The sequence below is a fragment of the Dyella sp. RRB7 genome, from assembly GCF_022761115.1.
In the GTDB taxonomy this organism is placed as follows: Bacteria; Pseudomonadota; Gammaproteobacteria; order Xanthomonadales; family Rhodanobacteraceae; genus Dyella.
Genome location: NZ_JAKWJS010000008.1, coordinates 1 through 56,421 on the forward strand (window position 1 = coordinate 1; position 56,421 = coordinate 56,421).

Annotated in this window: 52 protein-coding genes and 1 riboswitch (1 of these 53 only partly in view); of the genes, 33 read left to right on the forward strand and 19 right to left on the reverse strand. The window is 65.1% G+C overall.

Annotated elements, in window-relative coordinates; genetic code table 11:
• Nucleotides 1–704: 704 nt before the first annotated feature.
• The 5 genes from MJ606_RS16215 to MJ606_RS16235 form a co-directional block, all read right to left on the reverse strand.
• The gene (locus tag MJ606_RS16215; protein WP_243050591.1) at nt 705–3,467 is read right to left on the reverse strand and encodes a hypothetical protein; all 2,763 of its coding nucleotides are present in this window, start codon (nt 3,465–3,467) and stop codon (nt 705–707) included.
• Nucleotides 3,464–3,901, reverse strand: coding sequence for a hypothetical protein (locus tag MJ606_RS16220; RefSeq protein WP_243050592.1), 438 nt, complete (start codon nt 3,899–3,901; stop codon nt 3,464–3,466). Before MJ606_RS16220 ends, MJ606_RS16215 begins: the two co-directional genes overlap by 4 nt.
• Nucleotides 3,902–4,104: 203 nt before the next feature.
• Nucleotides 4,105–4,401: a HigA family addiction module antitoxin gene (locus MJ606_RS16225; RefSeq protein WP_243050593.1), complete on the reverse strand. Its 297-nt coding sequence runs from the start codon at nt 4,399–4,401 to the stop codon at nt 4,105–4,107.
• A 26-nt stretch (nt 4,402–4,427) separates the two neighbouring features.
• Nucleotides 4,428–4,700 carry a type II toxin-antitoxin system RelE/ParE family toxin gene (locus tag MJ606_RS16230; protein ID WP_243050594.1) on the reverse strand — a complete coding sequence of 91 codons (273 nt, stop codon included), beginning with the start codon at nt 4,698–4,700 and terminating at the stop codon, nt 4,428–4,430.
• Nucleotides 4,701–5,006: 306 nt separating this feature from the next.
• A complete protein-coding gene (locus tag MJ606_RS16235) occupies nt 5,007–6,443 on the reverse strand; it encodes a HAMP domain-containing sensor histidine kinase (protein ID WP_243050595.1) in 1,437 nt (478 codons plus the stop codon).
• Between the two features lie 343 nt (nt 6,444–6,786).
• Here MJ606_RS16235 and MJ606_RS16240 point away from each other — a divergent pair, with 343 nt between their 5' ends.
• A complete protein-coding gene (locus tag MJ606_RS16240; protein ID WP_243050596.1) occupies nt 6,787–7,305 on the forward strand; it encodes a DUF3617 family protein in 519 nt (172 codons plus the stop codon).
• Nucleotides 7,306–7,360: 55 nt separating this feature from the next.
• Here MJ606_RS16240 and phnD read toward each other — a convergent pair whose 3' ends face one another.
• Both phnD and MJ606_RS16250 read right to left on the reverse strand, forming a co-directional pair.
• Entirely contained in the window at nt 7,361–8,320 is a 960-nt protein-coding gene (phnD, locus tag MJ606_RS16245; RefSeq protein ID WP_243050597.1) for a phosphate/phosphite/phosphonate ABC transporter substrate-binding protein, read from the reverse strand.
• 214 nt (nt 8,321–8,534) lie between these two features.
• Nucleotides 8,535–9,218 (reverse strand): response regulator transcription factor, encoded by a 684-nt coding sequence (locus MJ606_RS16250; protein WP_243050598.1) that lies wholly within the window; start codon nt 9,216–9,218, stop codon nt 8,535–8,537.
• 343 nt (nt 9,219–9,561) lie between these two features.
• On the opposite strand from MJ606_RS16250, the gene MJ606_RS16255 reads away from it, so the two are divergent.
• Nucleotides 9,562–11,271, forward strand: coding sequence for a type VI secretion protein IcmF/TssM N-terminal domain-containing protein (locus MJ606_RS16255; RefSeq protein ID WP_279236941.1), 1,710 nt, complete (start codon nt 9,562–9,564; stop codon nt 11,269–11,271).
• An 18-nt stretch (nt 11,272–11,289) separates the two neighbouring features.
• On the opposite strand, the gene MJ606_RS16260 is transcribed toward MJ606_RS16255, so the two are convergent.
• The 7 genes from MJ606_RS16260 to MJ606_RS16290 all read right to left on the reverse strand — a co-directional run bounded on the left by MJ606_RS16260 (nt 11,290) and on the right by MJ606_RS16290 (nt 19,805).
• The gene (locus tag MJ606_RS16260) at nt 11,290–13,140 is read right to left on the reverse strand and encodes a hybrid sensor histidine kinase/response regulator (protein WP_243050600.1); all 1,851 of its coding nucleotides are present in this window, start codon (nt 13,138–13,140) and stop codon (nt 11,290–11,292) included.
• Nucleotides 13,141–13,286: 146 nt separating this feature from the next.
• Nucleotides 13,287–14,024 (reverse strand): VTT domain-containing protein, encoded by a 738-nt coding sequence (locus tag MJ606_RS16265; protein WP_243050601.1) that lies wholly within the window; start codon nt 14,022–14,024, stop codon nt 13,287–13,289.
• A complete protein-coding gene (locus tag MJ606_RS16270; protein ID WP_243050602.1) occupies nt 14,021–14,578 on the reverse strand; it encodes a nucleoside deaminase in 558 nt (185 codons plus the stop codon). The genes MJ606_RS16265 and MJ606_RS16270 overlap by 4 nt, the downstream gene beginning before the upstream one ends.
• Nucleotides 14,579–14,602: 24 nt before the next feature.
• Nucleotides 14,603–16,387 carry a glutamine--tRNA ligase/YqeY domain fusion protein gene (locus tag MJ606_RS16275; protein ID WP_243050603.1) on the reverse strand — a complete coding sequence of 595 codons (1,785 nt, stop codon included), beginning with the start codon at nt 16,385–16,387 and terminating at the stop codon, nt 14,603–14,605.
• Between the two features lie 485 nt (nt 16,388–16,872).
• Nucleotides 16,873–17,376, reverse strand: coding sequence for a DUF2127 domain-containing protein (locus tag MJ606_RS16280; protein WP_243050604.1), 504 nt, complete (start codon nt 17,374–17,376; stop codon nt 16,873–16,875).
• Between the two features lie 144 nt (nt 17,377–17,520).
• Entirely contained in the window at nt 17,521–17,715 is a 195-nt protein-coding gene (locus MJ606_RS16285) for a YbdD/YjiX family protein (protein WP_243050605.1), read from the reverse strand.
• Between the two features lie 11 nt (nt 17,716–17,726).
• Nucleotides 17,727–19,805, reverse strand: a complete 2,079-nt coding sequence (locus MJ606_RS16290; protein ID WP_243050606.1) for a carbon starvation CstA family protein — start codon at nt 19,803–19,805, stop codon at nt 17,727–17,729.
• A 206-nt stretch (nt 19,806–20,011) separates the two neighbouring features.
• Here MJ606_RS16290 and def point away from each other — a divergent pair, with 206 nt between their 5' ends.
• The 5 genes from def (at nt 20,012) to MJ606_RS16315 (ending at nt 27,455) form a co-directional block, all read left to right on the forward strand.
• On the forward strand, nt 20,012–20,551 hold the full coding sequence (def, locus tag MJ606_RS16295; protein ID WP_243050607.1) for a peptide deformylase: 540 nt from the start codon (nt 20,012–20,014) through the stop codon (nt 20,549–20,551).
• Between the two features lie 156 nt (nt 20,552–20,707).
• The gene (locus MJ606_RS16300; protein WP_243050608.1) at nt 20,708–22,723 is read left to right on the forward strand and encodes an oligopeptide transporter, OPT family; all 2,016 of its coding nucleotides are present in this window, start codon (nt 20,708–20,710) and stop codon (nt 22,721–22,723) included.
• Nucleotides 22,724–22,910: 187 nt separating this feature from the next.
• Nucleotides 22,911–25,475 carry a bifunctional lysylphosphatidylglycerol flippase/synthetase MprF gene (gene mprF / locus MJ606_RS16305; protein WP_243050609.1) on the forward strand — a complete coding sequence of 855 codons (2,565 nt, stop codon included), beginning with the start codon at nt 22,911–22,913 and terminating at the stop codon, nt 25,473–25,475.
• Nucleotides 25,472–26,254: an AcvB/VirJ family lysyl-phosphatidylglycerol hydrolase gene (locus MJ606_RS16310; protein ID WP_243050610.1), complete on the forward strand. Its 783-nt coding sequence runs from the start codon at nt 25,472–25,474 to the stop codon at nt 26,252–26,254. Before mprF ends, MJ606_RS16310 begins: the two co-directional genes overlap by 4 nt.
• A gap of 43 nt (nt 26,255–26,297) precedes the next feature.
• The gene (locus MJ606_RS16315; RefSeq protein WP_243050611.1) at nt 26,298–27,455 is read left to right on the forward strand and encodes an acyltransferase; all 1,158 of its coding nucleotides are present in this window, start codon (nt 26,298–26,300) and stop codon (nt 27,453–27,455) included.
• On the opposite strand, the gene pyrF is transcribed toward MJ606_RS16315, so the two are convergent.
• From pyrF to MJ606_RS16335, 4 genes are all read right to left on the reverse strand, one after another.
• A complete protein-coding gene (gene pyrF / locus MJ606_RS16320; protein ID WP_243050612.1) occupies nt 27,446–28,273 on the reverse strand; it encodes an orotidine-5'-phosphate decarboxylase in 828 nt (275 codons plus the stop codon). The genes MJ606_RS16315 and pyrF overlap by 10 nt on opposite strands.
• Nucleotides 28,274–28,415: 142 nt before the next feature.
• A complete protein-coding gene (ettA, locus tag MJ606_RS16325; RefSeq protein WP_243050613.1) occupies nt 28,416–30,083 on the reverse strand; it encodes an energy-dependent translational throttle protein EttA in 1,668 nt (555 codons plus the stop codon).
• A gap of 260 nt (nt 30,084–30,343) precedes the next feature.
• Nucleotides 30,344–30,940, reverse strand: a complete 597-nt coding sequence (locus MJ606_RS16330) for a TetR/AcrR family transcriptional regulator (protein WP_243050614.1) — start codon at nt 30,938–30,940, stop codon at nt 30,344–30,346.
• The gene (locus MJ606_RS16335) at nt 30,940–31,095 is read right to left on the reverse strand and encodes a hypothetical protein (RefSeq protein ID WP_243050615.1); all 156 of its coding nucleotides are present in this window, start codon (nt 31,093–31,095) and stop codon (nt 30,940–30,942) included. Before MJ606_RS16335 ends, MJ606_RS16330 begins: the two co-directional genes overlap by 1 nt.
• 143 nt (nt 31,096–31,238) lie before the next feature.
• Here MJ606_RS16335 and glyA point away from each other — a divergent pair, with 143 nt between their 5' ends.
• From glyA to MJ606_RS16420, 17 genes are all read left to right on the forward strand, one after another.
• Nucleotides 31,239–32,492, forward strand: coding sequence for a serine hydroxymethyltransferase (gene glyA, locus MJ606_RS16340; RefSeq protein WP_243050616.1), 1,254 nt, complete (start codon nt 31,239–31,241; stop codon nt 32,490–32,492).
• An 85-nt stretch (nt 32,493–32,577) separates the two neighbouring features.
• Nucleotides 32,578–33,096, forward strand: a complete 519-nt coding sequence (gene nrdR, locus MJ606_RS16345) for a transcriptional regulator NrdR (protein WP_243050617.1) — start codon at nt 32,578–32,580, stop codon at nt 33,094–33,096.
• A gap of 240 nt (nt 33,097–33,336) precedes the next feature.
• A complete protein-coding gene (ribD, locus tag MJ606_RS16350; RefSeq protein ID WP_243050618.1) occupies nt 33,337–34,437 on the forward strand; it encodes a bifunctional diaminohydroxyphosphoribosylaminopyrimidine deaminase/5-amino-6-(5-phosphoribosylamino)uracil reductase RibD in 1,101 nt (366 codons plus the stop codon).
• Between the two features lie 39 nt (nt 34,438–34,476).
• Nucleotides 34,477–35,346, forward strand: coding sequence for a phytanoyl-CoA dioxygenase family protein (locus MJ606_RS16355; protein WP_243050619.1), 870 nt, complete (start codon nt 34,477–34,479; stop codon nt 35,344–35,346).
• On the forward strand, nt 35,343–36,359 hold the full coding sequence (locus MJ606_RS16360) for a Gfo/Idh/MocA family oxidoreductase (RefSeq protein WP_243050620.1): 1,017 nt from the start codon (nt 35,343–35,345) through the stop codon (nt 36,357–36,359). Before MJ606_RS16355 ends, MJ606_RS16360 begins: the two co-directional genes overlap by 4 nt.
• 93 nt (nt 36,360–36,452) lie before the next feature.
• Nucleotides 36,453–36,621, forward strand: a riboswitch (FMN riboswitch).
• Nucleotides 36,622–36,754: 133 nt separating this feature from the next.
• Nucleotides 36,755–37,396 carry a riboflavin synthase gene (locus MJ606_RS16365; RefSeq protein ID WP_243050621.1) on the forward strand — a complete coding sequence of 214 codons (642 nt, stop codon included), beginning with the start codon at nt 36,755–36,757 and terminating at the stop codon, nt 37,394–37,396.
• Nucleotides 37,397–37,522: 126 nt separating this feature from the next.
• Nucleotides 37,523–38,614 carry a bifunctional 3,4-dihydroxy-2-butanone-4-phosphate synthase/GTP cyclohydrolase II gene (gene ribBA, locus MJ606_RS16370; RefSeq protein ID WP_243050622.1) on the forward strand — a complete coding sequence of 364 codons (1,092 nt, stop codon included), beginning with the start codon at nt 37,523–37,525 and terminating at the stop codon, nt 38,612–38,614.
• Between the two features lie 133 nt (nt 38,615–38,747).
• Nucleotides 38,748–39,713: a muramoyltetrapeptide carboxypeptidase gene (gene ldcA, locus MJ606_RS16375; RefSeq protein ID WP_243050623.1), complete on the forward strand. Its 966-nt coding sequence runs from the start codon at nt 38,748–38,750 to the stop codon at nt 39,711–39,713.
• A 41-nt stretch (nt 39,714–39,754) separates the two neighbouring features.
• Nucleotides 39,755–40,222, forward strand: a complete 468-nt coding sequence (gene ribE / locus MJ606_RS16380) for a 6,7-dimethyl-8-ribityllumazine synthase (RefSeq protein WP_304529402.1) — start codon at nt 39,755–39,757, stop codon at nt 40,220–40,222.
• Entirely contained in the window at nt 40,222–40,668 is a 447-nt protein-coding gene (nusB, locus tag MJ606_RS16385; protein WP_243050624.1) for a transcription antitermination factor NusB, read from the forward strand. Before ribE ends, nusB begins: the two co-directional genes overlap by 1 nt.
• Nucleotides 40,668–41,213, forward strand: coding sequence for a GNAT family N-acetyltransferase (locus tag MJ606_RS16390; protein WP_243050625.1), 546 nt, complete (start codon nt 40,668–40,670; stop codon nt 41,211–41,213). The genes nusB and MJ606_RS16390 overlap by 1 nt, the downstream gene beginning before the upstream one ends.
• A gap of 41 nt (nt 41,214–41,254) precedes the next feature.
• Complete coding sequence (gene thiL, locus MJ606_RS16395) at nt 41,255–42,232, forward strand: thiamine-phosphate kinase (RefSeq protein ID WP_243050626.1); 978 nt, start codon at nt 41,255–41,257, stop codon at nt 42,230–42,232.
• Nucleotides 42,229–42,729, forward strand: a complete 501-nt coding sequence (locus MJ606_RS16400; RefSeq protein WP_243050627.1) for a phosphatidylglycerophosphatase A — start codon at nt 42,229–42,231, stop codon at nt 42,727–42,729. Before thiL ends, MJ606_RS16400 begins: the two co-directional genes overlap by 4 nt.
• Before the next feature lie 122 nt (nt 42,730–42,851).
• Nucleotides 42,852–44,012 (forward strand): acyltransferase, encoded by a 1,161-nt coding sequence (locus MJ606_RS16405; RefSeq protein ID WP_243050628.1) that lies wholly within the window; start codon nt 42,852–42,854, stop codon nt 44,010–44,012.
• A 77-nt stretch (nt 44,013–44,089) separates the two neighbouring features.
• Nucleotides 44,090–44,662, forward strand: coding sequence for a hypothetical protein (locus MJ606_RS16410; RefSeq protein WP_243050629.1), 573 nt, complete (start codon nt 44,090–44,092; stop codon nt 44,660–44,662).
• A 255-nt stretch (nt 44,663–44,917) separates the two neighbouring features.
• On the forward strand, nt 44,918–45,574 hold the full coding sequence (locus MJ606_RS16415) for a DUF1045 domain-containing protein (protein ID WP_243050630.1): 657 nt from the start codon (nt 44,918–44,920) through the stop codon (nt 45,572–45,574).
• A 246-nt stretch (nt 45,575–45,820) separates the two neighbouring features.
• Nucleotides 45,821–46,282, forward strand: a complete 462-nt coding sequence (locus MJ606_RS16420; protein ID WP_243050631.1) for a hypothetical protein — start codon at nt 45,821–45,823, stop codon at nt 46,280–46,282.
• Nucleotides 46,283–46,356: 74 nt separating this feature from the next.
• Here the strand turns inward: MJ606_RS16420 and MJ606_RS16425 are convergent, their stop codons facing one another.
• Entirely contained in the window at nt 46,357–47,373 is a 1,017-nt protein-coding gene (locus MJ606_RS16425) for an NAD(P)-dependent alcohol dehydrogenase (RefSeq protein ID WP_243050632.1), read from the reverse strand.
• A gap of 151 nt (nt 47,374–47,524) precedes the next feature.
• Between MJ606_RS16425 and MJ606_RS16430 the strand changes: the two genes are divergently transcribed.
• The 9 genes from MJ606_RS16430 to MJ606_RS16470 form a co-directional block, all read left to right on the forward strand.
• On the forward strand, nt 47,525–48,493 hold the full coding sequence (locus MJ606_RS16430) for an aldo/keto reductase (protein WP_243050633.1): 969 nt from the start codon (nt 47,525–47,527) through the stop codon (nt 48,491–48,493).
• Nucleotides 48,494–48,761: 268 nt separating this feature from the next.
• The gene (locus tag MJ606_RS16435) at nt 48,762–48,923 is read left to right on the forward strand and encodes a hemin uptake protein HemP (RefSeq protein ID WP_243050731.1); all 162 of its coding nucleotides are present in this window, start codon (nt 48,762–48,764) and stop codon (nt 48,921–48,923) included.
• Between the two features lie 137 nt (nt 48,924–49,060).
• On the forward strand, nt 49,061–49,645 hold the full coding sequence (locus MJ606_RS16440) for a hypothetical protein (RefSeq protein ID WP_243050634.1): 585 nt from the start codon (nt 49,061–49,063) through the stop codon (nt 49,643–49,645).
• 173 nt (nt 49,646–49,818) lie between these two features.
• Nucleotides 49,819–51,090 carry an efflux RND transporter periplasmic adaptor subunit gene (locus MJ606_RS16445; protein WP_243050635.1) on the forward strand — a complete coding sequence of 424 codons (1,272 nt, stop codon included), beginning with the start codon at nt 49,819–49,821 and terminating at the stop codon, nt 51,088–51,090.
• Nucleotides 51,091–51,219: 129 nt separating this feature from the next.
• Nucleotides 51,220–51,942, forward strand: a complete 723-nt coding sequence (locus MJ606_RS16450) for an ABC transporter ATP-binding protein (protein ID WP_243050636.1) — start codon at nt 51,220–51,222, stop codon at nt 51,940–51,942.
• Between the two features lie 65 nt (nt 51,943–52,007).
• The gene (locus tag MJ606_RS16455) at nt 52,008–53,321 is read left to right on the forward strand and encodes an ABC transporter permease (protein ID WP_243050732.1); all 1,314 of its coding nucleotides are present in this window, start codon (nt 52,008–52,010) and stop codon (nt 53,319–53,321) included.
• Nucleotides 53,322–53,331: 10 nt separating this feature from the next.
• Nucleotides 53,332–54,564 carry an FtsX-like permease family protein gene (locus MJ606_RS16460; RefSeq protein WP_243050637.1) on the forward strand — a complete coding sequence of 411 codons (1,233 nt, stop codon included), beginning with the start codon at nt 53,332–53,334 and terminating at the stop codon, nt 54,562–54,564.
• A gap of 66 nt (nt 54,565–54,630) precedes the next feature.
• Nucleotides 54,631–55,944 (forward strand): ABC transporter permease, encoded by a 1,314-nt coding sequence (locus MJ606_RS16465; RefSeq protein ID WP_243050733.1) that lies wholly within the window; start codon nt 54,631–54,633, stop codon nt 55,942–55,944.
• A gap of 15 nt (nt 55,945–55,959) precedes the next feature.
• Nucleotides 55,960–56,421: the 5' end (the start) of an FtsX-like permease family protein gene (locus tag MJ606_RS16470; protein WP_243050638.1), read on the forward strand. Its footprint extends 768 nt past the window's final position; only the first 462 of its 1,230 coding nucleotides appear in the window; the start codon lies at nt 55,960–55,962; its stop codon lies beyond the right edge, outside the window.

The window sequence follows — 56,421 nt, forward strand, 5'->3', positions numbered from 1 at the left end:
AGAGTTTGAACGGCGCTACGCGCAAAGCGGCTCGTAAGTGTCTACAGAACTCTGGCCGGTCCAAGCAGTTTGCCGAATCGCTCCACGAGCAGGGTGTGGCTGCCAACGCAACGAAGCGCATCGAGCGCGGTGTGATCCGAAAAGGGGCCAGCGCAGGCGCTGGCTGCACGGCTGGCCTTCAGGCCGTGGATGGGTCACTGCTTTGGGAAGGGCGGGCGCATAGCGCCCGCGTGGTCGGCGGGAGAAGGGCAATGGGGTGGGGCATTGATGGCAGATCGCGCACCTGGCCAGCTCGGGTATGTCGCCATTGCTGAACGAGCCTCCGCTGGCGATAAGAGAGTTCTTCTGCATGCAGAAGGAAATCGCTAGTACCTCGTCGCACCCTCTAGAACTGTGAGCCGAGCAAAGGGAGGTGGCGGAGGGGTTCCCTCCGCCGGATGCGCTCTTTTTCTGTCGGTGAAGCCAGGTGCCCATACAGCCCGCTTTCGCGGGCTACGCGCGGACTTCAACTCTGAAGCGCTGGTCCTCTGCCAAACCTGCTGTGTTTCTTCTGCATGCAGAAGACTCGTTAGGTTGCGAAAGCTATTGCAGGATAGGCTGTCGCCGTCATTTATCACATAGAACCTTCTGCATGCAGAAAATTGATGGCAGTAAGAGCGCTTGTGTTGAGTCGAGTTTCCGGACTTTGGCCCCATTCCCTCGCTTTAGAGCGGAATGGAGCCAATATTCTTTTTCAGCAGAGCCTGTGTGCGCGGTCGCCCAGCTGCCGAGGTGGCGAAGCCTAGCCCGTATCGGTAAATTTCAGGGAGAAATAGTCGCTCTTCATTCAAGTTGCCGTCGACGTCTTCATAGATCACGCCGATTTCCTTCAACAAACCAAGAAGGTTTGCATCCAGCTGTGCCTGTTCCTGGCTAAACGGCACCTTTAGGTCGTGGATGCCTTGCTGCTCCATGAGTTCTATCCATCTTCTCAGGGGGGCAATTTCTGACTTAGCCTCAGTTACCTTCTCTGTGCTGCAATTAGGGATGGCCTTGCGCATGGATTCTGGTGTAAGGACACGATCAGGCCATGTTTGCCCCGTTCGTGTCGATTCCAAATCAGCAGCAATCTTCAAGAAGCGGACTAAGTCACGTGCTTGCACGTTACCCTTTAAATCGCACAGCGCGGCATAAACCCATCGCGCAGAGTGCGCCTCTTTAGATTTTTCGCCACCGAGCTTTTTACCCCATAGGCGTTCCAACTCAATCTTCAAATCTTCGATGCGCAAGGATTCCGCGGACTTTGGCTCGGCAGTGTGAATGCCGGCTTGGCAGCTCAGCATGAAGGCCAAACGCAAGAAGCTCTCAGGATTCCATTGCAGGCGGAACGGTTGGAAGCGTTGCAGCCACTGGCCCAGGTTCTGGCGGATCGCGGTCTGCACGTAATCTGCTCGCACGAAAACTATGGCGCCGATGCGTCGGTTCTCAAGCTCGCTGATGCGATTCGGCAAACGCAGCAAGGCATGGATAGCCTCCGTAGCATTGCCCTCATTGGCATCCTTAAACGCATCTTCAATGCCATCGAAAACGAGTACCACTCGCGCGTGATGCGTAAAAAGTGATTCGTTTACTGCCCGCAGTCCGCCCTCCGACAGGCCGAACTGACGGGCGATAAGACCGTCCCAGAAGTCCTCCCAGTGATCAGGTGGTGACTTGCGAGCGTCTTCAATCAGTCGCCGAACAGCACTCGCACTAAGCAAAAGCTGCTTGTCGCCTTGAATGAGGTCAAGTGTGCATCCTTGCGCTAGTTTGATTTCTCCATCGGGCTTGTCCTCGATGTTATCGGACCACAGCGCCGGAAAGATTGCGGCGTCGGTTGTGTTCGGTTTGGCGAACCCCAACTTGCTCAAGAAGCTCTGCCATGTGCGGTTTCCCACTACTTGGCGGAACGTGAACGTTTTTCCTGCTCCTTTGGCACCGATCATCCATAGGTTGGGTAAATCGTTGGCGTAATGCTTGCCGAGATTGAGCAACGGCTCAGTGGCCAATATTGCATTCGTAGTGCTGCTGTCAGCGAACTCGGCAGCCTTGCAGACCTCATGCAGTCTTCTTGCTTGTTCCTGCCTTGACGAACTTGTGGTACTGGACCCTCCGATAGTCGTAGCCGGCGATTCTGCTAGGGGCGCGGCATAGAGAGCATCAGCCCATTCACTCGCACTGGTAAACAGGCGGCTGGCCTTGGGCAATGCGTCTAATGCTTCACGCATCGACCCAATGGACATGAGCGTTTCCAGGAACTCGGCTTCCAGCCACTGCACGCCGGATGTCAGCGCATCATCTGTGGGATACGCCTCGCCTAGGGTTTTCAGTGCCTGCTCATAATGGTCTGTGTCGCGAAGCTGCTTAGTCAGCAGGCTCAACACCAGCGTGGGACGCGCGCTCTCTTGCTGAGCTGAAGGCAGCTGACGATTGAAGGCATACAAGCGACGCAATACTTCTGCCATACCATGCACCGATTGCGGTGCAATGGTGCTGACGAAGAAGTGATCCACTCGGGGGTCAAACAGAATGGGGCTTGCCAGTTCACTCAAACCCGCTCGTAGGTCTATGAACACAGCATCTACATTCAGCCGCCGGCCAAGGGCATGCAAATGATCTGACAACTGCCAGGGGTTGGCCGGGTTACGCGCTAAGTGTTCGGGCGCCACCGGCATGTCCTGGATCTCAGCCAAGTCCAAGGCTGCCGGCAATACAAATAGCTGGCGCTGCATTCCTCCTACGCTGAGCGAGGTTTTGCTCAACTCTTGCGCAAAGAAATCCAGTGTGGCCTCTAGCCCTGCAGGAGGGTAGTGTAAAGCTTCCATCAATTGCACGAAGGACACCGTGGGCCGATTGACATCGTCTAACCAGAAGCTGACGCCAGGGGCCTCCAGGTCCGCGTCCACCACGAGAATTCTTTTTGGGCCGGAGCCGGGGCTCTGCATGCATGCCGTAACGTAGGTCATGAGGGCGCTGGTGCGACCGACACCGCCTTTGAACGAATGGAATGAGACCAAGTCAGGACCTGTTTCCCAGCCCGTTGGGGTGTTTGCCAGGGGGCGAACAGGCGAATGCATGGCAAGATCCGCAGCTATGGTCGCCTCACCGGTGGGTAAATAGGTGACATCGCGCCACAGCGGGTAGCTTTGCCCCGCAATAGGCGCAGCACCTTCAGTATCCAGCATCAACTCTACCGGGTAGCTGGCTTCGCCAATGCGCAGCCTGATTGAACGATGCTCGGGTTGATAGGCATTGCCAAAGACGTGGCTTAGCCAGTCGTCCACCGACTCAGCTTTGACAGCGTGTCGTACCTCCATTCCACTGGGAAAGCAGTCGATACCTTGCACGCCTTCGGGCAGTTGGGTCCACAACGCAGTGCGTTGCTTGAGCAAGCGTTCAACGTCCAGCCAGGTTAGCAAACGCTCGGCTGCATCTGATTGCATGCTCATTTGAGTTCTCCTTGAATCCAGTTCAACACCTGCTCCAGCTTGCTCTCGCAATCGTTGTCGGTGGGGGACGTGCATTTGCCGCCATAGCGCCAAGCTTGGTGCAGGATGTTGATGTCGCCCTTGCGGGGTTCCTGAGCACCGTTCTGCGTCACAGGCTGAAGCTGTAAAGCTTCAGGTAGTGATAGTCCGGTCCCCACCTTCAGCTCTTTAAGCACGTGGCGCAGGTTGTGGCCGGTTCTTTCTATATCTTTGCGATCGAATAGGCTGCGGTTCTGCCTCTTGAGCCATACCGCTTTCAAGCCGCACTCCACTGCATAGAAGAGCAGCAAGCGGTGTGGGTTCGTGCGCGTATTACCTGCCGCTGGTAAGGCCATGGCGGAAAGTTCTCGCCAGGCACGCTTCAACTCGCGGTCAGTAAATGGGATCGCGCTCATTGCAGAGTTCCTTCGAGGGCTCTATTCCAAGCGTTTTCCCGAGACCTTCTCGTCGTGCTATCGCCGAAGCTTTGCGTAATGGGTGTTAGATCGCGATTGCCCATAGATGGCACGGCGAACATTTGAATTCGCCTCCAATTGAGCACAGAGATCGGTTTGTACTGGCCTGCGAACAATCGAATTTCCATTTGACCTGCGTGCGCTCAGGCTGCGCGAGGCTGGATGTGGGCCAGTGTGTCGCGCAACTCGCGACGGGCTGTTTCTAGCTCGTACCGCTTCTGCAGGTTCATCCACAGCTCCGGCGTAGTGCCGAAGTAACGACTTAGGCGCAGGGCGCTGTCGGCAGTGATGCCACGCCTTTCGTTCGCAATGTCGTTCACCCGTGCAGGGGTTACGCCGATGGCGCGAGCGAGTGCATTGCTCGACAGTTCGAGTGGGCGCATGAACCCCTCACGGAGTATTTCGCCGGGGTGTACTGGCGTCAGCAGTTTGGTAGCCATGATCGTTCCTGTCTTCATCGTCAGCGCTAGTCGCAAATTTCCACGTCATAGGCGTCACTGTCTTTCCAGCGAAAACACAGTCGAAATTGGTCGTTCACGCGGATGCTGTGCTGAGCAGCCCGGTAACCCTTGAGCGCTTCCAGCCGATTACCTGGGGGAGCGCGAAGGTCTTCCAGCACCACCGCCGCATCGAGATATTCCAGCTTGCGGCGGACCGCTTCTTCGATGTTCACGAAGCGCCGGACACGCGCGCCACTGAGCAGGACTTCCGTATCCTTGTTGGCGAAGGTCTTTATCATGATATTGCCGTGTATCGATATACGATACAAAACAAGGCGATTTCAGTACATTGGAGGTACAGCAGTCAGTTGGTCAATCTTTCGCCAGTCTCCGCTAAGCTACTGATTGCAAAATTTATTTGTCTATACAAGGCTTCGTTAAGCTTCGCAGGATTTTCAATGACTTATTGATTTTCTTGAGAACTTTTAATCTATTGGTCCCGAGTTCGAATCTCGGACGGCCCACCAAAGCATGGAAGGACTCGCGGAGACGCGGGTCCTTTTTTTGTTGGTCGTCTGCGTGGAGCGAAGGCGATCCCGGGGCCGTCAGCTCGCCTGTCGCCAGGTGGTCGAAGGGCGGCTGCGCGGCTGGGAATGGATTTCCATCACCGGCATGCGGGGCAGGTCGAACCAGAAGGTGCTGCCGCGGCCGGGTTCCGAGCGCAGGCCGATCCGGGTGCCCAGCAGTTGCGCCAGTCGCTCGGCAATGGCCAAGCCCAGCCCATAACCGTTGCGACGTTCGTTCTCGCCGGTCTGCAGCTGGACGAATTCTTCGAAAATCCGCTGCTGGTGAATCACGGCAATGCCCGGACCGTTGTCGCGTACTTCGATGCGGATCGACTGGCCGCGGCGACGGGCCGCGATCAGCACGCGGCCGTGCGGTGCATTGATGATGGCATTGCTGGCCAACTGGTAGAGCAGGTTGGCGGCGACGTCGGCGTCCCCGTGCAGGTGATGATGGCTGCCGCGCCATACCAGCGCGACCTGTTGCTGCGCGGCTTCGTGGTTGAGCGAGGTGCGGTCGCGCATGAACAGCTCGGCCGCGGTGAAGCCGACCGGCTTGACCGCGATGACGCCGGCATCGAGCCGGGATATCTCCAGCAGGGCATCGAGCAGGCGCGTCATCGAGGCGATGCTGGCGCGTACCTGCCGGAACAGCACTTGCTGCTCATCGTTGGCATGGGCGTCGAAGCCGCCGGCGAACAGTTCCAGCGCTTGCAGGGGTTGGCGGAAGTGGTGGCTGACCAGGGCAATGAACTGCGATTTGCTGCGGGTGGCGGCCTGGCTCTGGCGCAAGCGGTCAAGCGCTTCGACGGCGTTGTCGCGCTGCATGGCGCTCCAGTCGCGCCGCTGCTCTTCCTCGACATCGAACAGCTGCTGCACGGTTTGCGTGATCTCGCTGAACTCCGCGCTTACCGGCGTGGTGTCCGTTCCCGGGTGGCGGCCATGGGCCAGCTCTTGCAGCGAGGCCTGGATATGCGACAGCGGCTCCAGCACGCGATGCCGAAGCGTGACCCGGGACAGCCAGGCCAGCACGATGATGCCCGCCGCGCACAGGCTGCCCAGCAGCCACACCATGCCCTTGGCACGCTGCAACGGGCGTGTATCGAATTGCATGCTGAGCCAGGACGCGCTGTTGTCGCGACCATCCAGCTCGCTGCGATAGGTGGCGACGCCGTCGGCAGGTGCGGTGCCGCTGCTCCAGACGCCGCCGTTGGAACGATGAAGTTCGATTCGACGCAACTGGTCGGCTTGTCCTTCGCGCAAGACACGATCCAGGGCGTCCTGCGGCGAATGGCTCTCGTCATTCGAGAGCTGACGGGTGATGCGTTCCATGCGCAGGGCGATGGCTGCGTCGGCGCGTTCGCCGAGGTTATGCACCTGCTGGACGCACAACGCGAGAACCAACGCCAACGCGGCGATCGTGCCTGGAAGCACGACATCGATGAACAGGCGGGGAAGCAGGCGGGCGCGCGGCTCCATGCCTCAGGCCTCTGCCATCGGCAAGCGTGATGGCTTCTGGCCTGGTGTCCAGCGGCAGGGCATGACCTGAGTCGGCTGCATGATGGTGGACCCGCGGCAGTGAGGCACAAAGGCACATCTCCGGCGGAGCGTGCCATGGAGGCCACTCTAAAGAATCGTAGCAGGGGCGACGATACGCACTTCGTTCTAGCGCCAGGTGCCGTAGTGCAAACGGTCTATCTGCCCTTGCCGACAGGCCGGCGTCAGCAAGCAGTGGATCGTTTGCGGCAGCGTTGCATGACGGCCAGCCGATTTGGCGCTACCTTGCACACCCGTATGGCCCGTCCGGTCCATGGAGACCCTTATGTCCGCTCGTTGTCGTTGCTTGCTTGCTGTTTCCTTGCTGGGTATCACCGGCATCGCCCTGGCGCAGGATCTCCCGGCCAACATGCCCAAGCGCAAGCCCGGCCTGTGGGAAATGCAGACCACCGGCATGGGCGGCCAGCCGCAGCTGATGAAGCTTTGCCTTGATGCCGATACCGACCAGGCGATGTACAAGATGGGCGCACAGATGAGCGGCCACATGTGCAGCAAGTTCGATATCCACGTGGAAGGCACCACCGTGGTGTCCGATGCCGTCTGCAAGATGGATGGTCCCAATGGCCCGGTCAGCATGACCAGCCATAGCGAAACGCGCTTCGAGGGCGATACCTCCTACCAGACCCAGGGCCATGTGACGTATGACCCGGCGATGATGGGGCAGGGCGACATGACGATCACCAGCACGGGCCGCTGGGTGGGGCAGTGCGCGGCGGGCCAGAAGCCGGGTGACATGGTGATGCCCAATGGGCAGAGCATGAACATCAAGGATATGCAGCATTAAACCGGCGGCGCGCGGCAAGGCAGCCGGCCTTGCCGCGTGAACGAGACCGATGGATTCAGGGCGGGGTGGTAGGCGCCATCAGGCGCTTCACCAGGGCCGCGTGCTCGGCATCGATCTTGTGCAGCCGCGCCTGCATGGCGGCATCGCTTACCCACTGCGCGCTGTAGGCGCGCCGCCGCTCCAGGTTGAATTCGATGTCGGCAAACGGCACCAGGGTTTCATTGCCGGCAGGGGTGAATCCGCTGATGTCATGGATCAGTTGCAATTTGGACAGCTCCGCCGAGGCGTTTTTACCCTTGGCATAGGTGGTCAACGCCGTCGCGACGCGCTGGCGCAGGTCCGCCGGCAGATCCGTGCGTATCACGATGACCGCATGCGGGATCAGGCTGGACGTCCATAGCACGCGCAGCTTCGCGTACTGATCGGGAAAGCGCTTGGAGAAACGTTCCAGGTCGGCCGTGTTGTTGGTGGCCACGTCGACCTCGTTGTTGGCCACGGCCAGCGCATTGTTCTGGTGGTTGTCCACGCTCACGTTGACGAAGAAGGTGTCCGAATCGAGCCGCCGGTTGGCGAACAGCTGCGTTTCGGGCACCAGGTAGCCCGATACCGACAACACCTCGCCCCGCGCGTAGCGCAATCGCCCCGGTTGCTGGAACAGGTCGTCGATGCTGTGCAGTGGCGAGTCCTTGGCGACCAATAGCACCGAGTAATAGCCGCGCGAGCCATTGCCTCGGGCCAGCTGGGCAATCACCTGCATGTGGTCCTGGGTGACCGCATCGAGCGCCAGTCGACCGGACACGAAGGCGAAGTCCACGCGTTCCTCGGCCATGGCCTGGCCGAGTCCTTCATAGGTGCTCACCGAAAGGCTGTGAATGGGCAGGTGCAGGGTGCGGCTGAGATCGTCGAGCATGGGGCGCCAGGCTTCGAGCGATTCGGAGGGACCGCCTATTGGCAGGATGCCAAAGGTCAACGCGCGGATATGCGTGCTGCTACCACTGGGTGCAGGAGCCGCCACGCTTGGCCCGGTGCCAATCAGGCAGCCGGTGATCAGGCAGGCGCAAAGCAGCCAGACGGATGTCGACCTGACAGGCCAGGGCCAATGGCTTGGGATCCATCTGCTCGGCAACGCGGCATCCCCCGGGGACCGCCGGATACTCCCGCCCGGAAACGGCGGGGTCGTGGTCGTGTGGGCGAGGATACGCGAGTGCTGTTAGTGCCAGGTGAAAGCCCTAAAGCCCGCTTATCCGGCGCGATGCCACCACTGCCTCGACGCGATTGCGTACGTTGAGCGCGCGGAAGATGGCGGCGAGATGGATCTTCACCGTGCCCTCGCTGATACCCAGATCGCGCGCGATCAACTTGTTGGGCTTGCCCTGCGAAAGCAGGCGCAGCACGTCGATCTGGCGTTCGGTAAGCAGTTTGCGCAGGCGTTCTTCGAGCGAATCGAGCGACGATGGCGGCGGCGCTGCGCTGGTGGTGGCCGCCGGCAAGGGTGTGGCACCGTCCGTCCGCTCCTGCAGCAACAGCGGGGGCACGTACACGCCGCCGGAGAGCACCAGCCGCACCGCCGACAGCATCACATCGGGCGAATAGGCTTTCGGGATGAAACCCTGCACGCCCATCGCCAGCAGGCTCTTCATCAGGGCCGGATCTTCCGAGCCGGACAACACGATGACCGGCACGCCAGGCAAGCGTTCGACCACTTCGGCAAGATGCTCGCTGCCCCGCACGCCGGGCATCGCCAGGTCGATCAGGGCAAGCGACAGCGACGATGCCTCCGGCGCATGGAGCGCCTCGCGCAGTTCGGCCATGTCCATGGCGATGACAAATTCGGTGTCGGGTCCCAGCTCGCCCAACTTGAGCTTGACCCCTTCGACGATCAATCGATGGTCGTCCGCGATCAGTATGCGCATGTCATCCCCCATGGCGTCATGCTGCGCTCCCGTTGCCGCATACCCGCCTGCGCAACATAGCCCCAGCTCGCCGATACGGCAACCGCATGGCGCTTACGAAAGGCCTAGTCACAAGGTGATATGGCTGCCCCCGCGCATGCTCGCGACAATCAAGACACTGCGATGGGGGACTCATGCGTACCGTGCTTGAGGCAAGGCGGTGGCGTTGCCAGTGCTGTGGGTGGGACGCATGCATGAACAGGCAGATCGGCGGGTATCCGAATCAACAGGCGTGGTGTGGCAGCGAGGGACTGACCGCAGCTTCTCGCTGCGCGCCCGGCCATCCGGCATGGCCCTAGGCGCCATGCGGTTACTGGAATATTTCTTGCCCCTGTTTTCCTATGGACTGCTGATTGACGAGCAGGCCAGCGCGCATGCGCTGTCTGACGATCTCGCTACGGTGCAGGCTCAAGCGCAGGCGCTGCTCGCGCAGGGGCGCCAGCTTGCGCTGGTCGAGGGCAAGGCGCCGACCGATGTCGAGCTGGCCGGCTTTGCGGTGGTGGCGTGGTTCGACGAGATGATCGGGCGCCACGACGACGCGTGGGATCATGTCGCGCCCCTGCAGCTGGCGCTGTTCCATACCGGCGGCGCGGCCAGCGAATTCTTCGACCACCTGGCCGGGCTGGGAAGCCAGGCGGAGGAGGTTCGCGAGGTCTACGGCATGGCCTTGTTGCTCGGCTTCGTCGGGCAGTACTACTACGAGCGCGGCGACCAGGGCGAGCTGGGACGGATCAAGGCGCTGCATTGTCCATCCTGTGTGAATGCGCAGGCGTTGCTGCAGTCGCTGCAGCGCGATGCCATCACGCCACAGCCCTATCGCGCGCCCGGGGCGCCGGTGAACCATTTGCAGGCGGCCTGGATGGGCCGGCCCGCTCCCTTCGTGGCCGGCTCGGTCGTGCTGCTGGTACTGCTCGCCTTCGTTGCCCCGGTGGTGAGCAGCGCGATGTCCACGCAGGCCTGGTACCTGGCCGCGGTCGCGGTGGTCATCGCCGGGGCGCTCAGCTGGGCCGCCACGGTGGCCTGGCACGAACTGGTGCTCAAGCGTGGACACAACCGCTTGGCCACCGATCCGCAGGCCGGCTATGGCGCGGGCGAGCTATGGGCCGCCATCGTGGACGCTGCGCGGCACGCGCGTGGCGCGATACTTCATCCGTTTCGCCGACGCCGGGCATGGCGGCGGCTAGCCCGACACCCGTGGTTGCTGTTCCTGGGCGACAGCGCGGCGAATGTCCGTGGACTGCTGCGCGCGGCAGCACATGCGCCGCATGCACGGGAGTTCTCCGGCGAGGAGGTCGCCAAGCCCTGGCATTGGTGGGTGTTTCGATCGCTGATCGCCATCGAGCCCGGCCAGCACCTGATGCCGGAGGCGGATGGTGTGCGCGGCGATGAGGCGCCCTGGGAACAGGCACTGGCCTTGCTGGCGCGGGAGCGCCGCAAGCTGCCACTCGACGGCATGGTGCTTTGCGCCGCCGCGCACAGCCTGCTCGGGCCGACGCCGGCCGTCGAGTCGTATGCGGCGACGCTGTGTGACTTGGCCGGCGAGGCCGCCCAACGTATGCAGCTGCAGCTGCCGTTCTATGTGGTGATGACCGGCCTGGATGCGTTGCCGGGGTATGCGACGTTCAGGGCCGCGCTGCCACCGGCAGTGTTGCATCGGGCGCTGGGCGCGCGACTACCCGCGATGCCGGGCGATGGGCGCGTGGACGTGCCGTGGAACGCCTTGGACGAGCAGTTGCGGCGGGTGGCGCTGGCCGTGCTGGCGATGCAGCGTGAGCCTCACGGCCGGCGCGTAGTGTTCGACTTTGTGCAGTCGTTGCCGGCGTTCCAGCGTGGTCTGCAGACATTCCTCGATGGCGTGCTGGCGAACCCGGTGGTGGCATCGCGCAGGCTGCATTGGTGTGGCCTCTACCTGACCGGCGAGCCCCAGGCGGATGCGCCAGGCGGCGATTTTGTCGATGACCTGTTCCTTCGTTTTCTGCCAGGCGACTGGTTGCTGGCGCGTCGTCTGGCATGACGATGTGCGGTCCTGGCGTCAGGCCACGGTCGCGTGCGCGGCATTCCACGCCACCATCATGGCTTCCTTCAGCTGCTCGGGCGATACCGGCTTGTAGAGCACCGGGATTTTGGCGGCCATGATCTCGCGAAGGCGATCGCTGCGGGTTTCGCCGGTGATGAGCAAACGCGAGAAGGGCGCGTTGCCGTCGCGCTCATAGTGCTGATCCAGCGCGGCCAATACGTCCAGCCCGCTTTCGCCATCGCGCAGGCGGAGATCGGAAATGACGATATCGGGCGGTGCCGGCCATTCCTCGGCGGCCTGCAAGGCCTGCACGCGATCCTCGGCGACCGCGACCTCGCAACCCCAGCTGCGCAGCAGGTAACGGATGCCCGAGAGGATGGCCGGCTCGTCGTCGACCACCAGCACGCGCATGCCGGAAACGTCCAGAGGCGTTTCGTCGGCGGGTGGACTCGACAGCGCTTGTGGGGGCACTTCCGGCAGGTGAAAACTGAATACGCTGCCGCGCCCGGGGTTCGACTGCAGCTGCACCTGCGTGTCGAGCAGTTCCGCCAGGCGCTGCACGGTGGCCAAGCCCAGCCCCAGGCCGCGGCGCGGGCCGGTGTCGTGTTCGCCGCCGTTCTGGCATTCCACCCGATAGAACTCGTCGAATACGCGCGCCTGATGTTCGGGGGCGATGCCGCTGCCGGTGTCCCATACATCGACGCGCACCGTGCCATCGCCGCGCCGGCGCGCCACCACCAGCACGCCGCCTTTGCTGGTGTAACGCAACGCGTTGCTGACGAGGTTGTTGAGAATGCGCGCGAGCATGGTGTGGTCGCTGCGCACCCACAGGTTGGTGGCGCGCATGATCAGGCGCAGGCCATGCTGCTCGGCGATCATGCGGAAGTTGCGGCTGACTTCCTCGAACACCTGGTCGAGCGGGAATTCGGTGATCTCGATCTGCATCGCGCCGGTTTCCAGGCGCGACAGGTCGAGCAACTCGCTGAACAGGTGATCGAGTGCCTCCACGCACTCCTGGATGTGCGCGATGCGGTCGAGCCGCACCGGGTCGCGTTCGTCCACGGCCAGCGAGGAAGAGAACAGGGTAAGCGCATACAGCGGCTGGCGAAGATCGTGCGAGGCGGCGGCGAGAAAGCGCGCCTTGGCGACGCTGGCCGCTTCCAGCGCGGCGTTCTTGCGCGCCAGCTCCACGGTGGCGTGCTCGATCTCTTTTTCCATGCCGCGTTGCACGTCGAACAGGGCCAGGGCTGCACTGTTGAAGCCACGTTGCAGTTCGCCGATCTCGCTCTGGTCGGTGACCTCCACCTCCACATGACGGTCGCCACGACCGAGCTGGTGCACGGCGGCGACCAGGCGGCGCAGCGGCGCGCTGATCCATCGCGCGGCCTGCCAGCCGATCACCGCGGCCACCAGCAGGCTGACCAGCAGGGCGATCAAGGCGTGCTGCAGGCTGGCATGTTGCGCGGCAATGGCGTCGCTTAGGCTGACATCCACCATTACCGAGCCCAGCACGGGGTGGCCTGGCTGGTCAGTATCGACCACGTCGCGCATCACCGTCAGCGTTTCGGTGTTGTTGACGCCGCTGCGTCCCAGTTCATCGGCAAGGATCTCGCCATCGGCGGCGCGGATCTGCACGCGCGCGACGTGGGGCAGTTCTCCAATGGATTCGGCAATGCGCACCAGCTCGCGGCGCTGCATGTCGCGCAGGGGCGCGGCGGTTACCGAGGCGGCCTGCGTGGCGATGGCATCGGCGGTGTTCTGCGCCATGCTGCGCAGGCTGGCCAGCTGGTGCTGGGTGAGCATGGCGACCAGCAGCGTGGCGGTCACCAGGGTGGGCACGAGCGCAACAAGGGCTAGTCGCTGCATCAGCGACGTGCGCCTCCACCACCGAACTGCCCGGGAGTTCGCCCCTGCACCCATTGGCCGTCACCCCATCCGGCGCTCTGTACGCCAAGCGGGGTCAGCCTAGCGCGATTCGCAGAGCAGCGGCAGCTGGCTCATTGGCCGAGTGCCTAGGGGTCCGTGTGTTCGGGCTGGGGCGGGTGCGCCTTCTCACGCCGATAGCGGCTGAGCCGCTCGACCAGCAATGGCAGCAGGGCCAGCACACCGATGGCGCTCAAAGGCAGCCAGACCGCCCGCTGCATCAGCAGGGAAAATCCGAAATGCCCATGACTGCGGGCCAGCGCTTCGCCCAGGCCGGCGCCGATGGACGTCTCAAAAATCAGGGAGACGGTGCCGCCCAGCCAACTGGCGCCCATGAACAGCCACAACGGGCAGCGCAGCCACGCCAGCGCCACGGTGACCAGCCCGAACGGCGCCACGGGCACGAAGCGCAAGAACATGGTGTAGGCCGTCGGATGGCGCTCGAAGCCGTGATGCAGCTTGTCGACCAGCGCCGGCGGGTGCTTGCTGCCGGTGCCGAAGGCGTAGCGGCTGGCCAGGAACAGGATGAGCGTGCCCAGGGTGAGCCCGATGGAGGAGTAGATGCTCCCTTCCACCGCGCCAAAGGCAAAGCCGCCCGCCATGATGATGATCACCGTCCCCGGAATGCCGGTGGACATGGCCAGGGTAAGCAGGCCGATATAGGCGAGACGACTGAGCCAGGGCGCATCCGCGATATTCGCGCGCAGCTGGGTCTGATGGGTGACCAGCTGCTCCGGATGCAGTCGATCGAGCAGGCCCGAGCTGAACAACACGATGCCGGCGATGACCAGCAGGATCAGCGGCAACGCGGCGCGCAGGCGGCTCAATAGTGCTGTCCGCTCTGGCCGTACACCGCCAGCACGCCGCGTGCCCGCTCGCGCAGGATATCGCGACGCACCGCAATGCCGCGGCGTTCGAGTTCGCCCACCCAGTCGGCGGGCAGCGGACCTTCGTCGAACTCGGTCAGTTCTTCCACGTCCTCGGCGCGGGCGCCGATCAGCAGTTCGTCGACACCGGCCCACACCGTGGCGCCATAGCACTGGCAGCACGGCTGGGCGCTGGTGGCCAGGGTGTAGCGACCGCCATCCTCGTTGATGCGGAAGCTGGACAGGCGCTGCTGGGCGCTCATGTACGCCATCATCTCCGCATGCGCCACCGAACAGGTCTGCGGCACCACGCGGTTGACGCCTACCGACACCAGTCGACCCTCGGCATTGAACACCGCCGCACCGAACGGACCGCCATGGCCATGCTCGATGTTGTGGCGCGACAGCTCGATGGCCAGGCCCACGCGCTCCTCGTCGGTGACGTAGCGCTTGCCGGCATCAACCACCTCGCCGATCCACGGCGGCAACGTCAAGTGAATCTGCAGACGAAGCATGTGACTCTCCCTGTGATGCCTGTGTCAGCCGGCCTGCTTCGCCCACGTGTCACGCAGCGTGACCGTGCGGTTGAACACTGGCGCATCGGGCTTGTGGTCGATGCGATCGGCCACGAAGTAACCCAGGCGCTCGAACTGGTAGCGCTGCTCCGGCGCGGCATTCGCCGCCGCGGGCTCCAGCCACGCGCGCACCACGCGCTTGGCATCGGGGTTGATGTGCTCGATCCAGCTCTTGCCATCGCTTTCATCGTCCGGCGCCGGCACGTTGAACAGGCGATCGTACACGCGCACTTCGGTAGCCACGCCATGCCTGGCGCTTACCCAATGGATGGTGCCCTTCACCTTGCGGTCGGCGCCGGGCATGCCGTGGCGCGATTCCAGGTCCAGCGTGCAGCGCACTTCGGTGACATTGCCGGCGGCGTCCTTCACCATCTCGTTGCACTTGACGATGCCCACGCCGCGCAGGCGCACTTCACCGTCGGGCTTCAGGCGGTGGAAACCCTTGGGCGGAATTTCGGCGAAATCCTCGCGCTCGATCCACAGCTCGGGAGAGAAGGGCACGTCGCGCGTGCCGAAGCTCTCGTCCTTGGGATGATTGGAGAACGTCAGCGTTTCCTCGTGCCCGGCCGGCAGGTTGGTGATCACCAGCTTGAGCGGATCGAGCACGGCCATGCGACGCGGCGCCGTGGCATCGAGATCCTCGCGGATGCAGTTCTCGAGAATCGAATAGTCGATGATGCTGTTCTGCTTGCTCACGCCCAGGCGCTCGATCAGCAGGCGCAGGCCGGCCGGCGTGAAGCCACGGCGACGCAGGCCGCGCAGCGTGTTCATGCGCGGATCGTCCCAGCCATCCACCAGGTTTTCGTTCACCAGCTGCGCGAGCTTGCGCTTGCTGGTGATGGAATAGGACAGGTTGAGGCGCGAGAACTCGATCTGTCGCGGCTTGTCCGGCTCGGTGCGGAAACCGCCCTCGCGCAGGTGCTGCCACAGCTCCGGATGATTGACCAGGTCCACCTTGTCGACGAACCAGTCGTACAGCGGGCGGTGGTCTTCGAACTCCAGCGTGCACAGCGAGTGCGTGATGCCTTCCAGCGCGTCCGACAGGCAGTGCGCGTAGTCGTACATCGGGTAGATCGGCCAGGCGTCGCCGGTGTTCTGGTGGGCGATCTTGCGGATGCGGTAGATCGCCGGGTCGCGCATGTTCATATTGCCCGAGGCCATGTCGATCTTCGCGCGCAGCGTCTTGGCGCCGTCGGCGAACTCGCCGGCGCGCATGCGGCGGAACAGGTCGAGGTTCTCCTCCACGCTGCGATCGCGGTATGGCGAATTGCGGCCCGGCTCGGTCAGCGTGCCGCGATAGGCGCGCATCTCCTCCGGATTGAGATCGTCCACATAGGCCACGCCATCCTTGATCAGCTTGATCGCCGAGTCGTAGAACACCTCGAAGTAGTCCGAGGCGTGGCGCAGGTCATGCCACTCGTAGCCCAGCCAGCGCACGTCGTCCTTGATGCCCTCGACGAACTCCGGGTCTTCCTTGCCGGGGTTGGTGTCGTCCAGGCGCAGGTTGCACCAGCCACTGAACTCCGAGGCAATGCCGAAATTCAGGCAGATCGCCTTGGCGTGGCCGATATGCAGATAGCCGTTGGGCTCGGGCGGAAAGCGCGTACGGATCGCGTGATGCTTGCCGGTGGACAGGTCCTCCCGGATGATCTGGCGGATGAAATCCCTTTGCAGATCAGCCCGTTGCCCTTCGGCCTGCGGGGTGGCTGGCGAGGTGATGGGTTCAACGGTGGCGTTTTCGGTGGACATCGGGATTCGAAGCTCGTACGCGGTGACGGAAACGACCAAGTTTACCTTGTCCTAGGTGGGGGGTGTTTTGGTGGGTTTCAGGGGGGCGTAAATGGGGCTAGTTGCCTCACTGGGGGGCTACTTGCTCGTCATCCCTGTGGAACCAGGGAGCCAGTGACTGTGCGCCTGGTTATGGCGTGGTGGCGACTGGGCTCGCCTGCGGCGGGCTCCCGAGCCGCTGCCGCGGCCCGGGTCACTTCTCTTGACTCCGGGCATCCTGCTCTTCGCCCTTCGGGGCGGCTTCGCCGTTCGCATGCGCTCCTGCGCATGCGTGGGCAAGCAAAGAGAAGTAACCCGGCCTCCGGCAAGAGGGCGGAAGCCCGCCGCAGGCGAGCACGCTGGCGATAACGCCACCATCCCACCATCAAGAACGCTTTCACTGGGTCCCTGCTTCTACAGGGATGACGAAGAGAAGCACGCTGCTTTCAACCCATCATCAGCGCCCGTCAGCGAACCTTCCCCGGCCTGGGCTGCATCGCAATCCTCACCAGATACACCACGATCGCGACATTCGCGACCAACGCCCCCAGCTTCAGCCAGGTGAAGCGATGCAGCGTCTCGTAGAACTCCAGCGGAATCAGCGAGCCGGTGGCAATCACCGTGAACCATTCCGCCCAATGCTTGCGCAGCCATAGCCCGGTGCCCTCGGTGGCGAAAATAGCCGCGTAAGCAAGCGCGACCAGCCCGATGGCGACGAACTTGCTCGGCCCCCACTCCTGCAGCACTTCGACCAGGCGCCAGCGCAGGCCGTTGCTGTCGGTCAGCGACAGGTGTTCCAGCCAGTGCACCAGCTTCTCGAAGTTCTGCTCGCGATCCAGGTGAAAGGCGAATGCCGCCACCAGGATCAGGCACACCGTCTTGATCGCCTTGTAGATGGCGATGATGCGCAGGCCGATGCTGTGCTGGGCTTCGACGTCGGAGGTTGGCTTGGTGAGATGGTGTTCGGTCATGGTGAAACAGGTGGCGCAGGCGGTGCCTGCTCGCGGGGCGATAATGATGGGAATGGCATGGAAAGCCCAGTGTCGCGTTTGGGGCCGCCATAAGAAAGGCCATGTTCCTTGCGGGACATGGCCTTGGGGAGAGCTGCCGCCAGCTCAGCAGCAGCGTCCGCCGGTGCCTTTGTAGCGCGCGATCTGGCGCTCGCGGAAGAACTCCTTGTAGCTGGGCACCGGGCGTTCGGGATGGTGTTCACGCAGGTGCTTCACGTACACGTCGTAGTCCGGTACGCCGCAGCAGAGGCGGGCGGTTTGTACCGCCCACCTCCGGATCGCTTGCAGGTTCGCTTTCATGGTCGCAGCCCTCAGCGGGTGGGCACGCTTCCCAGTGCCACGTACGGTTCCTCGTGCGCGGTCGGGTGGTTGATGCGCCATGCCTTGAGGATCGCGGTGATGGCGAAACCGAGCATGGTGAGGATCAGCAGCATGAAGATGCCGGTCAGCGCGGCGTCGACATAGTTGTTGGTGATGATGCGCTGCATTTCCTCGGCGGTCTTGGCCGGAGCCAGCAGCTTGCCATCAGCCAGTGCCTGGGCGTACTTCTGCGCCGCGGCGGTGAAGCTGATCGGGCCGCTGACCTTTTCCCAGCCCGCGGTGAGCGTGCACACCACCAGCCAGATCGCCGGCACGCCAGGCACCAGCACGTAGCGCTCGCGTTTGAGCTTCACCGTGACCACGGTGGCCAGCATCAGCGCCACCGCGGCAAGCATCTGGTTGGCGATGCCGAACAGCGGCCATAGCGTGTTGATGCCGCCCAGCGGGTCGACCGCGCCCTGGTACAGGAAGTAGCCCCACAGGCCCACGCAGATCGCGGTGGCGAGCAGGTTGCCGGTCCACGACTCGGTGTGTTGCAGCGGCTTGTACACCAGGCCGGCGATCTCCTGGATCATGAAGCGGCCGACGCGGGTGCCGGCATCCACCGTGGTGAGGATGAACAGCGCTTCGAACAGGATCGCGTAGTGGTACCAGAACGCCATCATGCCCTCGCCGGGAATGATGCCGTGCAGCAACTGGGCCATGCCCACCGCCAGCGTCGGCGCACCGCCGGCACGGCTGAGCACGCTGTGCTCACCGATGTTCTTGGCGGTGGTGAGCAGGTCATCCGGCGTCACCGTGAAGCCCCATTGGCTGATGGTGGTGGCAGCCTGTTCCACCGTGGTGCCGATCAGGGCGGAAGGCGAGTTCATGGCGAAGTACACGCCCGGGTGCAGCGAGCAGGCGGCAATCAACGCCATGATGGCCACGAAGGCCTCCATCAGCATGCCGCCGTAGCCGATCATGCGCGCCTCGCCCTCGTTGCTGAGCAGCTTGGGCGTGGTGCCCGAGGCAATGATCGAATGCCAGCCCGATACCGCGCCGCAGGCGATGGTGATGAACAGGAACGGGAACAGGTTGCCCTGGAACACCGGGCCGGTGCCGTCGATGAACTTGGTCACCGCCGGCATCTGCAGCGTGGGCGCGGCCAGGAAGATGGCCAGCGCCAGCAGCAGGATGGTGCCGATCTTGAGGAAGGTGGAAAGGTAATCGCGCGGCGCCAGCAGCAGCCACACCGGCAGCACCGAGGCGCAGAAGCCATAGCCGATCAGCAGCCAGGCCAGCGACTTCGCATCGAAGTCGAACACGGCCGACCACGTCGGCGAGGCCGCCACATGCGCGCCGTACCAGATCGAGGCGAGCAGCAGCACCAGGCCCACGATCGATACTTCGAGGATCTTGCCCGGCCGCAGCCAGCGCAGGTAACCGCCCATCAGCAGGGCAATCGGAATGGTGCAGGCCACCGTAAACGTGCCCCAGGGGCTGTGCGTCAGCGCCTTGACCACCACCAGCGCCAGCACCGCCAGCACGATCATCATCAGCACCAGCACGCCGAACATGGCCACCACGCCGGCCACCGGCCCCAGCTCGTCGCGCAGCATGTTGCCCAGCGAGCGACCGTCGCGGCGTACTGACAAGCCCAGGATCATGAAGTCCTGCACCGCGCCGGCAAACACCACGCCGAACAGGATCCACAGCGTGCCCGGCAGGTAACCCATCTGCGCGGCCAACACCGGGCCAACCAGCGGACCGGCGCCGGCAATGGCGGCAAAGTGGTGGCCGAACACCACCCACTTGTCGGTAGGCACGTAGTCCAGGCCGTCGTTGCGCAGCACCGCCGGCGTGGCCCGGCTGGGGTCCATGCACAGCACTTTGTCGTTGATGAACTTGCTGTAGAAGCGATAGCCGATCACGAATACCGCGATGGATGCGGCCACCAGCCAGATCGCATTGATCGGCTCACCGCGGCGCAGGGCGACCACGCCCAGGCACCAGGCGCCGACGATGGCGATGACCACCCACAGGATCTTGCCCGCGGGACTGGGTTTGACAGCGGCAGCGGTAGACATGGGCGATGGCTCCTGGGCTAGTCCCCCGCAAGGGTCGTCTCGGTGGCCCCGGTGGTCAATGCCATTATGCGCCGGTCATCATTAGCCTTTGGTCGAATGGCCAAGTGACGCCATGTGCACCTGCGTCACCATCGATGCGTAAACTATCGGTTCGGCCGGACGGGAGTACGGTGGCCGGCGAACAGGTTAACGAGGCGAGGTTTTTCATGATCCGCGAGATCCTCAAGATGGGCGACCCACGCTTGCTGCGCGTGGCGCCGCCGGTGCCCGACGCCATGATCGGCAGCGCGGAACTCGACGCGCTGATCGCCGACATGTTCGACACCATGCACGACGCCGGTGGCGTCGGCCTCGCCGCGCCGCAGATCGGCGTGGACCTGCAACTGGTGATCTTCGGCTTCGACCGCTCCGAGCGCTACCCCGATGCGCCGGCGGTGCCTCGCACCATCCTGCTCAATCCCATCATTACGCCGCTGTCGCACGACATGGAGGAGGGCTGGGAGGGGTGTCTCTCGGTGCCCGGCCTGCGCGGCGCGGTGAATCGCTACACGCTGATCCGTTACCAGGGGCTGGACCCCAAGGGCGAACGCATCGACCGCAATGCCGAGGGCTTTCATGCGCGCGTAGTGCAGCACGAGTGCGACCACCTGATCGGGCGGCTGTATCCGTCGCGCATCACCGACTTCAGCAAGTTCGGCTATACCGAGGTGCTGTTCCCGGGGATGGACCCGGGGGCGGACGAGTAGCCGCGCCTTGCCCCCTCGCCGCGCCGGGGGAGGGGGCTATAAAAGCCTTGCGTCGTTCCCCAAATGTGGCAACCCTACGCGCTGGCCCGCCCTCCGGCGGGGCTCTCGTATCCATGAATCACCCAGGGGAACCACCACCATGACGGGTATGCACTCGTGAGCGGCATCCATCCCAGCGCGGAGTCGCGCAAAGAGCTGACCATTCGCGGTCTTATCCTCGGCGTCGTGATCACGGTGATATTCACCGCGGCCAACGTCTACTTCGGCCTCAAGGCCGGCCTCACCTTCGCCACCTCGATCCCGGCGGCGGTGATCTCGATGGCCCTGCTGCGCGGGTTCAAGGACTCGACCATCCAGGAAAACAACGTCGTGCAGACGATCGCCTCGGCGGCCGGCACGCTGTCGTCGATCATCTTCGTGCTGCCCGGCATGATCATGATCGGCTGGTGGACCGGGTTTCCGTTCTGGACCTCGTTCGCGGTGTGTGCGCTGGGCGGCATCCTGGGCGTGATGTATTCCATCCCGCTGCGCCGCGCGCTGGTGACCAACTCGGACCTGCCGTATCCCGAGGGCCTGGCCTGCGCCGAGGTGCTCAAGGTCGGTGCCGGCGACGAGGCGGATGCCGGCAGCGTCGAGGAAGGCAGGGCCGGCCTGCTGGCGGTGCTGTGGGGCTCGATCGTCTCGGCGGTGTTCGCGGTGGTGGTGGCCACCCAGGTGTTCGCCAGCGACGTGGTGCAGTACTTCCGTGTCGGCAACAAGGGCGCGGTAAGCGGTTTCGATTTCAATCTTTCGTTCGCGCTGTTCGCCATTGGCCACCTGGTAGGCCTATCGGTGGGCATTGCGATGCTGATCGGCGCGGTGATCGGCTGGGGCTGGGGCGTGCCGCATTATTCGCTGCTGGCGGAAGCCTCCGGCACGGTGGCGAAGCTGGCCCAGGACACCTGGAGCCACAAGGTGCGCTTTGTCGGCGCCGGTGCCATTGGCGTCTCGGCGATCTGGACGCTGGCCAAGCTGGTCAAGCCGGTGATCAGTGGCCTGAGTTCGGCCATGGCCGCCTCGCGCGTGCGCAAGGCCGGCAAGGCCGACAGCCTGCCGCGCACCGAGCGCGACATCCCGATCGGCATCGTGGGCCTGGTCACGCTGGCCTGTTTCGTTCCGATCGCCTGGCTGCTTGGCTATTTCGGCACCATCAGCGGCCTGGGCGCCCACGTTGGCGTACTGGCCATCGGCGGCGTGGCCTTCGTGGTGCTGATGGGCTTCTTCGTGTCCACCGTGTGCGGTTACATGGCCGGGCTGATCGGTTCGTCCAACAGCCCGCTGTCGGGCGTGGGCATCCTGGTGGTGATCGCCGCGGCGCTGTTGCTGGTGGCCTTCGTCAAGCCCTACGTCGATGCGGAAGCGGGCAAGGCGCTGGTGGCGTTCGCGCTGTTCATCACCTCGGTGGTGTTCACCGTGGCGGCCATCGCCAACAACAATCTGCAGGATCTGAAAACCGGCCAGCTGGTGGACGCCACGCCGTGGCGCCAGCAGGTGGCGCTGGTGATCGGCGTGGTGGCCGGCGCGGCGGTGATTCCGCCGGTGCTGGACCTGCTCAACCACGCCTATGGTTTCGCCGGCGCGCCGGGTGCGGGCGCGCATGCGCTGCCGGCACCCCAGGCGGGCCTGATTTCGGCGTTGGCGCAGGGTGTCATCACCAACAATATCGACTGGAGCCTGATCATCACGGGCATCTGGATCGGCGTGGCCATCATCGTGGTCGATGAGATCCTGGCGCGAACCACCAAGCACGTGCGCCTGCCGCCGCTGGCGGTGGGCCTGGGCATCTACCTGCCCACGGTGAGCACGCTGATGGTGGTGGTGGGTTCGGTGGTGGGCTGGTATTTCGACCGTCGCGCCGACCGTGGCCCCAAGCCCGAGAGCACGAAGCAGCTCGGCGTGCTGCTGGCCTCGGGCCTGATCGTGGGCGAGAGCGTCGTTGGCGTGCTGATTGCCGCCATCGTAGCCTTCGCCGACAAGCTGGGTTTCAGCAATCCGGAAGCGCCGCTGGCGCTGGTTGGCGAGGGATTTGCCAATGCGGCCGAGTGGATCGGCGGCATCGCCTTTGCGGCGATCATCTTTGTGCTGTACCGCTGGGTGGCCAGGATGGCCAACGGGCTCAACGCCAAGTCTTGAGTTCCCAGGGTCGCGGCTGCCTGAAGCGGCCGCGACCAAATGTCATCCGGGCATGCCACGATCGAACAGAATGCGCCTTGACCGGCTATCCTAGTTGGTCGCAGCTTTCGTTCTGCGCGCTGGTCGATGTGGAGGCGGTAAACGCGTGGTGGAGCAGACAGGGGCGGAGGCCCCGATTTCCGGAGACATGCTGGCCCGTCCTGGTCTGATGGCCAGGCTGCGTCGGCTCGCCGGTCCGCTGCTTTCGGTGGCCATGCTTTGCCTGGCGCTGTGGGCGCTGCACCGTCTGGCCAGCGAGGTGAGCTACCGCGAGGTGGCCCGCTATGTCCACGGCCTGGAGAACTACCGTATTGCGCTGGCGGTGCTGCTCACCGCGGGCAGCTATGGCGTGATGATCCTGTACGACTGGTTCGGGCTGGCCTATATCGGCAAGCGCCTGCCGGGCCCCCAGGTCAGCCTGATCTCGTTCATCAGCTATGCCTTCAGCAATGCGCTGGGCATGGCGCTGCTGATCTCCGGTTCCATCCGCTACCGCTTCTATATCCAGGCCGGCCTGTCCACCGCCGAGGTGGCCAGGGTGGTGCTGTACTGCACGCTCAGTTTCTGGCTGGGCCTGTCCGCGCTGACCGGCGTGACCCTGTTGCTGGTTCCGGTGCCGCCCTCGCTGCCGCTGGCCAGCTGGCGCCTGCCGGTGGCCATCTTGCTCACCCTGATTCCGCTGCTGTGGCTGATGGGCAACCGGCTGCTGCGCCGTCCATTGCGCATCTGGCGCTGGCGGGTAAGCCTGCCGTCCACGCTGACCGCGGCGCGCCAGATCCTGGTGGGTGCGGTGGACTGGGGCCTGGCGGCCTATGTGCTGTACCTGTTGATGCCCGACGGGGTCGATACCGGCTTCGGGCATTTCCTGGCCATCTTCGTGCTGGCGCAGATCGCCGGCCTGGTCAGCCATGTGCCGGGCGGGCTGGGCGTGTTCGAGGCGGTGATGCTGGCGGGCTTTGGCGCGGCCGGCAACCAGGGCCTGGAGGCGCCGATCCTCGGTGCGCTGGCGGCGTATCGCCTGATCTACTACTTCCTGCCGCTGTTCGCGGCCACCCTGGTGGTGCTGTGGCGCGAGGCGCGCGGGCTGCGCCAGAAGACCCTGCTGGCGCCATGGTTCACCGGTCTGCTGCCGCCGTTCTTCGCCGGCCTGACCCTGGTGTCCGGTGCGGTGCTGCTGTTCTCCGGCGCCACCTCGGCGTTGCCCACGCGCATGGCGATCCTGCGCGATGTGCTGCCGCTGGCGGTGCTGGAAGTCTCCCATTTCCTGTCCAGCGTGGTCGGCATGATGCTGCTGATCCTCGCCCGCGGCCTGCAGCGGCGACTGGATGCGGCCTACGTGCTCACCCTGGTGCTGCTGGTGCTGGGCGCGGTGCTGTCGCTGCTCAAGGGCATCGACTACGAAGAGGCCACCTTGCTGTCGCTGCTGGCGCTGGCGCTGGCGCCGGCCCACCAGTTGTTCTACCGGCGCACCTCGCTGTTCAGCGCGAGCTTTTCGTGGGGCTGGATCATCGCCATCGTGGCCGTGCTGGGTTGTGCCGGCTGGCTGGTCGGCTTCAGCTACAAGCACGTGGAATACAGCAACAACCTGTGGTGGGAGTTCAGCTTCTATCACGGCGGTGCGCCGCGCGCGCTGCGTGCGTTGGTGGGCGCGACGGCGGCCGGCCTGCTGTTTGCGCTGGCCAACCTGATCCGCCCCGCGCGTCCCGACCTGCGCCTGCCCAGCGAGGCGGAACTGGACAAGGCGTTGCCGCTGATCAAGAACTATTCCTCCGCGCAGGCGCACCTGGCCCTGATGGGCGACAAGACGCTGCTGTTCGACCCGGAAGGCAAGGCCTTCATCATGTACGACGTGGAAGGGCGCAGCTGGGTCGCCATGGGCGACCCGGTGGGCGAGTCGGAGGAGGCGCGACGCGAACTGGTGTGGACGTTCCGCGACCTGTGCGAGCGCTCGGGTGGGTGGCCGCTGTTCTACCAGGTACGTCCGGAAGACCTGGACCTGTACCTCGAAGTGGGCATGAACCTGCTGAAGATCGGCGAGGAGGCGCGCGTGCCGCTGGCCAGCTTCAATCTCGACGGCAAGTCCAAGAAAGTGTTGCGCAACACCATCAACAAGCTCACCCGTGAAGGGCTGCGGCTGGAGATCGTGCCGGCCGAGGCGGTGTCGCCGCTGCTGCCGCGCCTGAAGCACATCTCCGACGCCTGGATGCGCGACAAGCGCGTGCGCGAGAAGGGCTTCTCGCTGGGCACGTTCGACCCGCACTACCTGGAACGCACGCCGATGGCGCTGGTGTGGCAGGGCGAGGAACTGGTGGCGTTCGCCAACCTGTTCCTCACCGACAACAAGGAGGAAGCCTCGCTGGACCTGATGCGCCACCTGCCCGACAGCACCTCCGGCATCATGGATTTCCTGTTCGTGGAACTCATGATGTGGGCCAAGCGGGAGGGCTATCGCTGGTTCAACCTGGGCATGGCGCCGCTCTCGGGCCTGCAGAACCGGCGCACCGCGCCGCTGTGGAGCCGCCTGGGCGCCCTGTTGTTCGGCCGCGGCGAGCGCTTCTACAACTTCCGCGGCCTGCACAAGTACAAGGACAAATTCGACCCGGTGTGGGAACCCCGCTATCTTGCGGTGCCCAACGGCATTGCGTTGCCGCTGGTATTCGCCAATGTGGCGAGCCTTATCTCGGGTGGACTTTCAGGCATGGTGCGCCGTTGAAACGACTTTGGAAGTGGCTGGTGCTGGTGATCGTGGTGGCTGTCGCCGCCGGGCTGTTGGCCTGGCAGCCGTGGCACCATGCGAGCATGGAAGAGTCGATCATCCGGGTGCCGGCCAAGCCTGGCGTCACGCCGCTGGCGGGGCGCGAGGATGTGGTGGCGGTCTTCTATTCCGGTGACGGCGGCTGGCGCGACCTGGACCAGTCGCTGGGCAAGATCATCGCTTCGCATGGCATTCCGGTGGTGGGCGTCAGCCTGCTGCAGTACTACTGGCGCGAACGTTCGGTGGCCGATTCGGCGGCCGATCTCGACGCGCTGATCGCGCGTACCGTGGCCCAGGGCGACAAGCGCCGTATCTGGCTGATCGGTTTCTCCTTCGGCGCCGACGTGCTGCCTTCCATCGTGGGCCGGCTCAGCCCGGAAGGGCGTGCCCGCATCGCCCAGATCGTGATGCTCTCGCCCAGCACGGACGTGAATTTCGAGATCGAGATGGAAGGCTATATGAAGGAGGGCTGGTGGAAGACCCACACCCAGGACTTCTTCCAGTGGATCAACCCGGTGCATCACTACGATGCGATGCCGCCGCTGGTCGCCTTGAACGGCCACCCGCCAGTGGTGTGCTACTACGGCATCAAGGACAAGGCGCAAACCATCTGCGCCGATCCGAAGCTGCCCGCGTGGATCAAGGTCTACGAGAAAACCGGCGACCATCACTTCGACTACAACTACGAAGGGCTGGCCCAGCAGATGATCCGCGACTTGCCCGCCGCCGCGCACTGACTGGGGCAAGCATGTCGTTTCCTGCCAGGAAGGGGCCGGATCGATGGCGGTGACGCGAAGCCGCAACGCCGGCATCGACCTGTTGCGCGGGTTCTCCATCCTGCTGGTGGTGCTGCACCACCTCGGCCTGCGCATACCGCTGAAGAAGAGCCTGTTGGCCGACGTGTTGCCGATGGGCCTGCTGCGGGCATTGAACTACAACGGCTACGAGGCGGTGTTCGTCTTCTTCGTGATCTCGGGTTTCCTGATCGCCAGCAATGCGCTGCAGCGCTACGGCACGCTGGCGCAGGTCGACCTGCGCGCCTTCTACGTACGGCGCTTCTCACGCATCGCGCCGTGCCTGCTGGTGCTGGTGGCGGCGCTCAGTGCCTTGCATCTGCTGGGCGTGCAGGACTACGTGATCCAGCGCGAGGGGCAGTCGTTGCCGCGCGCGATCGTGGCGGCGCTGGGCTTTCACCTGAACTGGTATGAAGGCATGACCGGCTACCTGCCGGGCAACTGGGACGTGCTGTGGTCGCTGTCGATCGAGGAGGTGTTCTACCTCGGTTTTCCGATCGCCTGCCTGCTGACGCGTCGCGCGTCGATCCTCGTGCCCCTGCTGTTGTTGCTGGCACTGTCGCTGCCGATCACGCGGGCCGCGCTCGTGGCCAATGAAATCTGGCAGGAGAAGGCCTATCTGCCGGGTATGGCCGCGATCGCCACCGGCGTGCTGGGTGCCTTGATGGCCGCCCGCTGGCCGGCCGCGTCGCGGCGCACCGCCGCCCTGCTGGGCTGTCTGGGTGCGGTGGGGCTGGGCTGGGTGATGCTGGACGGCAGCGGCCTGTGGCACCTGCTGCGTAACGGCTACATGCTGGTGCTGACCTCATCGGCGCTCTGGCTGGTGCTGGCCAGCCACTATGCCACCGGCCGTCCTTCGCGCGGCTGGGAGTGGCTGCGCTCGTGGGGACGGCTGAGCTATGAGATTTATCTCAGCCATATGTTCGTGGTGTTTGCGCTGGTACGCGCCTACAAGGCCAGCGGCCACGACGTGGCGCTCGGTTTTCTCTGGTATCTGCCGGCGTTGCCGCTGTGCTGGCTGCTGGGCTGGCTGATCGAGCGTTATCTATCCACGCCAGCCGAGCGCTGGTTGCGGCGGCGCTGGCTTGGCGCAGAGCGTCAGGCGCCCGCTGCGGCTATCGCCCAAGGGCTGGCTCAGCGATAGCGGTTGATGACGTCGCGCAATTCGAGCGTGGCGGCGCGTGCGGCCTGGGCGAAATCTCCGCCGTTGCCGGCATAGAGGATCGCGCGCGACGAGCTGATCAACAGGCCCGTGCCATCCGCAGTACGGCCGTTGCGCACGACCGCCTCCACATCGCCGCCCTGGGCGCCGATGCCCGGCACCAGTAGCGGCATATCGCCGACCAGTGCGCGCACTTCGCCGAGCTGTTCCGGCCAGGTGGCGCCGGTGACCAGCGCGCAATTGCCGTTGGCGTTCCAGTCGCGCGCGATGATTTTCGCCACGTGCTGGTACAGCGGCATCGCGTTGCCATCCTCATCGGTGACGGTGAGGTCCTGCAGGTCGGCCGCACCCGGGTTGGAGGTGTGGCAAAGCAGGATCACGCCCTTGTCGGCGCGATTGAGGAACGGCTGGATCGAATCGCGGCCCAGATACGGGTTGAGCGTGACCGCGTCGGCACCGTAGCGCTCGAACGCCTCGGTGGCGTAGTGCTGCGCCGTGCTGCCGATGTCGCCGCGCTTGGCATCGAGGATCACCGGCACGCCGGGATGCCGGTCGTGGATGTGCGCGATCAGCCGTTCCAGCGCATCCTCCGCGCGCAGCGCGGCGAAGTGCGCGATCTGCGGCTTGTACGAGCAGACCAGGTCGGCGGTGGCGTCGACAATGGCGCGGCAGAAGGCGAACACCGCGTCGGCATGGTCGTGCAGGTGGGCGGGAAATTTCGCCGGTTCCGGGTCGAGGCCGACGCAGACCAGTGACTGGTTGCGGGTCCATGCCTGTTGCAAAGACTGCATGAAGTGCATCGTGGTCTCTCCGGTGCTTCTCGATCGAACCCTTCTCGCGGGAGAAGGGCGGGAATGAGGGTTCGGCCGAAGCGACGCATGTCGTCCACCCGAACCCGCATCCACCCTGCGTGCGCCCTCCCCCGCAGGGGAGGGGACGTGCTTACGCCAGTTTCTTGTACTTCACGCGATGCGGGCCGGCGGCCTCGTCGCCGAGGCGGCGCTTCTTGTCCGCTTCGTACTCGTTGTAGTTGCCGGGGAAGAACTCGACGTGCGAGTCGCCTTCGAACGCGATGATGTGCGTGGCGATGCGGTCGAGGAACCAGCGGTCATGCGAAATCACCATCGCGCAGCCGGGGAACTCGAGCATCGCGTCTTCCAGCGCACGCAGGGTTTCGACGTCCAGATCGTTGGACGGTTCGTCGAGCAGCAGCACGTTGCCGCCCTGCATCAGGGTCTTGGCCAGGTGCAGTCGACCGCGTTCGCCGCCGGACAGGCTGCCGACCAATTTCTGCTGGTCGGTGCCCTTGAAGTTGAAGCGGCCGATATACGCGCGCGACTGCAGCTCGTACTTGCCGATGGTGATGATGTCGGCACCGTCAGAGATTTCCTGCCACACGTTCTTGTTCGGGTCGAGGCTGTCGCGCGACTGGTCCACATAGGCCAGCTGCACGGTGTGGCCCAGCTTCACTTCGCCGGCATCCGGCTTTTCCTGGCCGATGATCAGCTTGAACAGGGTGGACTTGCCGGCGCCGTTGGGGCCGATCACGCCGACGATGGCGCCCGGCGGCACCTTGAAGCTCAGGTCGTCGATCAGCAGGCGATCACCGAACGACTTGGACACGTTCTTGAACTCGATCACTTCCTGGCCCAGGCGTTCGCCCGGCGGAATGTAGAGCTCGTTGGTTTCGTTGCGCTTCTGGTACTCGACCGAGTTCAGTTCCTCGAAGCGGTTGATACGCGCCTTGCCCTTGGACTGGCGGCCCTTGGCGGCCGAGCGCACCCATTCCAGCTCGCGCGCGAGGGCCTTCTGGCGGCCCTTTTCGGCGGCTTCCTCGCGGGCGAGGCGCTCACTCTTCTGTTCGAGCCATTCGGTGTAGTTGCCCTTCCACGGAATGCCGCGGCCGCGATCGAGTTCGAGAATCCACTCGGCGGCGTTGTCGAGGAAGTAGCGGTCATGGGTGACCGCCACCACGGTGCCCGGGTAGTCCTGCAGGAAGTGCTCCAGCCACTCCACCGACTCGGCGTCCAGGTGGTTGGTGGGCTCGTCGAGCAGCAGCATGTCCGGCTTGGACAGCAGCAGGCGGCACAGCGCCACGCGGCGCTTTTCGCCGCCGGACAGCGGGCCGATCTTGGCGTCCCACGGCGGCAGGCGCAGCGCGTCGGCGGCCACTTCCAGCTGGCGTTCCAGCGCGTGGGCGTCGTTCACGGCGAGGATGCTTTCCAGCTGCTCCTGTTCCTTCGCCAGCTTGTCGAAGTCGGCGCCTTCCTCGGCATAGGCGGCGTAGACCTCTTCCAGCCGCTTCTGCGCGTCGAGGATCACCGAGACGCCTTCCTCGACCGCTTCGCGCACGGTCTTTTCGGGATCGAGCTGCGGTTCCTGCGCCAGATAGCCGACCTTGATGCCCGGCTGCGGGCGTGCCTCGCCCTGAAAATCGGTGTCGACGCCGGCCATGATGCGCAGCACCGTGGACTTGCCCGCGCCGTTCAGGCCCAGCAGGCCGATCTTGGCGCCGGGGAAGAAGCTCAGCGAGATGTCCTTGATGATCTGGCGCTTCGGGGGAACGATCTTGCTCACCCCGTTCATGGTGTAGATGAATTGCGAACTCATGGAGCCTCCAGCGGCGTGCACCGCACCAGCCGGCAGGGCAGGCGGTGCGTTCAGAGTGGGTGTAAACCACTCATTATAGCGGGTTATGGGGACGCTCCGGTGACGATGCCTGGGGGCGGCGGGCGTTCCGGCCGAGTTCCGCCATGGAACCTATCCCGGTTGCCTGCGATGGTGCCAGGGCGGGTCTCTTTTCCGGGAGAAAGCACCGTTGAGGACGCGCTCGCAGGATTCAATGGCCGGCTGGGCGTGGCCGCGCGGGGTCAGGCCGGCCGCGCGGTATCGAACAGCGCGCTGACCGTGCGCGTATGCAGCGAGGCCGCGTCGTAGCCCGCGGGCAGCAGGCCGGCGATTTCCAGCATCACCGCGCCATGCAGCGACGCCCAGAGCTGGTGGCCCAGGATGGCTGGGTCGGCGTCGACCTTGCCCTCGGCGATCATCACCTCCACGTGCGCGGCGATGTTGTGCCACAGGCGCTGATGCGCCTCGCGATAGGCCAGGTCGTCGCGATTGCTTTCGGGATACTCGAACATCAACCGGTAAGTGGCCGTGTCCGCCCGCGCAAACGCGACGTAGGCATCGCGCACCGCGCGACTGCGCGTGCGACCGTCACCAGGCGAATCCAGCGCGCCCTCGATCGCTTCGCACAGGCGGTGCATGCCGCGCGTGCGCACCGCCGTGATGATGGCTTCCTTGTTCTCGAAGTAGCGGTAGGGCGTCATGGTGCCCACGCCGATGTCGGCCGCGAGGCGCCGCATGGTGACGGCGCCCGGCCCTTCGTCCACGTACAGCCGGGCCGCCGCGGCGCACAAGCGCTCGCGGAAGGCCTCGGTTTCCTGCGTGCTGAGGGCCTTGGGCATCAGGGTCGCGCCACATTGAGGGCCTTGCGGAAGAAGACCGGCGCATCGGCGTCGATCTGCGCGTGCACCTGCTTGCGAGCCACGGCGGGCAGGAGCCGGGCAGGGGCCGGCCAGCGCAGCCGGCGGGGCTGGGTGCGCAAGGGTTCAGACGGCATCGGTCGATCCTTGGATTGGGTGGCGTGCGATGTACGGTACGATGTACGAAATGCACCTGCAAGAGCCCGAAGGTGGCCGCCATAGCACATCACGGCTACACTTTCGCGTTCGAACCCCCGCTTGCCACCCCCACGAGGTCAGGATGTTCCCGAAGCATGAGACGATCGCCGGCTACGACAACGAGCTGGCCCAGGCGATGGCCGACGAAGCGCGTCGCCAGGAAGACCACGTCGAGCTGATCGCTTCGGAGAACTACGCCAGCCCGCGCGTGATGGAAGCGCAGGGCAGCGTGCTGACCAACAAGTACGCCGAGGGCTACCCGGGCAAGCGCTATTACGGCGGCTGCGAATACGTGGACATCGCCGAGCGCCTGGCCATCGACCGCCTCAAGCAGCTGTTCGGCGCCACCTATGCCAACGTGCAACCGCATTCGGGCTCGCAGGCCAACCAGGCGGTGTACCTGGCGCTGCTCAATCCGGGCGACACCATCCTGGGCATGAGCCTGGCCCACGGCGGCCACCTTACCCACGGCGCCAAGGTCAACGTCTCCGGCAAGCTGTTCAACGCCATCCAGTACGGCGTGAACGAGCACGGCCTGGTCGACTACGACGAGGTCGAGCGCCTGGCCATCGAGCACAAGCCCAAGATGGTCGTGGCCGGCTTCAGCGCCTATTCGCAGGTGATGGACTGGGCCCGCTTCCGCGCCATCGCCGACAAGGTCGGCGCCTACCTGTTCGTGGACATGGCGCACGTGGCCGGCCTGGTCGCCGCGGGCGTGTACCCCAACCCGTTGCCGCACGCGCACGTGGTCACCTCCACCACCCACAAGACCCTGCGCGGTCCGCGCGGCGGCATCATCGTGGCCAAGGACGCCGGCGAAGAGATCGAGAAGAAGCTGCAGTCGATCGTGTTCCCGGGCATCCAGGGTGGTCCGCTGATGCACGTGATCGCCGCCAAGGCGGTGGCCTTCAAGGAAGCGCTGGAGCCGTCGTTCACGACCTACCAGCAGCAGGTGGTGAAGAACGCCAAGGCGATGGCCAAGACCTTTATCGAGCGCGGCTACAAGATCGTCTCCGGCGGCACCGAGAACCATCTGATGCTGGTGGACCTGATCGGCCGCGACGTCACCGGCAAGGACGCGGAAGAAGCGCTGGGCAAGGCGCACATCACGGTCAACAAGAATGCCGTGCCGAACGATCCGCGCAAGCCCTTCGTCACCTCCGGCCTGCGCGTAGGCACGCCGGCCATCACCACCCGCGGCTACCAGGAAGCGGATGCGGTCGAGCTGACCCACTGGATCTGCGACGTGCTGGATGCGCCGGGCGACGAAGCGGTGATTGCCACGGTGCGCGACAAGGTCACCGCGCAGTGCCGCAAGTTCCCGGTGTACGGCTGAGCGCCGGGAAAGCGCGGACAGGAAGCGGAACATGAGCCCAGGCATCGCCCCTCGTTTTCCGCTGCCGCATACGGGCCACTGACCCATGCATTGCCCGTTCTGCCAGCACGAAGACACCCGCGTGATCGATTCGCGCCTCGCCGAGGACGGTGCCACCGTGCGCCGTCGCCGCGAGTGCCCCAAGTGCGGCGAGCGCTTCAACACCTTCGAGACCGCCGAGCTCAAGCTGCCGACCATCGTCAAGAGCGGCGAGCGGCGCGAGCCGTTCGACGAGCACAAGCTGCGCGTGAGTTTCGAGCGCGCGCTGCAGAAGCGCCCCGTGCCCACGCATTCGGTGGACAGCGCCGTGCGCGAGATCATCAACGACCTGCGCCGCTGCGGCGAGCGCGAGGTGCCCTCGCGCCAGGTGGGCGAGCTGGTGATGCGCGAGCTGAAGAAGCTCGACCAGGTGGCCTACGTGCGCTTTGCCTCGGTGTACCGCAAGTTCGAGGACGTGCAGGCGTTCCGCGAGGAAATCGAGAAGCTGGAGCGCGACCTGCCGGAACTGGAAGCGCTGCAGTTGTCGCTGCTGGGCGAGAGCGTGGCGCGGCGCAAGAAGTCCTGACGCTGTGCTTTTCCCTCGCCCGTTGGGGCCTGATTGGCGTTGAATCTCAGCCAGGGCACTCCTTGCTCGTCATTCCCGCTTTCGCGGGAATGACGACGATGGGCTCAAGGGATGGCAGGGTAAGGGACTAGTCTTGCGCTGACGCTGCGTCAACGTCCGCTCTTTTGATAGCCTCCCGCGAGCACCCGTTCCTTCAACTTGGCCCTCTCCCTCGGAGGGCGAGGAAGCCAGAGCCGAGTCATGACCCACGCCTTCACCGCCGTCGACCACACCCATATGGCGCACGCCTTGCGCCTGGCCGAACGCGGTTTGTTCACCACGCATCCCAACCCGCGCGTCGGCTGCGTGATCGCCCATGGCGAGCAGGTAGTGGGCACCGGTTTCCACCCGCGCGCCGGCGAACCGCATGCCGAAGTATTCGCGCTGCGCGACGCGGGGGAGTGGGCGCGCGGCGCGACCGCTTACGTCACGCTGGAACCCTGCGCCCATCATGGCCGCACGCCGCCTTGCGCGGATGCGCTGATTGCCGCCGGCGTGGCGCGCGTGGTGATCGCCGCCGAGGACCCGTTTCCGCAAGTCGCCGGCCGCGGCATCGGCAAGCTGCGCGACGCGGGCATCACGGTGCAGACGGGGTTGCTGCGCGAGCCGGCGCGCGAACTCAATATCGGTTTCTTCAGCCGCATCGAGCGCGGTCGGCCGTGGGTGCGCTTAAAGCTGGCGATGAGCCTGGATGGCCGCACCGCGCTGGCCGACGGCGAATCGAAGTGGATCACCGGTGAAGTGGCACGCGCCGACGTGCAGCGCTGGCGTGCGCGCAGCTCGGCCATTCTTACCGGTTCGGGCACGGTGCTGGCGGACAATCCCCGGCTGACCGTGCGCCTGCCCGCGGGCGAGGCTTTCACGCCGCCCTGGCGGGTGCTGTTGGACAGCCGCCTGCGCACGCCCCCGGACAGCCATGTGCTGGATGGCACCGCGCCGACGCTGGTGCTGCACGATACCCGGTCGCAGCCGAGCGATCCCCGCTTTCAGGCGGCCGAGCTGGCGGCGGTGGCGACGCAGGGCGGCGCCATCGATCTCGCCGCCGCCTTGGCCGAGCTGGCGCGTCGCCATCACAGTGAAGTGCATGTGGAGGCTGGCCCGACGCTGGGTGGCGCGTTGCTCGCCGCCGGCTTGGTGGATGAGCTGCTGATCTATGTCGCACCGCTGCTGCTGGGCGATACGGCGCGGCCGTTGCTGCATCTTCCGCCGCTGGCGGAGATGGCGGCACGCTGGAAACTGCGCACCATCGACCGTCGCGTGATCGGTGATGATATGCGCCTGCTGCTGCGCCCCGAGACCTGAGCGCAGCGCTCTTTTGCACCGCTGCCACCAGGAGCAGGCATGACCCCGTCGCCGCCGATGCCCACGACCGTATTGACGGAGGCCGAGCGCGCCGTGTTCCGCGAGCAGGGCTACCTGATCCGCCGGATTCTCGACGACGCCAGCGTGGCGCATTACGTGGCGGCGGTGGACGCGTCGCGCCGTGAGCGCAGTGACGCGCGGCGCATGAGCAACCTGCAGTTCCTGCAGCCGGGCAAGGCCATCCGCGGCATCCAGGACATCATTTGCAACGACGACATCCTCGCCGTGTGCCGCGACCTGCTTGGCGACGGCATCGTGATCGACGGCGCCTCGCTGTTCTACGGCGAGGCCGGCGTCGACTACCGGCAGGGCTGGCATCGCGACGTGTTGCAGGTGCCCGACGAGCAAGTGGACCCGCACTGGTTCAGTGAGGACTATCACTACAACTACGTGCAGATGAACCTGCCGCTGACCGAGGACGGTTGCCTGTGGATCGTGCCGGGCAGCCATCACCGCCAGCTCAATGCACAGGAGCGCGCGATCTTCGGCAACACCGAGAAGATGGCGCCGGTGGACGCGCCCGAGCTGCGCGAAGGCCGGCAGATCGTGGTGCAGCCGGGCGAGGCGGTGTTCTACAACAACTACGCCGTGCATCGCGGCTATGGCGGCGTGCTGCAACGCCGCCGCATCACCATCCACCTGGGCTTCCACTCCACCGAACATGCGCCCACGCTGCATTTCGGCGTGCTCGACCACACCGAGTACACGCTGGACTATCTCTCGTCGCTGCAGCCCTGCGTGCGCGAAGCCTTGCGCGCGCATCTGGTGGAGCGCGCCCGCTATCCGGAAGTGAACGTGTTCCACGCCTACCACCAGCAATTCCTCAGCAAGGAGTTCAAGACCACATGACGACGGCAGCCATACGCTGGGGCATCATCGGTTGCGGCAACGTCACCGAAGTGAAGAGCGGTCCGGGTTTCAGCAAAACGCCCGACTCCGCCCTGGTGGCGGTGATGCGGCGCGACGGCGACAAGGCGCGCGACTATGCGCAGCGCCACGGCGTGCCCCGCTGGTACGACGACGCGGCCAAGCTGATCGCCGATCCCGAGGTCAACGCGATATATGTGGCCACGCCGCCGTCGACGCACAAGCAGTACGCGCTGATGAGCATCGCGGCGGGCAAGCCGGTGTATGTGGAAAAGCCGATGGCGTTGGACCATGCCGAGTGCGCGGCGATCATCCGCGCCGGCCGCGAAGCCAACGTGCCGGTATTCGTGGCGTATTACCGCCGAGCGCTGCCGCGCTTCCGCAAGGTGCGCGAACTGATCTTCGGCCAGCAGGCGATCGGCACGCCACGCATCGTCAACACGGTGCTGCACGAGCCGCACCATCCGCGCTATCACGATGCGGGCAACCTGCCCTGGCATGTGCGGCCGGAAATTTCCGGCGGCGGCATCTTCATGGATATCGGCTGCCACACGCTGGACATCCTCGACTGGCTGTTCGGCCCCATCGTCTCGGCCAGCGGCCATGCGAGCAACCAGCTCGGGGCCTACGGCGCGGAAGACACCGTGGCCATGTCGTTCGCCTTCAGCAATGGCATGCTGGGTACCGGGCTGTGGAACTTCGACAGCTACAAGCATCACGACCAGATCGAGGTGACCGGCGACCGCGGCAGCATCGCGTTCGCCACCTTCGGCGACGGTCCGATCCGCGTGGAGAACGCCGACGGCGCGCAGGAGCATCACGTGGAGAACCCACGGCATATCCAGCAACCGCTGATCGAGACCCTCGTGGCCGAGCTGACCGGACAGGCCGGCGCCTGCCCCTCCACCGCCGAAAGCGGCGCGCGCACCAGCTGGGTGATGGACCAGGTGCTGCGCGACTATCGCCGGCAGACCGGGCAGTCGATCGGTAGGTAAGCCGGCAGTTAGGGCCGGCATAGGTGCCCCTGGCGGATGCCTGCCGGCGATAGTGCTAAACTCCCCGCCGCCGGTTCGCCGGCAAACCACAAACGACGTCTTCAGGGCGGGGTGTGATTCCCCACCGGCGGTAGGCACCTCGGGTGCGAGCCCGCGAGCGCTTCCGGCCTTGCTGGAAGGTCAGCAGATCCGGTCCGATGCCGGAGCCGACGGTTGGCGGCCAGCGATGGCTTCCAGAAAGTCCGGATGAGAGAAGACGGTACGACACGCGCCTTCACGGGCCTGTGCCTGCCAGACGCCTTGGGGCGTTTTTCGCATGTTTTTCAACGCGGGAAACGTTTCATGTCCAAGCATCGTTATTTCTGTCTTGCCACCTTCGTCGCGGAGGTGCGCTGATGTTCACCGGCATCATCCAGACCGTGGGCCGCATCGCGCGGCTGGAACCGCGAGGCGGCGACGTGCGCCTGCATGTCGATACGGCCGACCTCGACCTCACCGACGTGCAGCTGGGCGACAGCATTGCCGTCTCCGGCGTGTGCCTTACCGCGGTGACGCTGGAGCCGCGAGGCTTCGGCGCGGATGTCTCCAACGAGACGCTGTCGCTGACCACGCTGGGCAAGCACAAGGCCGGCGATCCGGTGAACCTGGAAAAGGCGCTGCGTCTGGCCGATCGCCTGGGCGGGCATCTGGTGTCCGGCCATGTCGATGGCGTGGGCAAGGTGGTGTCGATTACGCCGGACGGCCGTTCGCTGCGCTGGGTGTTCGAGGTGCCGGCGGCGCTGTCGCGCTATATCGCGGCCAAGGGCTCCATCTGCATCGACGGCACCAGCCTTACCGTGAACGAGGTCAACGGCCATCGCTTCGGCGTCAACCTGATTCCGCATACGGTGGAACACACCGCGTTCCATGCGCGCCGCGCAGGCGATGCGGTGAACATCGAGGTGGACGTGGTGGCGCGCTATATCGAGCGGCTGCTCGCCAGTGGCGATGCGCCGAAGCTCGATGAGACGTTTCTCAAGCAGCATGGCTTCGCCTGACGCCCGTCGTCCCCGCGAAAGCGGGGACCCGGCGTCTTCGCATGCACTCACTCAAGGCGCTGGATCCCCGCTTTCGCGGGGATGACGAATGAAGGCAGCGTCTCGGCCAACTTTTTGGATATCCCCATGAGCTTCAACACCATTCCCGAAATTCTCGAAGACATCCGCGCCGGCCGCATGGTCGTCATCCTCGACGACGAGGACCGCGAGAACGAGGGCGACCTCATCATGGCCGCGCAGATGGTGCGGCCGGAGGACATCAACTTCATGGTGCGCGAGGCGCGTGGCCTGGTCTGCCTTACGCTGACCGAGCAGCGCACGCGCCAGCTGGGCCTCAAGCCCATGGTGGTCGACAACACCTCGCCCTACCAGACCAACTTCACCGTCTCGATCGAGGCGGCCGAGGGCGTCACCACCGGCATCTCGGCGCACGACCGCGCGCGCACCATCCAGGTGGCGGTGAAGTCCGATGCCAAGCCGCAGGATCTCTCGCAGCCGGGCCATATCTTCCCGCTCACCGCGCAGCCGGGTGGCGTGCTGACGCGCGCCGGTCATACCGAGGCCGGTTGCGATCTCGCCGCGCTGGCGGGTCTGGAGCCGTCGGCGGTATTGATTGAAATCCTGCACGAGGATGGCTCGATGGCACGCCGTCCGGAGCTGGAAGTGTTCGCCAAAAAGCATGGCCTGAAGATCGGCACCATCGCCGACCTGATCCGCTATCGCCTGGAAACCGAGAAGACGGTGGCCCGCGTGTACGAGGAGGATGTGCAGACCGAATTCGGCCCGTTCCGCCTGGTGGCTTATCGCGATGCGATCCATCACGGCCTGCATTTCGCGCTGCTGCGTGGCACGGTGCACGATGGCGAGCCGGTGCTCACGCGCGTGCACGTGCGCAACACGCTTTCCGATGTGCTGCATCTGCAGCGCGATGACCTGGGCCTTACCGTGACCGCCGCCTTGCGTCGCATCGCCGACGAGGGGCGCGGCGCCTTGCTGGTGCTGTCGGGCGAGGACACCGCCGATGCGCTGCTGCGCCGCCTCAATCGCCAGCCCTCGGTGCAGGCGCCGGAAGAGGCCTTGCAGCAGGAGTGGCGCCAGCTTGGCCTGGGCGCGCAGATCCTGGCCGACCTGGGCATCCGCCAACTGCGCGTGCTGGGTACGCCGCGCAAGATGGTGGGGCTGGGCGGCTTCGGCCTGGAAGTGGTGGAGTACGTTTGACGAAACGTCGAATGTTCCTCGCCGTCATCCCCGCCTTCGCGGGGGTAGCGGCAAGGGGTTTCGCTCTATCCCGCCCCATGAGCGCCATGTTTCCATCGGCATATTCCCGGGACGATTCACCACAGGCAACGCCATGACCTCCACGACTGTCCGCCTGATCGCCCCCTCCGGCTACCCGCACGATCGCGACGCCATGACGCGCGGCGTCGCTCGCCTGCGCGCGGCGGGCTGCACGGTCGATGGGCTGGACGTGCTGGACCGTACCGAGCACCGTTTCGCCGGCAGCGACGCCGAGCGGGTGGCCGACCTCAATCGTCTGGCCATCCATCCGTCCCTGCCGGATATCGTGCTGGCGGTGCGCGGCGGCTACGGCGCCACGCGCTTGCTCGAACATATCCACTACGGCGCGCTGCGCGAGCGGCTGGCCGGTACCTCGACGCTGCTGGTCGGGCATAGCGATTTCACCGCCATCCAGATGGCCCTCTATGTGAAGAGCGGACTCATCACCTTCGGCGGGCCGATGCTGGGGCCGGACTTCGGCGCGCCCGAGCTCAATGGCCTGATGTGGGGGCACTTCTGGCGTGCCGTGGGCGAGCCGGAGGCCAGCGCGCGCTGGGCCACGCCGTCGACGGCCGAGCTGGAGGTGGCAGGTCCGCTGTGGGGTGGCAACCTGGCCATGCTGTGCAGCCTGCTCGGCACGCCGTACTTCCCCAGGATCGACGGCGGCATCCTGTTCGTGGAGGACGTGGGCGAGCCGCCGTTCCGCATCGAGCGGCTGCTGTACCAACTGCACCTGGCCGGCGTGCTGGACCGCCAGCGGGCGCTGGTGCTGGGGCATTTCACCCATTGCCGGCCGCACGGCTACGACAACGGCTACGACATCGACGCGGCGCTCGACCAGATCAGCCAGGTGGCGCACATCCCCGTGGTGCGCGGCATGCCGTTCGGCCACGAGCCGGACAAGTTCACCCTGCCGTTCGGCGTGCCGGCCCGGCTGCAGGTGGCGGCGGGGCAGGCCAGCCTGCGGTTTGGCGGCCATCCGCACCTCGCCGGGGCGGTTTCCCGGCCCGATCCGGGCACGCTGCCCCAAATCCCGTAAAATACCCGGCCCGCATGGGCCACCAAGCCCTCAGGAAGCGCATACCCATGAAGATCATCGAAGGCGATTTCGCCACGCCCAAAGGCCGTTTTGCCATTGTCGCCGGCCGTTTCAACGGTTTCGTCGTCGAGCCCCTGGTGGCCGGCGCGCGCGACGTGCTGGTGCGCCATGGCGTGAAGGACGACGCGATCGAGCTGATCCGCGTGCCAGGCGCGTGGGAAATCGCGCTGGCCGCGCACAAGGTGGCCAACTCCGGCAAGTACGCGGCGGTGATCGCGCTGGGCGCGGTGATCCGCGGTTCCACCCCGCATTTCGACTACGTGGCCGGCGAGTGCGCCAAGGGCCTGGCCCAGGCGGCGTATGCCTCCGGCGTGCCGGTGGCGTTCGGGGTGCTCACCACCGACAACATCGAGCAGGCCATCGAGCGTTCCGGCACCAAGGCCGGCAACAAGGGCGCCGACGCGGCGCTGGCCGCGCTCGAGATGGTCAACCTGTACGGAAAGCTGTGATGAGCCAGCGTCCGGAAGGCATCGATCTGGCCGCACGCTCGCGTGCCCGCCGCCGCGCGCTGCAGGCGTTGTACGCCTGGCAGCTCAGCGGCAGCCACATGAACGCGGTGATCGACCAGTTCCGCCACGAGCAGGACATGGAAGTGGCCGACCTGGAGTACTTCGAGGATCTGCTGCACGGCGTGGAAAAGCACATCGACGCCATCGACGAGAGCCTCAAGCCCTACGTGGACCGCGAGGTCGGCCAGATCGACCCGATCGAGCGCGCCGCGCTGCGCCTGGCCGCGTATGAGCTGAAGTACCGCCCGGACGTGCCGTACCGCGTGATCATCAACGAGGCCATCGAAGTCACCAAGCGCTTCGGTGCCGATCACGGCCACAGCTACGTCAACGGTGTGTTGGACAAGCTGGCCGGCGTGCTGCGCGCGCCCGAAAAGCGCAGCTGATGGAACGGGCCAGGGAAGGGCAGTACGAAGGCGCGGTGCCGGTGCTGGAAACCGCGCGACTGCGCCTGCGCGCGCATCGCGTCGAGGATCACGATGCACGTGCGGCCATCTGGTCCGACCCTGAAGTTACCCGTTTTATTGGTGGCCGCCCGCTTACCGGCGAGGAAGTGTGGCGCCGCCTGCTGCAGTACATCGGCCTGTGGAATGTGCTGGGCTACGGCTACTGGGCGGTGGAGGAAAAGGCCACCGGCCGCTATATCGGTGATATCGGCTTTGCCGACTTCCATCGCGACATGCAGCCCTCGCTGGCAGGCATGCTGGAGTTCGGCTGGGTGCTGGCGCCCCACGCCCACGGCAAGGGCTATGCGAGCGAAGCGGTGGCCGCCGCCATCGCCTGGGGCGGGCAGCACTTCGGTGCGTTGCGCGCCGTGTGCATCATTGCCCCGGACAACCGGCCGTCGATCCGCGTGGCGGAGAAGGCCGGCTTCAAGCTGTGGCAGGAAACCACCTATCACGATGCTCCCACCCTGGTCTTCAGCCGCTAGTGTCCCCGGCTGGGCCTTCTGATCCGCACAGGTCGCAAGCCATGGAATTTAGCCTGATCGACCGCATCCGCGAGCGCACCGCGCAAGGCCGCGACGATGTGCGCCTGGGCATCGGCGACGACGCCGCCGTGGTGGCGCCGCCGGCGGGGCAGGAGCTGGCCATCGCCATCGACACCCTGGTCGAGGGCGTGCATTTTCCGCACGGCACCGCGCCGGCCGATATCGGCTGGAAGTCGCTGGCGGTCAACCTTTCCGACCTGGCGGCGATGGGCGCCAGCCCCGCCTGGGCGCTGTTGGCGCTCACCTTGCCGCCGCAATCGCGCGAACAGCTGCAGGCGTTCATCGACGGCTTTGCCGAAGGCTTCGCGCAGCTGGCCCAGCCGCACCGGCTGGCGCTGATCGGCGGCGACACCACGCACGGCGCGCTTGCCGTCAGCGTCGCCGTGCATGGCTTCGTGCCGCCGGACCAGGCGCTGACCCGTGCGGGTGCGCGGGTGGGTGACGTGGTGCTGGTCACCGGCACCCTGGGCGATGCCGCCGCCGGGTTGCAGCTGCTGCAGCATGGCGCGCGTGTCGGCGAGGGCGATGGGCGCGCCGCTTACCTGATCGAACGCCTCAACCGCCCCACGCCCCGGCTGGCGGCGGGGCTGGCCCTGCGCGAGCGCGCCACTGCCTGCATCGATGTTTCCGATGGCCTGCTGGCCGACCTCGGTCATATCTGCGAAGCCAGCGGCTTGGGCGCGGAAATCGATGCGCCGCTGTTGCCGCGCTCATCCATGTTGCTGGGCGCCTTCGACGACGTCACCGCGCGCGATTTCGCGCTGGCCGGCGGCGACGATTACGAACTGTGCTTCACCGTGCCGCCATCGCTGGTGGCCGAGGTGCAGGCCGATCTTGCGCGCATGGGCTGCGGCGCCACGCGCATCGGCCGCATGGTGGAAGGCTACGGTGTACGCGTGCGCGACGAGCGGGGACAATGGCTGGAAGCGACGCATCGCGGCTGGGACCATTTCGCATGAGCGACAAGACCACACTCTCACCGGAACAGCGGCGCCTGCTGCTGGCCACGCCGGCCGGGTGGCTGGCCTGCGGTTTCGGCTCGGGCCTGGCGCCGGCGGCGCAGGGCACGTTCGGATCGCTGGCCGCCGTGCTGCCCTGGCTGCTGCTGCGCACGCTGCCGTTGCAACTCTACGTATTCACCCTGCTGGTGGCGTTTTCCATCGGCGTGTGGGCCTGCGGTATCGCGGGCCGTGCGCTGGGCGTGGACGATCATCGCAGCATCGTGTGGGACGAATTCGTAGGCCTGTGGATTGCCCTCATCCCCGCGCTGCTGGCGCCGTGGTGGGCCGTGGCGGCGGGCTTTTGCCTGTTCCGCCTGTTCGACGTCTGGAAGCCCTGGCCGATCGGCTGGCTGGATCGCCGGCTCAAGGGTGGCCTGGGCGTGATGGTGGACGACGTGGTGGCCGGCGTGTTCGCGGCCATCGTGCTGGCGGTGCTGCTGGCCCTGTTGCGCTGACCCGGGGCAGGCATCGTCGCGATGCCTGCCGGCGCCGGCGACGCTATAGTGCCATCCTTTTGCTTCGATCAGCGCGTGGGTTTTTGCATGGGCAAACTCATGCGACACCAAGGGGAAAATGGATGAGCCGCTTGCCTGGCCTGGATCTGCTGCGCGCGATTGCGATCGTGTGGGTGATGATTTTTCACTCCTACATTATCGGTGGCTGGGGCCATTTCGGCGGCATGGACAAGCCGGGCTGGATGGGCGTGGACCTGTTCTTCGTGCTCAGCGGTTACCTGATCGGCTCACAGGTGCTCCGGCCGTTGGCGGAAGGGCGGCGTTTCTCGTTCGCCGATTTCTACCTGCGCCGCGCCTTCCGCATCCTGCCGGTGTACCTGCTGGTGGTGGGCGCCTATTTCCTATGGCCGTCCATTCGCGAATACCCCGGCATCCAGCCGCTATGGCAGTTCTGCACCTTCACGGTGAACCTGCTGATCGACGTGGAACACAACCTGGCGTTCTCGCACGTGTGGTCGCTGTGCGTGGAGGAGCATTTCTACCTGCTGTTTCCCTTGCTGGCGTGGTGGCTGACCCGCCGCCCCTCGCTGGCCAGATGCGTCGCCGCAGGCGTTGCCGTGCTGGCTTTCGGCCTGCTGGTGCGCGGCTACGTTTGGCTGCACTACATGGCGCCGTTCAAGGATGTTGACCAAAATTCCTATGGAAAGTACTTCCTTGAAGGCATTTACTACCCCACATGGTCGCGTTTGGACGGCCTGCTGACCGGCGTGATGCTGGCGGCGATCAGGACGTACCGGCCCACGTGGTGGGCGCGCTGGGCCCTGCACGCCGACCGCATCCTGCTGGCGGGGCTGGCCGTGGTGGGCCTGTCGATCTGGTTTTTCCAGGACCGTACTGGCTTTCTGCCCACCCTGCTGGGCTACCCGCTGCTGTCGTTCGGCATGGGGCTGGTGGTGTTTGCGGGTGCCAACGCAACCTGTGTGCTGGCCCGGTTGCGGGTGCCGGGCGCCAGCTGGCTGGCGCTGGCTTCCTACAGCTTGTACCTGTCACACAAAGCGGTGTTTCATTGGGTGGAATCCAGCGTGGGGGCGAAGCTGGACGGCCACGGTGTACTGACCTTTGCCGGCTATGCAGGGGCGGTGCTGTTGGTCGGCGCGCTGTTGCATCATGGCGTGGAGCGCCCCTTCCTGCGGCTGCGTGAGCGCTATTTGAACTGGTTGCGCGCACGCCGGTCGAACCCGGAAGCTGGCGTCGTGCCGAGTGCCAGCGCCGGGGTGAACTGAGGGTATCGGCAGCAGGGTCGCGCGGCGCGACCCAGGGGGCTCAAGGCTTTCGATTTACTCCAACAGGGGGAGGTGTTATGCGCAGGCTTATCAAAGCAGCATGTCTGCTGGCGCTGCTGATTGCGCCGTTGGCAGCGTCGGCGGCCGGTACGATGCCGTCGGGACCTTGCAGGCTGATCGATCCATCGACCTGCCCCAACACCAGCGAGTTGATGCGCTCCACGGGTTTCGTGCAGGCGCTGGGGCATTTTGCGGAAGGCGTGAAGGCGAGCTACTTCAAGGCGAATCGCTCGCTGAGCGAGCAGGCCGCATCCGCCCTGGGTGGCCAGTCGGACCATGTGGTGGTGCTGGACGGCAAGCGCTACCTGTTCTCTGGCTGTCCGTCCCATGATTGCAGGGGCAATGCGGCGGCCGTGATCCTCAACGAGTACGGCCAGATCGAAGCGGTGGGCATCTCCAGCTTTCATTGCGATGTCCAGTGCGACGATGCGCGGCATCTGGACTTCTATATCAAGACGGACGCCCAGGACGACACCGTGCTTGCCGCGCTGAAAACATGGGGTACCAGCGACACCATTCGCAATGGGCTGTTTCATCCGGAGTCGGATGACGGCATTGCGGGGCGAATGGATGTCCATTTGATTCCCTAGCCCGGCATCGTTGGTACGGGGCCGGCGCGCCGGGTAAATGGAGGGCGCGGCGCCCGGCTTCCTCGTCTTGTCACAAAGGTCTAGTTATCTAGACGGACCGGGCGCGATGCCCCGGTGCGGCAGGTGCCAACTGTGGAACCTGTCGCTGTCACGACGGTGAGGGCTGGGTGGACCAGGTGGCATGAGTCGGGGGGAGCAAGGACATGGTGTGTCGAGCAGCAGCGGTGCGCGCGGCGTGCCAGTGGCTGACCGCTGATGCGCTACGCGGTCTACTTCTGTCCGGCGCCGGCCAGTGCCCTGGCCGCACTGGGGCGCGATTGGCTGGACGCCGCGCTGGCGCCCGCGGGTATTCTCGGCATTCGGAATGCCTTGCTGGCTGACGTGCGCCGCTATGGCTGGCATGCCACCTTGCGTTCGCCGTTCACGCTCGGCCCTGGCAGCGAGCTGGGCGATCTGCGGCGCGCGCTGGCCGCGGTGGCGCAAAGGCATGCGCCCATGAATATCGCGCTGCGCCTTGGCCGCCTGGGCGGGTTTCTCGCCTTGCGGCCAACGGCCGAATGCGCCGCCGTCCATGCCTTGGCAGCCGCCTGCACCGAGGCTATCGAACCGCTGCGCGCGCCATTGGCCGAACCCGAATTCCAGCGTCGCGCCGGCGGGCTCGACGCCATCGAAACCCTTTACCTCCAACGTTACGGATACCCCTACGTGTTCGATCGCTATCGGTTTCATATGACGTTATCCGCTCCGGCCACGGTCGAGGAAGAGCGAGCGCTGCAGCGCTGGCTGGCGATGCGTGCCGCCATGCTGCCCGCTGCGCGCATCGATGCGCTGACCCTCTGCGTCGAGCGATCGCCGGGATCGGCGTTCGAGCCGCTGGAGCGCATCGCCTTGCACAGGGCATCGGTTGCATGACGGCCGGCCGCCTGTACTACGTGATGGGTTCACCTGGTGCGGGGAAGAATGGCGTGCCCGGCTGGCTACGCGACAACGGCCTGTCCCGTGGCGGCGCGCAGCGAGTGGCTGTGCGCCGGAATGCGGAAGCCGTTGCATCGACGCGCATTGGCCTTCCAAACGGCGTTGGCCTCTGTGCTTCGAAGCAAGGAAAGCGCAAGCGATGCTGCGGATAATGCCGGCTCATCCCAAACGCGAGAGGGTCGCATGAAATTGCTGTTCAAGCGCATGATGTTGACGGCTGGACTGGGGGTGTTGCTGCCGTTGTCGGCGCACGCCGATCTGCCGGGCAATCACCCCGCTTACCTGCATGCGCTGTCGGATCTCCGCGCCGCACGCTGGATGCTTGAGCATCGGCCCGGCGATGCGGCCATCAGCAGCCACGAAGACGTCGCCATCAGCGAGATCGATCATGCCATCGATGAGATCAAGCGCGCATCGATCGACGACGGCAAGGACCTGAACGATCACCCGCCAATCACCCGTCCGCTGGACCAGCCCGGTCGCCTGCATGCGGCGCTCGATCTGCTCGGCCAAGTCCACCACGATATCGATCGCGAAGAGGACGATCCGCAGGCAAGGGAATTGAAGCATCGCGCCATCGCACACGTCGATGAAGCCGCGCATGCGGTGGAGAGTGCGATCAACGATGCGCGCTATCAGCGCTGATCGCCGCCCGGGCTAACGGATAAGGAAGCGGGACATCGGCCAGCGCATGCGTGGCCGATGTTCATCCGGACAGCTCAGTTGCGGTTTGCTTCCAGCACGATGCGGTAGCGCGCCTTGCCGTCGGCAAGATGCTTGAGTGCCTCGTTGACCTGGTTCATCGGAAACATCTCCACCTGCGGCCGCACATCGTGGCGGGTGGCGAAGTCCAGCAGCGTGGCGATATCGACCGGCGAGCCGGTGGGCGAGCCGGAGATGTCGCGTTCGGCGCCAATCAGCGCAAACGCCGGCACCGGAATCGGTTCCAGGACCGCACCCACCACATGCATGCGACCGCGCGGCGCAAGCGTGCCGATCAACGCGTTCCAGTCCAACGGTACGTTGACGGTAACCAGCAGCAGGTCGAGCGAGCCGGCGATGGCGCCGATGGCCTTGGCATCACGGCTGGCCACCACATGGTGGGCACCGAAGCCGCGCGCCTCATCGGCCTTGGCCGCGTTGGAAGTGAAGGCGGTGACCTCGCAGCCCCACGCCCTGGCGAGCTTTACCGCCATATGGCCCAGGCCGCCGATGCCGACCACGCCCACGCGCGCGGTGGGGCTGATGTCGTAGGCCAGGAACGGCTTGAGCACCGTGATGCCACCGCAGAGCAGGGGGCCGGCGCTGGGCAGGTCGATCCCCTCGGGCAGCGGAATGGTCCAGGCCCAGTGCGCGCGTACCTTGTCGGCAAAGCCACCATGGTGGCCACCGATGGTCGCCTCGAGCTGGTTGCACAGGTTCTGGTGGCCCGAAAGGCACTGGCGACAGTGCATGCAACTGGAGGCGCTCCAGCCGATACCCACGCGCTGGCCCAGCTTGAGCCCCTTGGCCTGCGCTCCCAGCGCCGTCACCTTGCCGATCACCTCGTGTCCCGGCACGAACGGGTAGCGCGAAAAGCCCCATTCGTTGTTGATCATGGAGAGATCCGAGTGGCAGATGCCGCAGTAGTCCACGGTCACTTCCACTTCTTCGGGGCCGAGCGGCCCGAGATCGAATGCCGTGAGCACCAGCGGTTTGCCCGCCTCCTGCACGGCCCAGCCCTGCATGTGTGACATGACTTCGCTCCACGGGTGATGGGAATGCATGCGTCGACGACGTAGCGTAGCGGGTGCGGTGTCGGTGCCACGTAAAGGCGCGCGGCGATGGACGCGGGGCGCATGCTCTTGGCATGCTGCTCCACCCCCTCGAAGAAACCGGAGCGAAGCCATGCAATATCGACGCCTTGGAAAATCCGGCCTGCAACTGTCTGCGCTGTCGTTCGGCGCCTGGGTCACCTTCGGCACACAGGTAGGCCGCTCACTCGCGCGCGACCTGCTGGCGATGGCGCATGACCACGGCATCAACTTCTTCGACAACGCCGAAACCTACAACAACGGCGTGGCCGAAACGCTGATGGGCGATGTGCTGGCCGATCTGCGTTTCCCGCGCGACAGCTATTGCGTATCGAGCAAGGTGTTTTTCGGCGCGGTGGACAACCCCTTGCCGACGCAGCACGGTTTGTCGCGCAAGCACGTGATCGAGGCCTGCCATCAGGCGCTGCAGCGTCTTCGCGTTGAACATCTGGACCTGTACTTCTGCCATCGCCCCGATCCGGATACGCCGATTGTGGAAACGGTGGCCGCGATGGATACCCTCGTGCGGCAAGGCAAGGTGCTTTATTGGGGTACCAGCGAATGGCCGGCCGAGGCCATCATCGAAGCCCATCGCGTGGCACGCGAAAATTACCTGTATGCACCGGTGATGGAGCAGCCGCAGTACAACCTGCTGCATCGCGAGCGGGTGGAGCAGGAATACGCGCCGCTGTACGACGCCTATGGCATGGGCACCACCATCTGGTCGCCACTGGCATCGGGTTTGCTGAGCGGCAAGTACAACAACGGCGTACCCGCCGACGCGCGTCTGGCGCAGCCCGGTTATGAGTGGCTGCGCGAGGCCATCCTGGAACATGGCGGCGACCGCATCGAAAAAGTGCGGCGACTCGTGCCGATCGCCACGGAACTCGGCGTGTCGATGGCACAGCTGGCGATCGCCTGGTGCCTGGTCAATCCGCATGTCTCCACGGTGATGCTGGGGGCAAGCAAGCTGGAGCAGTTGGAGCAGAATCTGGCGGCGCTGGATGTGGTGGCGAAGTTGGATGCGGGGGTGTTGGGGAGAATTGGGGAGATCGTGGGGTGAGGTGCTTGTCATCCCTTGGCTCGTTATCCCCGTGAAGGGGGCCGGGGACTTTTGCTTTTGTTGGCGTGGTCGCCAGGCCGGCCCAGTCATCCAACGTATGCAGGAAAACCCTCATCCAGAGACGAGAAGGGCAATAGGCCACCGATGGTTGACACTCAAATGAGAATCATTATCATCCATTTGTCACTACCGACCGTGGAGCGCCACCATGACAACGAGCGTCCTGTCCCTGCCTCTGGGTGCCGAAGCGCCCGCCCGCTCTTTCCGCATGCTTAGCCTGAAACAGGCGTTGACGCCTGATGCACCGACTGTCCGGCGTATTTCCAGCCAACTGCTGCTGAAGGGCGAGCGCGAGTTGGTGATCCAGCATGAAGGCAGCGAGTACCACCTGCGGCTCACCCGCAACGACAAGCTGATCCTTACCAAGTAACACCCCCGATGGACGGCTTCATGGGCAAGGATGCCCCCTCCCATGTCCGGCCTGCGGGCCGGGCCCCTTTCAAGGCCTATCGCCACGCCGTTCCTACGGAACGCCAGCCGGGTCGCCTCTCAGCTAGGAGAATGACGATGCTCGGCTGGCTCGCCCATGCCTTCGCCTCGACCCGGCCAGCCCGCGATACGGCTGGCTGCTCCATCAGTCGCTGTTCGGTGCCGATGACCGGCCCCGAACTGGCGTCTCGCCTGCCAATGCTGGGCAGCGTGCTGTATCTGCCGGCACGTTCACCAGCGCCTCTCGATCCGCCCCTGCCACCCGGTTGGCTGGTGGCGCGGCGCGAACTGGCCGGCTTGCTGCATACGCATGAACTGGTGGTGGCCAGCATGATCGGCGCCGATGGCCCGCGCGAGTGGATCGACTGCCTGGATGCCAGCGGCCACTTTTGCGCGCGGCTGCATTTGCTGCCCGATACCGATTATCTCGCCTGGGACGCCTTGCTCGCGCAGGGCCGCGCGCTGCCGGCGGCGCCGGTGCAGTCGGGGCGCCTGGCCTGCCGTGCGGCCCGCGCCGAACTGCTGTGCTTTGCTACCCGCCGGCTGGGCGGGCTCGACCTGCTCGAAGCCACGCCGCTGGGGCATCTCTCGGCGGTGGGCTGCGGCATTGCCCGCGAGGCGGCCCGCGCGGCCGCGGTCGAGCTGGAGCCCTTTCCGGGCTGAGCTGTCCGGACGCTTGTCCGTCTGTCCGTGAGGGTGTCCGCGGACAGTGCACCGATCTTGGGTGAAGGCGATAAGCATCTGAAAACAAGGCAATAAATCATCGATTCCGGGTTGGCACGCGGCTTGCTGACAAGGACCCAGGGGCCGCGCTGTCCGCGGCCAGGGACACATCGATGATTCGCGACACCTCTGCTCAAGACCGCCTGGTCGAGGTCAAACCCAATCGCAAACGCCGCCTGCTATGGATCGGCAGCGGCGTCGCCGTGCTCGCACTGCTTGCGCTGTTTGGTCCGCGCATCGGCAGGCTGTTTTCGGCGGATGCCTCGGTGAGCAGCTCGCGGCTGGCGTTCGCCACGGTGGAGCGCGGGCCGTTCGTTCGCGATATCGCGGCCGAGGGCAAGGTGGTGGCGGCGGTCAGTCCCACCTTGTACGCCACGTACGGCGGCGCGGTGACGCTGAAGGTGCATGCGGGCGACGCGGTGAAGAAGAACCAGGTGCTCGCCGTTATCGATAGTCCCGAGCTGACCAACAAGCTCGCCCAGGAACAGAGTGCCGCCGACGCCATGCAGGTGGACTACCTGCGCGCGCAGATCGACGCCAGCAAGACCCGCGGCGAGTTGCAGAAGGCCTACGACAGCGCGCAAATCGACGAGCAGGGCGCCGAGCGCGACCTGGCGCGCTACCAGAAGGCGTTCGCCCAGGGCGCGGTGCCCAGCATGAATGTGGACAAGTCCAAGGACGAACTGGAAAAGGCCCGCATCACCCTGGTGCACGCCAAGGCTGACCTGGCCACCAACTCCGACAGCCTCAGCTTCGACATCCAGTCCAAGAAGCTCGCGCACGATCGCCAGTTGCTGCTGGTGAAGGACCTGCAGCGCCAGGTGGACGACCTCAACGTGAAATCGCCGGTGGATGGCCAGGTCGGCCAGCTGTTCATCGCCGAGCGCGCCACCGTGGCCAAGGACGCCCAACTGCTCAGCGTCATCGACCTGTCCGCGCTGGAAGTGGAGATGAAGGTGCCGGAAAGCTTCGCGCGTGATCTGGGTATCGGCATGGCCGGCGAGATCAGCGGCAACGGCACCACCTGGAAGGGGCTGGTCAGCGCCATTTCGCCCGAAGTGGTGAATGGCGAAGTGGCCGCGCGTCTGCGCTTCGACGGCGCCACGCCCAAGCAACTGCGCCAGAACCAGCGCCTCTCGGTGCGCATCCTGCTCGACAAGCGCGACAACGTGCTCACCGTGCAGCGCGGTTCGTTCGTCGACGAATCCGGCGGCAGCTATGCCTACCTCGTCCACGACGGCGTGGCCGAGAAACACCCGATCCGCGTGGGTGCCAGCAGCATCGACAAGGTGGAGATTCTCGATGGCCTGAAGGAAGGCGACAACATCGTGATCTCCGGTACCGACAGCTTCAAGGGCGCCGCGCGCGTCGCCATCAGCAACTAGCGAATTCTCCCGCCCCTGCTGGCAGGGGCGGGCTGGGGTGGGGTTGGCCGCGCGGCACGCCTTCACCCCCTCCCAGCCTCCCCCTGCGCGCAGGGGGAGGGGTAAAGAAACCACCACGAGGAAGCACCCATGCTCAAGATGACCCACCTGTCCAAGGTCTACCGCACCGAAGTGGTGGAGACCTATGCATTGCGCGATTTCAACATCAACGTGAACGAAGGCGAGTTCGTGGCCGTGACCGGTCCGTCCGGTTCGGGCAAGACCACCTTCCTCACCATCGCCGGCCTGCTGGAAACCTTCACGGGCGGGCAGTACCACCTGGACGGCGTCGAGGTGAGCAACCTCAACGACAACGAGCGCTCGCGCATCCGCAACGAGAAGATCGGCTTCATCTTCCAGGCGTTCAACCTCATTCCCGACCTCAACGTGTTCGACAACGTCGAAGTGCCGCTGCGCTATCGCGGCATGAAGGCGGCCGAGCGCAAGGAGCGCATCATGAATGCGCTGGAGCGCGTGGGCCTGGCCTCGCGCGCCAAGCACTATCCGGCCGAACTCTCCGGCGGCCAGCAGCAGCGCGTGGCCATTGCCCGTGCCCTGGCCGGCTCGCCGCGCCTGCTGCTGGCGGACGAACCGACCGGCAACCTCGACACGCAGATGGCGCGCGGCGTGATGGAACTGCTGGAAGAGATCCACCGCGAGGGCGCCACCATCGTCATGGTGACGCACGATCCCGAGCTGGCGGCGCGCGCGCAGCGCAACGTGCACATCATCGACGGCCAGGTGGTGGATCTGGCGGAAGACCCGCGCTTCCACCATGCGGTGACGTCGGCGCGCGCCAACACCACGGCCTGATCCAGCCATGGCGACCTGTCTCCCGCCCTGGCGGGAGGTCGTCATCACCTTCTGAGCGAAACATGATGTTTGCCTATTACTTCCAGCTTGGCTTGCGCAGTCTTCGCAAGAATCCGTTGCTGACGGCGCTGATGGTGATGGCGATTGGCTGCGGCGTGGCCGCCTCCATGACGACCTACTCGGTGTTCCGCGCCACTTCCAATAATCCGATTCCCGGCAAGTCGTCCCAGCTGTACGTGCCGCTGATCGACAACTGGGGCCCGGAGGACGCCGCGCAGAACAAGGGCGAGCCGCCGGATGCGATGAGCTACACCGATGCGATGGCGCTGATGCGCGACCACCGCGCCAGGCGGCAGACGGCGCTGTACCCGGTGGCGCCGTCAGTGATCCCGGCCGACGCCAGCATGCTGCCGGTGCGCGAGAGCAGCTATGCGGTATACGCCGACGCATTCCCCATGTTCGACGTTCCCTTCCTCTATGGCGGTGGCTGGCAGGCGTCGGACGATGCGGCGCATGCGCCGGTGGTGGTGATTGGCCGTGCGCTCAACGACAAGCTTTTTCGCGGCGTCAACAGCGTGGGTCGCGAGATCAATCTCGATGGCCGCAACTACCGCATCACCGGCGTGATGGATACGTGGGACCCGCAGCCGTTGTTCTTCGATCCGGTCAACACCTCCGGCTTCGGCGATCCGGTGCAGCTGTTCATCCCGTTCACCCGCGCCATCGACCTGAAGATGGCCACCAATGGCAACAACAACTGCAACAAGCACTCGGGCGAGGGCTGGGATGCCTGGATTCGCTCGGACTGCGTGTGGATCGAGTATTGGGCGGAACTGCCCTCCGTCGCCGAGGCGAATGCCTTCCGCCAGTACCTGCATGGCTATGCCGCCGAGCAGCAGCGCAGCGGCCGTTTCACCTGGGCGCCCAACGTGCGCCTGTACGACGTGCCGCAATGGCTGGAACACGAAAAGGTGGTGCCGCAGGAAGCCAAGGTATCGCTGCTGGTGTCGCTGGGCTTCCTGCTGATCTGCCTGGTCAACACGGTGGGTTTGTTGCTGGCGAAGTTCATGCGCCGCGCCCCTGAAATTGGCGTGCGTCGTGCGCTGGGCGCCTCGCGCAAGGAGATCTACGCGCAATTCCTGATCGAGGCCGGCACGGTGGGCCTGGTCGGTGGCGTGGTCGGCCTGCTGCTGACCGGCGTGGGCGTGTTCGGGGTGACCCTGGTGTTCGATCCGGATATCGCGCGGCTGGCCACGCTCAATGGTTCGCTGATCGCCCTGACCTTGCTGGTCGCCGTGCTGGCGACGGTGCTGGCGGCGTTCTATCCCACCTGGCGGGCGGCGCAGGTGCAGCCGGCCTGGCAGCTGAAATCCAACTGAGGCGATGACCATGCTGCAGATCAAGCCCATTCTCGTTGCCCTCAAGCGCCACAAGGCCGGCACCCTTCTCATCGCCTTGCAGATCGCGCTGACCCTGGCCATCGTGTGCAATGCGTTGTTCATCATCCAGCAGCGTCTCGACCGCATCGCGCGCCCCACCGGGCTGGACGAAACCAACCTGCTCACCATCCAGAACCGCTGGGTGGGTGTGGACGACGAAAAGACCGGCTCGCTGGTGCGCGCCGATGTGCAGGCCATTCGAGAGCTGCCTGGGGTGGAGGATGCCATCTCCATCAACTCCTACCCACTGCGCGGTGGTGGCTGGTTGACTGGCGTGCGCACCAACCCGGATGCGAAGAAGTCCGAGACGCACACCACGCAGTATTTCGTCGACGACCACGCACTGGCGACCATGGGCGTGAAGCTCGTCGCCGGTCGCAATTTCCGCTCCGATGAAATCACCGAGATCGATCCCAAGGCGGTGGTGTCGGCGCCGCAGATCATCGTGACCAAGACCCTGGCCGACAAGCTGTTCCCCGATGGTTCGGCGCTGGGCAAGGTGGTGTATGTCGATGACGGCACCCAACCAAGCACCATCATCGGCATCGTCGAGCGCCTGGGGGGGCCGTGGAACAGCACTTGGTCGGACACCTTCCTGGACAACGCCGTGCTGGAGCCCTACCAGCTCACCGGTGGCGGCACTTCCTACATGATCCGCAGCAAGCCGGGCCAGCTGGCCGCCGTCACCAGGTCGGTGCCCGAGGCGCTGTACAAGCTCAACCGCATGCGCGTGATCCCGTCGGAACGCGGCGTGCGCACATATGACGTGGTGCGCTCGCAGGCCTACAAGAGTGACCGCGGCATGGCGATCCTGATGGGGGTGGTCTGCCTGGTGCTGCTGGGCATCACCGCCGCGGGCATCGTGGGCCTCACCAGTTTCTGGGTGGGCCAGCGTCGCAAGCAGATTGGCGTGCGGCGTGCGCTGGGGGCGACGCAGCGCGACATCCTCAGCTACTTCCTTACCGAGAACCTGCTGATCGGCATCGGCGGCGTGGTGGTTGGCGCGTTGCTGGCCATTGGCATGAACCTGTGGCTGGTGACGCAGTTCGAGATGGCGCGGCTCTCGCTGCTCTACGTGCTGGCCGGCGTGGTCGCGCTGTTGCTGCTGGGGCAGGGCGCAGTGCTCGCGCCGGCGATGCGCGCCTCGCGCGTGCCGCCGGTCGAGGCCACGCGGTCGGTGTAGGTCTTGTTGCGTGGTTCGGTTGGCCAAGGCGGATGCCTTGCATCGTTTGAGGTAGTCATGAGCGGTATGTTTATCCACAACCTGCAGTTGGGCATTTTCAGCCTGAGGCGCAATCCGTTGCTGACCGCGCTGATGATCATGTCGATCGGCTTCGGCGTGGCGGCATCGATGGTGACGTTCGCGGTGTTTCGCGTGGTATCGGGCGACCCGATTCCGCAGAAGTCGTCGCAATTGTTCGTGCCGCAGATCGACAACCGTGGCCCGCAATACAACCGCAACGGCGAGCCGCCGGGCGCGCTGAACTACACCGATGCCCTGGCGTTGATGCGCGCGCACAAGGCGGATCGCCAGACGCTGCTGTATCCGGTGAGCATGTCGGTGATGCCGGAAGAAGCGCACCGGATGCCGTTCAAGGCGGCGGGTTACGCGACGTATGGCGACTTCTTCACGATGTTCGACGTGCCGTTCCAGTATGGCAGCCCCTGGGGCGCCGCCGAGGATGCGTCGCGCGAGGCGGTGGTGGTGATCAGCCGCGACCTCAACCAGAAGCTGTTTGCCGGCGAGAACAGCGTAGGCCGCCGGATCACCCTGGACGACCGGCAATACCGCATCGCGGGCGTTACCGACCACTGGGACCCCAAGCCGCGCTTCTACGACATGTTCAACGGCAGGGCGTATGCCGAGCCCGCGCAGGTCTATATCCCGTTTACCTACGCGATGGACCAGCAGATCGAGACCTACGGCAACAACAACTGCGGCAGCGGCGGCAAGCGGGGCGATGACCGGGAGAGCTGGCTGCGCGGCGAGTGCGTATGGATCAGCCCCTGGGTGGAGCTCGACAGCGCATCGAAGGTGGAGGCTTATCGGCAGTTCCTCAACGGTTACGCGGAAGACCAGCGCCGCGCGGGCCGCTTCAGCTGGGCGCCGAACAATCGCTTGCGCGATGTCCACCAGTGGCTGGATTTCCAGCATGCAGTGCCGCCGGAAAGCCGTATTTCGCTCTCGCTGTCGGTGGGTTTCCTAGTGATCTGCCTGGTCAACACGATCGGCCTGTTGCTCGCCAAGTTCATGCGCCGTGCGCCGGAAATCGGCGTGCGTCGCGCGCTGGGCGCCTCGCGTGCCGACATCTATGGCCAGTTTCTGGTCGAGGCGGCCATGGTCGGCGTCGCCGGCGGCGTGCTCGGGCTGCTGCTGACCGGATTGGGCATGCTGGGCGTCGGCATGGTGTTCGAGCCACAGATCGCCCGCCTGGCGCATCTCGATCTGTCGCTGGTGGCGTTGACGCTGCTGGTGGCGATTGTCGCCACGGTGCTGGCGGCGTTCTATCCCACCTGGCGGGCGGCGCAAGTGCAGCCCGCCTGGCAGCTGAAATCCAACTGAGGCGAGCAGCGAACCGTGCAGATCAAGCCGATTCTTTCCGCGCTGCGCCGACACAAGGCGGGCACCTTCCTGATCGCGATGCAGATCGCGCTGACGCTGGCGATTGTCTGCAATGCGCTGTTCATCATCCAGCAGCGCATCGCGCATCTGTCGGAGCGCACGGGGATAGACGAACCCGACATTTTCGTTATCGAATGCGAATGGGTGGGATCGCCGACGTCGCAGCAGGCGGATGCCAGAATGCTGGAGGACTTGCGCGTGCTGCGCCAGCTGTCGAGCGTGCAGGACGCCACGCCGAGCAACTCCTACCCGCTGAACGGCGGCGGCTGGGACGACGGCATCAAGCTCAAGCCGGACCAGCTGCAGGACAGCTCGGGCACCACGGTCTATCTCGCCGACGACCACTTCATCGACACGCTTGGCCTTAAGCTGATCGCCGGGCGCAATTTCCGCCCGGAAGAAGTCGCCCGGATAGAC

Excerpts from the sequence above, each read along its gene's own strand:
- MJ606_RS16250 (WP_243050598.1), bottom strand. The coding sequence starts at position 9,218 with ATGCGCATACTGATCGCGGACGACCATCGATTGATCGTCGAAGGGGTC.
- ribD (WP_243050618.1), top strand. The coding sequence starts at position 33,337 with ATGACCCACGCCTTCACCGCCGTCGACCACACCCATATGGCGCACGCC.
- MJ606_RS16405 (WP_243050628.1), top strand. The coding sequence starts at position 42,852 with ATGAGCCGCTTGCCTGGCCTGGATCTGCTGCGCGCGATTGCGATCGTG.
- MJ606_RS16255 (WP_279236941.1), top strand. The coding sequence starts at position 9,562 with ATGCGGTTACTGGAATATTTCTTGCCCCTGTTTTCCTATGGACTGCTG.
- nusB (WP_243050624.1), top strand. The coding sequence starts at position 40,222 with ATGAGCCAGCGTCCGGAAGGCATCGATCTGGCCGCACGCTCGCGTGCC.
- pyrF (WP_243050612.1), bottom strand. The coding sequence starts at position 28,273 with ATGCACTTCATGCAGTCTTTGCAACAGGCATGGACCCGCAACCAGTCA.
- MJ606_RS16445 (WP_243050635.1), top strand. The coding sequence starts at position 49,819 with ATGATTCGCGACACCTCTGCTCAAGACCGCCTGGTCGAGGTCAAACCC.
- MJ606_RS16285 (WP_243050605.1), bottom strand. The coding sequence starts at position 17,715 with ATGAAAGCGAACCTGCAAGCGATCCGGAGGTGGGCGGTACAAACCGCC.
- MJ606_RS16240 (WP_243050596.1), top strand. The coding sequence starts at position 6,787 with ATGTCCGCTCGTTGTCGTTGCTTGCTTGCTGTTTCCTTGCTGGGTATC.
- MJ606_RS16430 (WP_243050633.1), top strand. The coding sequence starts at position 47,525 with ATGCAATATCGACGCCTTGGAAAATCCGGCCTGCAACTGTCTGCGCTG.
- mprF (WP_243050609.1), top strand. The coding sequence starts at position 22,911 with ATGCTGGCCCGTCCTGGTCTGATGGCCAGGCTGCGTCGGCTCGCCGGT.
- MJ606_RS16260 (WP_243050600.1), bottom strand. The coding sequence starts at position 13,140 with ATGCAGCGACTAGCCCTTGTTGCGCTCGTGCCCACCCTGGTGACCGCC.
- MJ606_RS16235 (WP_243050595.1), bottom strand. The coding sequence starts at position 6,443 with ATGGAGCCGCGCGCCCGCCTGCTTCCCCGCCTGTTCATCGATGTCGTG.
- MJ606_RS16410 (WP_243050629.1), top strand. The coding sequence starts at position 44,090 with ATGCGCAGGCTTATCAAAGCAGCATGTCTGCTGGCGCTGCTGATTGCG.
- MJ606_RS16425 (WP_243050632.1), bottom strand. The coding sequence starts at position 47,373 with ATGTCACACATGCAGGGCTGGGCCGTGCAGGAGGCGGGCAAACCGCTG.
- MJ606_RS16420 (WP_243050631.1), top strand. The coding sequence starts at position 45,821 with ATGAAATTGCTGTTCAAGCGCATGATGTTGACGGCTGGACTGGGGGTG.
- MJ606_RS16400 (WP_243050627.1), top strand. The coding sequence starts at position 42,229 with ATGAGCGACAAGACCACACTCTCACCGGAACAGCGGCGCCTGCTGCTG.
- MJ606_RS16440 (WP_243050634.1), top strand. The coding sequence starts at position 49,061 with ATGCTCGGCTGGCTCGCCCATGCCTTCGCCTCGACCCGGCCAGCCCGC.
- MJ606_RS16355 (WP_243050619.1), top strand. The coding sequence starts at position 34,477 with ATGACCCCGTCGCCGCCGATGCCCACGACCGTATTGACGGAGGCCGAG.
- MJ606_RS16225 (WP_243050593.1), bottom strand. The coding sequence starts at position 4,401 with ATGGCTACCAAACTGCTGACGCCAGTACACCCCGGCGAAATACTCCGT.
- ettA (WP_243050613.1), bottom strand. The coding sequence starts at position 30,083 with ATGAGTTCGCAATTCATCTACACCATGAACGGGGTGAGCAAGATCGTT.
- MJ606_RS16220 (WP_243050592.1), bottom strand. The coding sequence starts at position 3,901 with ATGAGCGCGATCCCATTTACTGACCGCGAGTTGAAGCGTGCCTGGCGA.
- glyA (WP_243050616.1), top strand. The coding sequence starts at position 31,239 with ATGTTCCCGAAGCATGAGACGATCGCCGGCTACGACAACGAGCTGGCC.
- MJ606_RS16330 (WP_243050614.1), bottom strand. The coding sequence starts at position 30,940 with ATGCCCAAGGCCCTCAGCACGCAGGAAACCGAGGCCTTCCGCGAGCGC.
- MJ606_RS16450 (WP_243050636.1), top strand. The coding sequence starts at position 51,220 with ATGCTCAAGATGACCCACCTGTCCAAGGTCTACCGCACCGAAGTGGTG.
- ldcA (WP_243050623.1), top strand. The coding sequence starts at position 38,748 with ATGACCTCCACGACTGTCCGCCTGATCGCCCCCTCCGGCTACCCGCAC.
- MJ606_RS16230 (WP_243050594.1), bottom strand. The coding sequence starts at position 4,700 with ATGATAAAGACCTTCGCCAACAAGGATACGGAAGTCCTGCTCAGTGGC.
- MJ606_RS16335 (WP_243050615.1), bottom strand. The coding sequence starts at position 31,095 with ATGCCGTCTGAACCCTTGCGCACCCAGCCCCGCCGGCTGCGCTGGCCG.
- MJ606_RS16390 (WP_243050625.1), top strand. The coding sequence starts at position 40,668 with ATGGAACGGGCCAGGGAAGGGCAGTACGAAGGCGCGGTGCCGGTGCTG.
- MJ606_RS16365 (WP_243050621.1), top strand. The coding sequence starts at position 36,755 with ATGTTCACCGGCATCATCCAGACCGTGGGCCGCATCGCGCGGCTGGAA.
- MJ606_RS16280 (WP_243050604.1), bottom strand. The coding sequence starts at position 17,376 with ATGACCGAACACCATCTCACCAAGCCAACCTCCGACGTCGAAGCCCAG.
- MJ606_RS16360 (WP_243050620.1), top strand. The coding sequence starts at position 35,343 with ATGACGACGGCAGCCATACGCTGGGGCATCATCGGTTGCGGCAACGTC.
- def (WP_243050607.1), top strand. The coding sequence starts at position 20,012 with ATGATCCGCGAGATCCTCAAGATGGGCGACCCACGCTTGCTGCGCGTG.
- MJ606_RS16465 (WP_243050733.1), top strand. The coding sequence starts at position 54,631 with ATGTTTATCCACAACCTGCAGTTGGGCATTTTCAGCCTGAGGCGCAAT.
- MJ606_RS16275 (WP_243050603.1), bottom strand. The coding sequence starts at position 16,387 with ATGTCCACCGAAAACGCCACCGTTGAACCCATCACCTCGCCAGCCACC.
- MJ606_RS16315 (WP_243050611.1), top strand. The coding sequence starts at position 26,298 with ATGGCGGTGACGCGAAGCCGCAACGCCGGCATCGACCTGTTGCGCGGG.
- MJ606_RS16290 (WP_243050606.1), bottom strand. The coding sequence starts at position 19,805 with ATGTCTACCGCTGCCGCTGTCAAACCCAGTCCCGCGGGCAAGATCCTG.
- ribBA (WP_243050622.1), top strand. The coding sequence starts at position 37,523 with ATGAGCTTCAACACCATTCCCGAAATTCTCGAAGACATCCGCGCCGGC.
- MJ606_RS16415 (WP_243050630.1), top strand. The coding sequence starts at position 44,918 with ATGCGCTACGCGGTCTACTTCTGTCCGGCGCCGGCCAGTGCCCTGGCC.
- MJ606_RS16270 (WP_243050602.1), bottom strand. The coding sequence starts at position 14,578 with ATGCTTCGTCTGCAGATTCACTTGACGTTGCCGCCGTGGATCGGCGAG.
- MJ606_RS16460 (WP_243050637.1), top strand. The coding sequence starts at position 53,332 with ATGCTGCAGATCAAGCCCATTCTCGTTGCCCTCAAGCGCCACAAGGCC.
- MJ606_RS16455 (WP_243050732.1), top strand. The coding sequence starts at position 52,008 with ATGTTTGCCTATTACTTCCAGCTTGGCTTGCGCAGTCTTCGCAAGAAT.
- thiL (WP_243050626.1), top strand. The coding sequence starts at position 41,255 with ATGGAATTTAGCCTGATCGACCGCATCCGCGAGCGCACCGCGCAAGGC.
- MJ606_RS16435 (WP_243050731.1), top strand. The coding sequence starts at position 48,762 with ATGCTTAGCCTGAAACAGGCGTTGACGCCTGATGCACCGACTGTCCGG.
- nrdR (WP_243050617.1), top strand. The coding sequence starts at position 32,578 with ATGCATTGCCCGTTCTGCCAGCACGAAGACACCCGCGTGATCGATTCG.
- MJ606_RS16215 (WP_243050591.1), bottom strand. The coding sequence starts at position 3,467 with ATGAGCATGCAATCAGATGCAGCCGAGCGTTTGCTAACCTGGCTGGAC.